The organism is Streptomyces sp. NPDC049879 (genome assembly GCF_044461265.1).
In the GTDB taxonomy this organism is placed as follows: domain Bacteria; phylum Actinomycetota; class Actinomycetes; order Streptomycetales; family Streptomycetaceae; genus Streptomyces.
In genome coordinates this window covers 224,077-279,807 of sequence record NZ_JBITKT010000005.1, presented here as the reverse complement: position 1 = coordinate 279,807, position 55,731 = coordinate 224,077, and the positions used below count along the sequence as shown (strand labels likewise).

The window sequence follows — 55,731 nt, the reverse complement described above, 5'->3', positions numbered from 1 at the left end:
ATACAGCGCCAGGCCGCCGCTCGCCACCGCGCCCGCGATGACCAGCGCCAGCACGCCGCGCGCCAGCAGCGCCGCCGCCATCGCCGCGCGGCGGCCGTGCGGCACCCGGTCGAGCAGCGGCCCGATGACCGGCGCGAGGAGGATGAACGGCGCCATCGTGATCGCCAGGTACAGCGCCACCCGGCCGCGCGCCTCCGCCGTCGGCACGGAGAAGAAGATGGTCGAGGCGAGCGCCATCGTGATGAGCATGTCCCCGGCCGAGTGCACCGCGTGCAGCTCGATCAGCTTGGAGAGGCCCGACTCGCCCGCGCCCTCGGCCGTCGTCGCCCGCCTGATGCGGCGGCCGACGAACACGGGGAAGGCCCGCAGGGCGTGCCCGCCCGCCCGGGCCGTGCGGGCCAGGCGGCCCGAGCCGGTCTTGTTCTGGGTGTCGGACGAGCTGCCACCAGCCACGGCCTCAAGCCTACGGGCAGAGGGCCCGGCGGTTCGTGCTTCGCGCATGGCATTTACCTGGGTTTCCGCGGCGGGTACGTCGCTGTTCTAGGGGACCGACAGGGCACGCCGCCAGCCTCCGCCGGGGAACCGGCGGCGTGTTGTGCCGTTCCGTCTACCCCGCCGCCCGTCACGCATCCGTACGGGTCCGCTACAGCCGTCCGGGCGCCCGTCCCCCCGTCGCCGGACGCGCGCGTCGGCCGGTCGGGGTGTGCGGTAGCGTGGGCGTCCGGTGCGCCTTGCCTCGTTCAGCATGACGTCGCAGCGGTCCCCAGCGTCCGCTCCGTCGGCTCCGTTCGCCCTCAGGCGCCCGCACCGGTACGACGGCGGAGGAGAGAGAGTTCTCGTGAATGCTGGGATGCGAAGCCGTACGCCCGACCGGCTCTGCGCCGAGGCGGTCGACGTGGCCCGCGAAGCCGCCGCGGAGGCGGCGCACCCGCAGCCGCTCGGCGCGTATCTCGGTGCCGTCGCCGAGGGCGACAGGCTGGTGACCCACCTCTTCGCCGCCGAGGACCCCGGCTACACCGGCTGGCGCTGGGGCGTGACCGTCACCCGCGCGGCGCGCGCCAAGTACGTCACCGTCGACGAGGTCACGCTCACGCCCGGCCCCGACTCGCTGCTCGCGCCCGCCTGGGTGCCCTGGCACGAACGGCTGCGCCCCGGCGACCTCGGCCCAGGCGACCTGCTGCCCGCCGAGGACGACGACCCCCGCCTCGAACCCGGCTGGGAGGCCACGGCCCCCGAACAGGAGACGGCGGAACGCGCCACCGTCACCGACGTCGCGCTCCAGCTCGGCTTCGGCCGCCCGCGCGTCCTGTCGTGGCTCGGCGCGCAGGAGGCCGCCGACCGGTGGGAAGAGGCGTTCGGGCCCGAGACGCCCATGGCGCAGGCGGCGCCCGCCGGGTGCGCCAGCTGCGGCTTCCTGCTGCCGCTCGCGGGCTCGCTGCGCCAGGCGTTCGGGGTGTGCGCGAACGAGTACTCGCCTGCTGACGGGCGGGTCGTGTCGCTGGCCTACGGCTGCGGCGCCCACTCGGACGCGGAGCAGCCGAAGCACCAGCAGCCCCCGCCGCCGGTCATCGACCACCTCGGCGCCGACCCGCTCTGACGCCCTCGCCCGCGCGTGCTGCGGGCGTGTGTCCGGGGGGTGACGGGCAGGGCGCCCGGACGACTCGGTGAGGCGGGGGAACGCCGCCGGCGCTCACCGTTTCCGCGCTCGGCGCGGCGGCCTGCGCCGGATCGGGGCAACGGTGTCGGGGGTGCTCGTCGGCGGCGGGCTGCCTCCTGCACGCCCCTGGCGCGGTGCGGCGATGCGGGCCGCTGGTTCCTCGTGCGCCCGCGCCCGACGCAAAGTCTTCCCACGGTGAGGGAACGCCGCTGGCTTCGCGTCGGCTTCCGGCGGCGGAGGGCTGGCCTGTCGTGGCGGTGTTCCTCGGGCGGTCACCTTGCCCGCGCCCGGAGCGGCGGTACGGAGGCCGCAGGCTCCTCGCGCGCCCGCGCCGGGCGTTGGCGGCGCCGAGTGCGTCGCCGTCGCGGGGCTCCTGGCTGAGGGGATACGGACCTGGAGGGTGCCCTTGGCCAGGCGCGGAGGCCACAGGCTCCTCGCGCGCCTGCGCCGGGTCGGTGTGGTGCGGCCTGTCCGCGTGGTGAGGGAACGCCGTTGGCTTCGCGTCGGCTTCGGCGGCGTTGGCCGGCCTGTGGTGACGGTGTTCCCTCGGGCGGCGGCATCGCTCCGGGGAGGTCACGTGTTCGGGGCGTCCCCCTGGCGCGGGCGGCGGTGCGGAGGCCGCTGGTCTCTCGCGGGCCCGCGCCGGATGCCGGGGGTCAAGTGCGCGGCCGTCGCGGGGCGTTGAGCCGGGGGCGGGGATACGGGCACCGCTCCCGGGCGTACCCCTGGCCGTTGCGCGCCTTCGCCGGAGGCCGGGACTTCCGGCGGTGGTCTCCTGTGCGCCGGGTGGTGTGCGGCTGAGGCATGGCGCTGCTCGTCCTGCTCTGGAGGTGGTCGCGCCCCGGTGAGTCCGGCGCGATCGCAGCCCCAGCACCACCCGGTGGTATTCGACGGCCACCGGCGTACGCAGGCGCGGTCCGTCGGGCAGGCAGCTGCGGGCCCCACTTCGGCGGGGGACCCGCCCGCTGGCCGCCGTCGAGTCGTGGCGGCCGTCCGGGGGTGGACACCGCCCTCCCGCTCTCGCGGCGCGTATCCGCTGTGGCCTTCGCACCGCGCTCCGGCGTGCGGTCCCCTTCGCCGTCCGCGCCCGTTGCCGGGGCCCCGGCAACGGGCGCCTCGGCGCGTCCCGTGGCGGGGTGGCCGGGGCGCTGACCAGGGGCGGCCGGTGTGGCCGCGCACCGGCATCGGGCGGGGGTCCGCGTACCCGGTACTGTCGCTCCCGTGACGACCGACCAGCACGACGATCCCTTCGGCACCGGACGCCTGCGTTCCGGTGTGCTGAGCGCATGGACCGCCTCGCCGGCCCGGTTCCGCGAGGACGCCAACGCCGAGGAGGACCTGGCGCGCGGCGGCTACCGCGACCGGCTCGTCGTCGAGCTGGCGCAGAACGCCGCCGACGCGGCCGCCCGCGCCGACGCGGAGGGCCGCCTGCTGCTGGACCTGCGCGACGGCGTCCTCACCGCCGCCAACACCGGCGCCCCCCTCGACGCGGCGGGCGCCGAGTCCCTCTCCACCCTGCGCGCCTCGGCCAAGCGCGACGCGGGCGGCACCGTGGGCCGCTTCGGCGTCGGCTTCGCCGCCGTCCTCGCCGTCAGCGACGAGCCCGCCGTCGCCAGCGCGGACGGCGGGGGCGTGCGCTGGTCGCTGCGCGAGGCCGCCGAACTGGCCCGCGCCACCGCCGAGGACAACGACGCGCTGCTTGCCGAGCTGGACCGCCGCGCCGGGCAGCGGCACGCCGTGCCCCTCCTGCGCCTGCCGTTCCCCGACCCGGACGCGGCCGTCCCCGAGGGCTACGACACGGCCGTCCGCCTGCCCCTGCGCGACGCCGCCGCCGAGGACCTCGCCAACCGGCTGCTCGACGCCGTGGACGACACGCTGCTGCTCGCCCTGCCAGGAGTGACCGAGATCACCGTCACCACCCCCGGCGGCCGACGCACCCTGACCCGCGCCCAGTTCGGCCCGTACACGCAGATCACCGAGGAGCCGGGCCCGGCCGGGAGCGCCGTACGCTCCACCCGCTGGCGCGTCGCCACCGCCAGCGGCGAGGCCGCACCCGAGCTGATGGCCGACCGGCCGCTCGAAGAGCGCGAACGCACCCACTGGTCCGTCACCTGGGCCGTCCCCGTCGACGCCGAGGGCGCCCCCGCCGCGCCCGCCAGCGCGCCCGTCGTCCACGCCCCGACGCCCACCGACGACGCGCTCGGCCTGCCCGCCCTGCTGATCGCCAGCTTCCCCCTGGAGCCGACGCGGCGGCACGTCGCGCCGGGCCCCCTCACCGACTTCCTGCTGGAACGCGCCGCCGACACGTACGTCTCCCTCCTCACCGACTGGCGGCCCGTCACCACCGGGACGCTCGCCCTCGTCCCCGGGCCCCTCGGGCGCGGCGAACTCGACGGCGCGCTGCGGGCGTCGCTGCTCGACCGGCTGCCCGGCGCCGCGTTCCTCCCGGGCGCCGCGCCGCACGCCGAGGGCGCGCCCGAGGCGCTGCGGCCCATGGAGGCCGAACTGGTGGAACGGGCGGGCGCGGAGACCGTCGCCGTGCTCGCCGAGCTGTTCCCCGTGCTGCTGCCCGCCGGGCTCGAACGGCGCGCGGAGCTGCGGGTCCTGGAGGTGGCGCGCGTACCGCTCGGCGAGGCGATCGACCGGCTCGTGGGCGTGGAGCGGCCCGCCGAGTGGTGGTGGCGGCTGTACGAGTCGCTGGCCGGGGTCGATCCGGAACTGCTGACGGGCCTCCCGGTGCCGCTCGCGGACGGCCGCACCACCATCGGGCCGAACCGCGTCCTGCTGCCCGTGCCCGGCACCGACCCGGCGGACCTCGGGCGGCTCGGGCTGAAGATCGCCCACCCCGACGCGGCGCACCCGCTGCTGGAGAAGCTCGGCGCCGCGCCCGCGACGCCGCGCGCCGTCCTGACGAGCCCTCAGGTGCGGGCCGCCGTCGCCGCGTCGGCCGACCCGGACCCCGACGTGTGGGACGAGGACGCCGTACCGGCCGCCGAACTGGCCGGGATCGTCCTGGCGTTGGTGCGGGACGCGGGCCTCGGCCCCGGCGACGAGCCGTGGCTGTCCGCGCTCGCCCTGCCCGACGAGGACGGCGAACTGTCGCCCGCCGCCGACCTCGTGCTGCCAGGCAGCCCCTTCGCCGGGATCATGCGTGCCGGTGAACTCCCCGCCTGCGACGACGCGTTGGCGGCCGAGTGGGGCGCCGCGACCCTCGCCGCCGTGGGCGTGCAGGCCGACTTCGCGACCGTGCGCGCCTCCGACGTCGTACTCGACCCGGACGACCTCGAACCGCGCGACTCCTCCTGGGACGAGCCCGACGACGTCGGACTGCTCGACTCCGTGGACGTCTGGTGCGAGGAGGTCCTCGACGCCCTGCCCGACGCGGACCTGCCGCCCGTCGCCACCGAGGTCGTCGGCATCCGCGACCTGGAACTCGTGGACGACGCCGCCTGGCCGCAGGCCCTCGCCCTGATCTCCGGCTCGCCCGCGCTGCGCGCCGCCCTCACGACACCGCTGCGCGTGCGCATGCCGGACGGCACGACGGAGCGGGCGCGTTCGTACACCGCCTGGTGGCTGCGCGGCGCGCCCGTCCTCGACGGGCGGCGGCCGGCGGGGCTACGCGCCGCCGGGGGAGACCCGCTGCTCGCCGGGCTCTACGAGGACGCCGACACGGCCGACGTGGACGACGAGGTGCTGCACGCCCTCGGCGTGCGGACCAGCGCCCGCGCGCTGCTCGCCGAGCCGGGCGGCGCGGCCGACCTGCTCGCGCGCCTCGCCGACCCCGACGTGGACGTGACCCCCGCGCAACTGCACGGCCTCTACGCCCTGCTGGCCGACCTCGACCCGGAGGCCGTCACGCTGCCCGACGAGCTGCGGGCCGTCGTGGACGGCGAACCGCGCGTCGTCCCGGCGGCGTCCGCGCTGGTCGCCGACGCCCCCGACCTGCTGCCGCTGGCGACGGGCCGGGCGCTGCTGCCCGTACCGCCGGAACTGGCCGCCGAGCTGGCGGCGGTCCTGGACGTGCGGCCGCTCAGCGCCGCGCTGCCCGCGCCGCCGCCGGAGGACGGCACCGAACGGGACGTCCCCGAGGCGGCCCGCGACCTGCTCGGCACCGACACCCCGGCCACCTATGTCGAGCACGACGAACTCGTCGTGGACGGCACGGAGATCGAGTGGCGGCTGACGGCGGACGGCGTGCTGCACGCGGCGACGTTCGAGGGCCTCGCGGCCGGGCTCGCCTGGGCGACGGGCCGCTGGCCGCGCCGCTTCGAGCTGGCCGCGCTGCTGGAGGACCCGGCGCGGGCGGCGGAGCTGGAGACGGCGCGGTGGTTCGACTGACCGGCGCGCGGGCCGCCCTGGGCGCCGCGCTGCTGGCGCGCGCCCTGGCGGCCTGCGGCGGCGACCCGGAGCCCGAGCCCGAACCGGAGCCCGCCGTCGCGGAGTTCTGGCGGCCCGCGCCCGGCACGCCCTGGCAGTGGCAGCTGTCCGGCACGCTCGACACGACCGTGGACGTGCCGGTGTACGACGTGGACGGCTTCGAGACGAGCGCCGCGCAGGTCGCCGAACTGCACGGGCGCGGCGCCCGCGTCATCTGCTACATCAACGCGGGCGCCTGGGAGGACTTCCGCCCCGACGCCGACGCGTTCCCGGAGGAACTGCTCGGCGAGGGCAACGGCTGGCCGGGCGAGCGCTGGTTCGACATCCGCGCACTCGACACGCTGCGCCCGCTGCTGGCCGCGCGCTTCGACATGTGCCGCGACAAGGGCTTCGACGCGGTCGAACCCGACCTGTTGGAAGGCTGGACGAACGACACCGGCTTCCCGCTGACGGCCGACGACCAGCTCGCGTTCAACCGCATGGTCGCCGAACTCGCCCACGAGCGCGGCCTGTCGGTCGGCCTGAAGAACGACGGCGCGCAGGCCGCCGAGCTGGTGGACGACTTCGACTTCGCGGTGAGCGAGGAGTGCGCGGCGTTCGGCGAGTGCGAGCTGCTGCTGCCGTTCATCGAGCAGGACAAGGCCGTGTTCCACGTCGAATACGACCTGACGGCCGACGAGTTCTGCGCGGAGACGACGGCCCTCGGCTTCAGCTCGATGGTCAAACGCCTCGACCTGGACGCCTGGCGCGAACCCTGCCCGGCCTGAGCCGGGCGCCGGGCCGCTACCGCCAGCGCTCCAAGACGTTGTTCCAGCCGAAGACGCCCTCCCTGGAACTCCACTCGGGGCCGTTCCACACGTTCTCGTAGTCGTTGGCCCCCGGCCAGGACGGCTCCACATTCTCCCAGTGGTAACCGTTCCACTCCGGCACCTCCCCTTCGTAGCCGCTGTCGTGCACCCACTTCCCTTTCGACGTGTCCCATCCCCCGAAGCCGTCCGAGTCGTAGTCGACGTCCCAGTCCGCGTAGTGCTTGCCGAAGTACGAGCCTTCGTCGTCCACCTGGTGGCCCCTGAGTTCCCTCGCCGCCACCAGGGCGTGATGCCGCATGTCGGCACTGGCCGGCATGGTCGCGGTGTCGAGCAGGGTGCCGAAGTGCAGGACGTCATCCGGGTCCGCGCGGGAGTTCATACGCTTGTCGTCGGTTTCGTAGGCGAGGAGCGAGCCGATGGAGTCGGGCACTTCACTCGTTATGTACTCGTCGGGCCACTCGTCGTACGTCTGCACCCCTCCTCCACGCCAGTGGTCGGTGAGCATCAGGATGCCGTTGGCGAGGTCGGTGGTCACGCCTTCGAGTGAGGCGGCGTCGGGGGCGGGGGAGATGGGGCGTTCGTCGAGTGAGAGGGAGGGGACCCCGGTGGGAAGGAAACGGTCTCCGATCCCGGCGTCGCGTTCGAAGAGGTCGCGTCCGACTCCGGAGAGGGTCTCCGGGGTCAACGCGCCGAAGAACGCCAGCAGATACTCGCGTTCCTCCCGTGTCATGGGCCGCTTGAACGGGTCCTCGTTGCCCCCTGCGCCCTCCCTGTCGAAATGGCTGACCGGGTGGACGATGTCGTCGCGGAGCATGCGGATGAGGCTGGTGTATTCGGTGAGGCGTTCGATGTCGGGGTGGTCTTTGGCGAGTTCGGCGGTGAGGGCGTCGGCGGTGAGGGTGGCGGCTTCGGGGCTGGTGAAGAGGTCGAGGGGCCCGTCCCAGAGGTCGTAGCCGGCGTCGTCGAGTTCGCGGGCGTAGCCGGCGAGGCGGTGGAGGTAGGCGGTGATCTCGTCGGCGACCTTGGCGTCGTAGTCCTCGGTGGTCTCGACGGCCTGGTCGAGGTGGCGGTTGCGGACGTCGTCGGCGAGGGTCTGGGTGAGGGGGTAGCTGTAGGTGTCGCCTGCCCAGGTCGGGGGGATGGGGACCGAGCGGCCGTTGTAGCTGATGCTGATGGTGGGGATGTTGTCGGAGATGTGTCCCGCGCCGGGGAGCTGGATGTCGCGGGCGGCCTGCCAGCCTGCCCATTCGGTGGCGGCGTCTGCGGCGTGGCGGCTGAGTCTGTATTCGAGGCCGCCGTCGTGGATGAGCTTCTCCACGGCCTCGTCGGTGTCGAGGGCGGCGTTCATCGTTCTCTGGACGGCGCCGATGACCTTTTCGATGCCGGGTTCGTCGATGTCGCGGGTGGTCATGTCGATGCGTTCGGCGGCGTCGGCGAGGGGCGCGTGGTCGTGGTGCCCGGCTTCTTCGGCTATGCGGCTGGCGGTGGTGGCGAGGTCCTTGACCGTGTGGGCTTCGGCGGCGGCGCGCTGGTAGGCGGCGGCGGTGTCCGCCATGGCGTCGGGCTCGACGGCCTTGGTGAAGTCCTCCTGGCGTTTCCAGGGGTCTTTGTCCGCGAGTTCGCCGACCGCCGCCCGGTCGAAATGGAAGTCGGGGATGGGGTCCTGGAAGACAGCAGCCATGGGTTCACCGTCCGGAAGCGTGGTGGAGGGCGGAGTCAGGGCGGCAGCATACCGTTGGCCTTCGCTAACACCAGCGGCACGCGACCTTCTGAAATCCGCCCCCCGGCAGCGATGTGGGGGTGATGGCGCTGTTTCCCAAAAGGAAACATCCGGCAACAGTCAGGGGCGCTTCCTCGTGGCCGCCGCGAGCAGGATGTCGGCCAGTTCGCGTGGCTGTGAGTACATCGGCCAGTGGCCGGTGTCCATCTCGACCAGCTCCCACAGCGGGCCGGTCAGCAACTCCGCGACCTCCGGGAACGGTTCGGGCCAGTCCAGCAGGCATTTCACGTAGGTCGTGGGCAGTTCGGACAGGGAGCGGTCCAGGGCGGCGGGTTCGGTGAGCGGGGCGCCCGGGTGCGGCGCGGCCTCGGCCAGGAGGCGGGCGAGCTGCGGCTCGGTGAGGCCCTGGCCCTCGAACTCGGTCGCCGGGGGCAGCGGCCAGGACCCGCCGTTCGCCTCGATCGCCTCGGCGACCTCGGCCCCCCTGCCCGCCGGGTCGGCGAAGGGGCGGCCGTCGATCGGGATGTTCGCGTCCACGTACACGACGCGGGCGAGCCGGTCGCCGATCCGCGCCGCGGCCTGCCCGACCGGGATGCCCGAGTAGCTGTGGCCGACGAGGACGACCTCGCGCAGGTCCCGCGCCTCGATCGCGCCGGTGATGTCCTCGACGTGCGTCCGCTGCCCCGCCGGGACGCCCTGCCGCGCGCCGAGCCCCGAGAGCGTCAGCGGATGGGCGCCGTGCCCGGCCGCCCGCAGATACGGCACGACGTCCGACCACGCCCGTTCGTCCAGCCATGCACCGGACACCAGTACGAATTCCGTCATGGCGGGGAGACTACTCCCCGCGCCCCCGCGCGCGTGCGCGACGCACCAGGACGGTCACCTCCAGAAGGACGCACGCCACCACCGCCACCCCCACGGCCGTCCACGGCAGGAACCAGCCCGCGAGCCGCAGTTCGAAGAACCGCTGGAGCCACGGCACGGCCATCACCAGCAGGAACGCCGCGCCCATCGCCGCGACCAGCAGCACGCGCCACCACGTCAGCGGCCTCGCGATGATCACGACCACCCACAGCGTGATCAGGAACAGCGTCAGCGTCGCCGCGCTCGTCTCGGCCCGCAGCGCGCCGTCCGTCCGCCCCTCGTAGTGCCCCCGCGCGAGCAGGTAGACGGTGTACGTCGCGACGCCCGCGATCAGGCCGAACGGCACGGCGATCCGCAGCACGCGCCGCACGAACCGGGGCCTGGCACGTTCCGTGTTGGGCGCGAGCGCGAGGAAGAAGGCCGGGATGCCGATGGTCAGTGCGGACAGCAGCGTCAGGTGCCGGGGGAGGAACGGGTAGGGCACCGCCGTGCAGATGACGGCGACGGCCATCACCACCGAGTAGACCGTCTTGGTGAGGAAGAGGCCGGCGACCCGCTCGATGTTCCCGATGACGCGGCGGCCCTCGGCGACGACGGAGGGGAGGGTGGTGAAGTCGTCGTCCATCAGCACGATCTGCGCCACCGCGCGGGTGGCCTCGGACCCCGAGCCCATGGCGACGCCGATGTCCGCGTCCTTGAGGGCCAGCGCGTCGTTCACGCCGTCGCCGGTCATGGCGACGGTGTGGCCGCGCGCGCGGAGGGCGCGGACGAGGGCGCGCTTCTGCTCGGGGGTGACGCGGCCGAGGACGGTGGCCCGTTCGACCGCCGCCTCGCCGTCCCCGCTGTCGTCCTCCTCGTCCGGGTCCGGCAGCGTCCGCGCGTCCACCGGGTGGTCCGCGCCCGGCACGCCGAGGCGGGCGGCCACCGCGCCGACCGACACCGCGTTGTCGCCCGAGACGATCTTGGCGGCGACGTCCTGGTCCGCGAAGTAGCGCAGTGTCGCGGCGGCTTCGGGGCGCACGCGCTGTTCGAGCACGACGAGCGCGGCCGGTTCCGGCGGGTGCCGCCGGGCGTCCGCCGGGGCGTCCAGGGCGCGGTCCGTGGCGGCGAGGAGGAGGACGCGCAGGCCCCGCGCGTTCAGCCGTTCGGTTTCCACAAGCTGTGGATGACCTTCCGGCAGCAGCACGTCGGGCGCGCCGAGCAGCCAGGTGCCCCCGCCGTCGCCGCCGGTGAGGACCGCGCCGCTGTACTTGCGGGCCGAGGAGAACGGGAGGGTGTCCGCCGCCCGCAGGCCGTCCGGCGGCGGCGGGCAGGCGTCGGCGATGGCGCGCAGGCTCGCGTTCGGACGCCGGTCGGCGGCGCCCAGCGCGCCGAGGACGCGGCGCGCGCACTCCTCGGACGTGCCGTCGAGCGCGTGCAGCTCCGCCAGGTCCATGCCGCCCTCGGTGAGCGTGCCGGTCTTGTCGAGGCAGACGGTGTCCACGCGCGCCAGGCCCTCGATCGCGGGCAGTTCCTGCACGAGGCACTGGCGGCGCCCGAGCCGGACCACGCCCACCGCGAAGGCGACCGACGTGATGAGGACGAGGCCCTCCGGCACCATGACGACGATCCCGGCGACCATCCGGCGGATCGCCTCGCGCACGTCGGCGCGCTCCACCAGCAGCTGGCTCAGGATCAGGCCGAGCGCGGCCGGGATCATGATGCCGACGCAGTAGCGCAGGATGCGGCCGATGCCGGTGCGCAGCTCGGAGTGGACCAGCGTGAAGCGCGACGCCTCGTCCGCGAGCCGGGCGGCGTACGCCTCGCGCCCGACGCGCGTCGCGGTGAACGCGCCGCCCCCTGAGGTGACGAAGCTGCCGGACAGGATCGCGTCGCCCGGCCGTTTGACGACCGGGTCGGCCTCGCCGGTCAGCAGGGACTCGTCCATCTCCAGGCTGTCGGCCTCGGTCACGGTGCCGTCCACCGGCGCCTTGTCGCCGGGGCCCAGCTCGATCAGGTCGCCCAGCACGATCTCGTGCTGCGCGACGCGCGCGGTGCGGCCGTCGCGGCGTACGGCGGGGCGTGACTCGCCGACGACGGCGAGGCTGTCGAGGGTGTGCTTGGCGCGCAGCTCCTGCACGATGCCGATGGCGGCGTTGGCGATGACGATGAAGCCGAACAGCGCGTCCTGGAGCGGGCCGACGACCAGGACGACGAGGAACAGCGTGCCCATCAGGCCGTTGAAGAAGGTGAAGACGTTGGCGCGGACGATCTCGCCGACGGAGCGGGAGGAGCGGGTGGGGACGTCGTTCACCCGGCCGTCCCGGACGCGTTCGGCGACCTCGGCCGCGGACAGTCCGGGCGCCGCCCCGTTCTCCGTCATGCGACGAAGGTAACCGGGCGGTCGTGCTCAGTCGGCCTGACGCTCCCGGGCCGCGCGGATCGCGGCGTCGCGGCGGCGGACGAACCAGACGCCGAACGTGCCGAGGCCCGCGCCCGCCAGGCAGCACCACAGCCACCACGTGTGCCCGTTGTCGTCGAACCAGCCGTAGAAGGGGAGCTGGGCGACGAAGAGGACGGCCCAGACGACGGTGCCGGTGACGATGGTGCCGACCACCGGGCCCTCCAGGGGCTCGGGGGCCTCGCGTTTGCCGTCGGTCAGATTCGCCCAGCGCATGGCGCAAGCGTACTCGGGGGGTGCGCGGGGTCCCCGGGGCCGCCGGGGGTGTGCGCGGCGTGGAGGTCTCGTGCAATGCGTCACTCCGACGGCCGAGCAGGAATGTACACAGTCATATGGGCGTAATATCTTTCGTTAGGCAAGCTAATGAGTGATGGCGGTGGTGCATGCCCGAGCTGAAGCTGGACAGTCCCGAGGACGCCGAGGCGGTCAACGCGCTGCGCATGGGCGTCCTCCGGCTCTCCCGGCGGCTGCGGCACCTCAGCGGGGACCGCACGCTGGGGCTGGCCGAACTGTCCGCGCTGGGCACCCTCGCCCGCTGCGGACCGCTCGCCCCCGGCGAACTGGCCCGCAAGGAGCACGTCCAGCCGCCGTCCATGACCCGCATCATCACGCTCCTCCAGGAGCGCGGGCTGATCGAGCTGACACCCCACCCGGACGACCGGCGGCAGAAGCTCGTCGCCGTCACCGACCAGGCCGAGGAGGTGCTGGAGGCGAGCCGCAGCCGGCGTAACGCTTGGCTGGCCGACCTCGCCGCCGAGCTGGACGAGGAGGAGTGGGCCGCGCTCCGCGAGGCGGCGCCCGTCCTCCACAAGCTCGCGCACCTCTGAGCCGCACCGAAGAAGGACCGCAGGACGACCGCACCGCAGAACGACCGCACCGCCGAAACACCGCACGACTGTTTCGCACGAAGGAGTGTTGACTTTTGAGTCCGGGACCCGGAGCAGACTCCGCACCCGCACCCCTGACGACCGACAAGATATCCACCTTCAGCTCCTTCCGGGTCCGCAACTACCGGATCCACTTCCTGGGCTCCTCCGTCTCCAACATCGGGACGTGGATGCAGCGCATCGCCCAGGACTGGCTGGTCCACGAACTGACCGGCTCCGCCGCCGCCGTGGGCATCACGATGGCGCTCCAGTTCCTCCCGATGCTGCTGTTCGGCCTCTACGGGGGCGTCCTCGCCGACCGCCTCGACAAGCGGCGCCTGCTGCTCGGCACCCAGGTCGCGCTCGGCGTCACGGGACTGACGCTGGCCGCCCTCACGTTCACCGGCGTCGTCAACGTCTGGCACGTCTACGCCGTCGCGTTCGTCGTCGGCATGGTGACGGTGGTGGACAACCCGGCGCGGCAGACGTTCGTCTCCGACATGGTCGGGCCGCGCCTGCTGCGCAACGCGGTCTCGCTCAACTCGGCGAACTTCCAGTCCGCCCGCCTCGTCGGCCCCGCCGTCGCCGGTGTGATGATCTCCGCGGTCGGCTCCGGCTGGGCGTTCCTCATCAACGGCCTGTCGTTCGCCGCGCCCGTCATCGGCCTGCTGATGATGCGCACCGCCGAGCTGAACCCCGCCGAGCGCACCCCGCGCGGCAAGGGCCAGCTGCGCGAGGGCCTGCGCTACGTCGGCAGCCGCCCGGACCTGCTGTGGCTGATCGTCCTGGTCGGCTTCATCGGCACCTTCGGGTTCAACGCGGCGATCTGGCTGGTCGCGTTCACCGACACGGTGTTCCACTCCGAGGCCGGGACGTACGGCCTGCTGAACTCCCTGATGGCCGCCGGGTCCGTGGTCGGCGCCCTGTTCGCCGCGCGGCGCGGCAGCCGGCGGATGCGGTTCACGGTGGCGGCCGGCGCGCTGTTCGGCGTCGCGCTGACGGCGGCGTCGCTCGCGCCGGCGTTCTGGGTCTTCGCCCTGGTGATGCCGCTGGTCGGCATCGCGTCGCTCACGTTCCAGGTCACGGCGAACTCCAGCATCCAGCTGGCCAGTGACCCCGCCATGCGCGGCAGGGTCATCAGCCTGTTCATGATGGTGTTCGTCGGCGGCACCCCGATCGGCGGACCGCTGACGGGCTGGATCACCGACCAGTTCGGCGCCCGCCTCGGCATGGCGTCGGGCGGCGTCATCTGCCTGCTGTCCGCGATGGGCGTGGCGCTCGTCCTCGCCAGGATCGGCGGGCTGCGGCTGGAGATCTCGCTGCGCGCCGGGCGGCGGCGGGTCGCGTTCGTCCCGCGCGACCGCGACAAGCTGACGGCCACGGCCTGACGGCGCGCGACGGCCCGGCACACCCCCGCGGGTGCGCCGGGCCGTCGCGCGTCGTGTCAGACCTGGCCGCCCGTGAGGACGCGCCGCCCCAGCACCTGGCCCTGCCACTCGCCGACCGCGAACGTCTCGACGGGCGCGAAGCCCTGGCCCGTGTAGTACGCCACCAGCGCGCCGTCACCCCCCGCGTAGCAGTCCACCCGCAGCAGGTCCACGCCCTTGCGCCGCGCCTCCGCGACCGCCTGCCGCAGCAGCGCCGCCCCCACGCCCCGGCCCTCGAAGCGCCGGTGCGCGACGAGCAGCTGCACGTAGACCTCCGGCTCGTCCGCCGGGCGCACGTGGGCGCGCGGCGCGGGCAGCAGCACCATCGCCCCGGCGGACACCCCGTCCAGCTCGGCGATCCACACCTCGCCGTCCCGCACGTACCCCGCCACGCGCTCCGGCAGCCCCTCGCGCGTGGACCACGGCTCGGTGCCCCACTGCCCCGTACGGCCGCGCGCCACCAGCCACTCCACCGCGCTGTCCAGCATCCCCAGCATCGCGGGTACGTCGTCCGGCCCACCTCGTCTGATCTGCATGGCGGTTGATCATACGGGCGGCGGGCGGGGATGATCCGGGGCATGAGGCTGTTCGCGGCGGTGGTGCCGTCCGAGGAGATCGTCCGGGAACTGCGGACGCGGGTCGCCGGGCTGCGCGGCCTGCCGGGCGCGGACACGCTCCGCTGGAACGACCCGGCCGACTGGCACGTCACCCTCGCCTTCTACGGGGAGCGCACCCCGGAGGAACGGGCCGAGCTGCTCGCCGGGCTCGCGCGGACGGCGGCGCTCACCGGCCCGTTCACCCTGGGGCTCGCGGGCGCCGGGACGTTCGGCGAGCGCGTGCTGTGGGCCGGGGTGACGGGCGACACGGGCGCGCTCGTACGGCTCGCGGGCGCCGTGCCGCGCCAGGAGGACGAACGGCACCCCTCGTACCGGCCGCACCTCACCCTCGCGCGCGGCGGGCGCGGCGGCGTCCTCGCCCCGTACACGGCGGCGCTGGCCGGGCTGCGGACGGGGGAGTGGCGCGTGGAACGGCTGCTGCTGATGGGCGGCGCGGACGGACTCCCGTACACGACGGAGGCGGCGTGGCGGCTGGGCGTACCGTTGGACGGGTGAACGCCAGGACCAGGACCCGCATCGTCACCGCAGCGCTGGTGGCACTGCTCGCCGTCGTCGTGGTCGCGGCGGCCATCGGCTGACCCCCCTCACCACACCCCCGCTTCGGCGCGCCCTCACAAACCTAGGCATGTTAGGTTTCTGCCTGCAAGTCCCAGGTTCGAGGAGGTGGCGCCCATGGTCCGCGCCGGACTGACACCCGCCCGGCTGACGGCGGCCGCCGCCGAGCTGGCCGACGAGCAGGGCATCGACAAGGTCACCCTGTCCGCGCTCGCCCGCCGCTTCGGCGTGAAGGACGCCAGCCTGTACGCGCACGTCAGGAACGTCCGCGACCTGCACGTCCGCGTAGCCATGGCCGCCTCGGCCGAGCTGAACGACCGCATCGCGGCCGCCGTCGCGGGCCGCGCGGGCAAGGACGCCCTGACCGCCTTCGCCGACGCGTACCGCGACTACGCCCTCGCCCACCCCGGCCGCTACGCCGCCACCCAGCTGCGCATCACGCCCGAGGAGATCACCGACACCGCCGAGCTGCTGCGCAGCGTCGACCTCACGTACGGCATGCTCCGCGCCTACGGCCTCACCGAACCGGACCTGACCGACGCCGGACGGCTGCTGCGCAGCGCGTTCCACGGCTTCATCCACCTCGAACTCGGCGGCGGCTTCCAGCACACCCGGCGGCTCGACGACTCATGGGCCAGATCCCTGGAGGCGCTGCACGTCCTGCTGGAGAACTGGCCGTCCACCGCCCAGGAACGGAGCGCACGACCATGAACGCCCCCCACCCCCACTCCGACACCCTCCCCGTGCCCGGCGCGGTCCTGCATCACGAGGTGCGCGGCGAAGGGCCCGTCCTGCTGCTGATACCCGGCGGGGCCGGGGACGCCGGGATGTACGCGGGCATGGCGCCGCTGCTCGCCGCCTCGTACACCGTCGTCACCTACGACCCGCGCGGCATGTCGCGCAGCCCCCTCGAAGGGCCGCCGGGCGACCAGCGGGTGTCCGTCTGGGCGGACGACGCGCACCGGCTGCTGGACCACGTGGCGCCGGGCGCAGAGGCGTCCGTCTTCGGCAGCAGCTCGGGCGCGATCGCCGCGCTCGGCCTCCTCGCCCGGCACCCGGAACGGCTGCGGCGGGTCGTGGCGCACGAGCCGCCGCTCGTGGAACTGCTGGCGGAACCGGCGCCGCACCGCGCGCTGTTCACCGGCGTCCGCGACACGTTCCGCGCGGAGGGCGCAGGGGCGGCCATGGAACGGATGGCGGCCGGCCTCGGCGGCGGTGAGCGCACGGCGGCCGAGGTGACGGAACTGCCGCCGTGGATCGCCGAGATGGCGCCGCGCATGCACGCGAACACGCCCTACTTCCTGGAACACGTGCTCTGCCCCTTCACCGGCAGCACGCCCGACATGGACGCGCTGGCGGCGGCAGCCGACCGCCTCGTCCCGGCGGCGGGCCACGCGTCGCGCGGCATCACCCCGCTCTACGGCCCCGCGGCACGCCTGGCCGAACTGACCGACCGCGACCTCACCGAACTCCCCGGCGGCCACCTGGCCGCCGTCGAAACCCCGACAGCCTTCGCGAACAGCCTCCTCCAGCTCCTCGCCGCGTAGCCCCCGGGCGGGTCATGGGCGGGCAAAAGATGCGGGCCGGGCTGGTGGAATCGGCGAGCCGGGGCACCAGGGGTTGCGTGGCACCGAGGGTGCCCGTCGGACCGGAGAAAGGGGCACGCCCATGTACGTCAGCCTGGGAACTATCCTTCTGATCGTCATCATCGTCGCCGTCGTCATGATGCTGCGCAGGAGCTGAGGCGGGGTGGCCGTGGGGTCGTGTCAGGGGCGCGGCCAGGGGCGGCCGTCGAGGCGTTCGATGTCCGTGTTGAAGCGCTGGAGGTAGGCGGCGAACGCCGTCACGTCGTCGTCGCTCCAGTCCGCCATCACGCGGTCGAGCGCCGCCACGTGCGCCTGGCGCGCGGTCTCCAGCTCCCGCCGCCCCCGCGCCGTGATGCGGAACTTGCGCGCCATGCCGCCCGCCGGGTCGGGGATGCGCTCCACCAGGCCGTCCCGGACCACGGTGGCGGTCTGCCGGTTGAGCGTCGAGTGGTTGAGGCCGAACGCGTCGCTCAGCTCGCCGATCGACATCGCCCCCTGCACGTCGAGGCGGCTGAGCAGGATGTACGCGCTGCGGTCGAGGTCGGTGCCCTTGGGGCGCGCGCCGCCCGGCCGCAGGAAGGTGTGCCGCCCGAGCACCATCTGCTCGAACTCGACTCTGTGCGTGGGGCCCGGCATGTCCGTCGTCCTCTCCAGCGGGGCGTGCGCCCGCGCGTCGTCTCGCGTCTCCTCAGTATGCCAGTGGCGTGCATCATGCATGCAACGTGCATGATGCATTGAGCGTGTAGAGTGCACCGTCGCGCGCTCGTACGCACGCACCACCGACCGAGGAGTCCCCTGGCCATGGACGGCCCCCAGCCCGCCACCCGTACGGGTGGCATCGTCGCCACGCTCGCGCTCGCGGGCACCGTGGCGGCGATCATGCAGACGCTCGTCACCCCGCTGATCGGCGACCTCCCGCGGATCCTCGACACCTCGCCCTCCAACTCCTCCTGGGTGATCACCGCCACCCTGCTGTCCGGCGCCGTCTTCGTCCCCATCAGCGGACGTCTCGGCGACCTGCTCGGCAAACGCCGCGTGCTGCTCGCCTGCTGCGTGCCGCTGCTGGCGGGGTCGCTGGTCTGCGCGGTCGCCACGTCGGTCGTGCCGATGATCGCCGGGCGCGGCCTCCAGGGCATGGGGATGGGCATCGTGCCGCTCGGCATCAGCCTGCTGCGGGACGTGCTGCCGCAGGAGAGGCTCGGGTCGTCCATCGCGCTGGTCAGCGCGTCCATGGGCATCGGCGGCGGGCTCGGCCTGCCGATCGCGGCGGCGGTCGCCGAGTACGCGGACTGGCGCGCCCTGTTCTGGGGCTCGGCGGCGCTGACGGTCGCCATCGCGGCGATGGTCTGGTCGTTCGTCCCCGCCTCACCGGTCCGCGACCGGGGCCGCTTCGACTACGTGGGCGCGTTGGGCCTCGGCGCCGGGCTGGTCTGCCTGCTGCTGCCCGTCTCCAAGGGCGCCGACTGGGGCTGGGGCGACGGGCTGACCCTCGGCCTCTTCGCCGCCGCCGCCGTCCTGCTGCTCGCCTGGGGCGCCTGGGAACTGCGCACCCGCGACCCCCTCGTGGACCTGCGCGTGACGGCGCGGCGGCGCGTCCTGCTGACGAACGCCGCGTCGATCCTCGTCGGCTTCGGCATGTACGCGCAGGCGCTGATCGTCCCGCAGCTGCTCCAGCTGCCGGACGAGACGGGCTACGGGCTCGGGCAGTCGATGCTCGCCATGGGCCTGTGGATGGCCCCCGCCGGGCTGATGATGATGGTCGTCTCGCCGCTCGGCGGCATGCTGTCGGCGGCGCGCGGGCCGAAGTTCACGCTGGTCACGGGCGCGCTGGTGCTCGCGGTCGGCTACGGCAGCTCGCTGCTCCTGCTCGGCTCCACGTGGGGCGTGCTGGCCGTCACCCTGATCTGCAACAGCGGCGTCGGCCTCGCGTACGGCGCGATGCCCGCGCTCATCATGAGCGCCGTGCCCCTGTCGGAGACGGCTTCAGCGAACAGTTTCAACACCCTGATGCGCTCGCTCGGCACGTCGGTGTCGGCCGCCGTGGTGGGCGTCGTGCTGTCGCAGATGACCGTCTCCCTGGGCGGCTTCACCCTGCCGTCCGAGGACGGCTTCCGCGCCGGGATGCTGATCGGCTGCGGCGTCGCGCTCGTCGCGGCAGCCGTCGCGGCGCTGATCCCGCCCGTACGCGGCGCGACGGCCGACGCGGCGCCGGAGGGGACCCCGGACGCGAAGGTCCCCGCCACGGCCTGATCCCCAGGACCGCCGGTGCCCGGCACCCGCGCCGCCGCGCGGGTGCCGGGCACCGGTGCGTTCAGCCCTCCGGGGACGGCACGCGGGAGCGCCGCGCGTCGGGGAAGCGGTCGATGCCGGGGTCGAGGAAGTCGATCAGGTCCATCAAGTGGTGCTGGAGTGCGACGAGTTTGTCCCGCGCGGCGGTCCCGTCGGCCCAGAGCGCCCAGTAGTCGGCCAGCGGCCGCATCCACCGCGCGAACTCCGGATCGCCGAGCCGCGACGAGAACTCCGCGTACCCCATGCACCGTTGACCGCCGCCGTCGCCCCCGTCCTCGACGACCATCACCTCGCCGATGCCCCGCTGCTCGTGCCGGAACACCACGAGCTGCCGCGCGTCCTCCACGTCGTACGCCCCCACCAGCCCGTCGATGCGGGAGATCAGCTGCATGATCCGCCGGTTGTCCGCCCGGTCCCCCAAGTCGAGGAATTGAATGCGCCGCCGCAGCATCTCCACGCAGCAGAAGTACTGCGCGAACACGAACAGCGTGCTGCGCAGCGCGTACTCCCGCGTCCTGTCCGTGTACGGGCCGAACTCCTGCACCACCATGTTGTAGAGGCGCGATTGAAGTTCGAACGCCGCCCACAGCAGCGGGTCGCGGTGCAGCGCCATCAGGTCGGAGCGCTCCTCGCTCCGCGCGCGCCGCGCCCGTTCGTCCTCCATGCGCGCCGTCAGCACCGACTGCCGCCGCGCCGTCCGCGCGCTCAGCAGCACACCGGCGAGCGCGACAAGACCGGACACGCCGGCCAGCACCAGTTCCTGCCCCACGGGGTCAGGCGGGGCGGCGGGCGCTGTGGAAGGGCATGTAGTCGATCGACTCGTAGCGCACGTACGCGCCGGGCTTCGGGGCGTGGATCATCATGCCGTCGCCGATGTAGAGGCCGACGTGGCTGATGTCCGCGTAGAAGAACACCAGGTCGCCCGGCTGGAGCTGGTCGCGGGGGACGGAGGTGCCCGCGTTGACCTGGTCCCAGGTGACGCGCGGCAGTTCGACGCCCGCCGCGCGCCAGGCGGCCTGCGTCAGGCCCGAGCAGTCCCAGCTGTTCGGACCCGTGCCGCCCATCACGTACGGCTTGCCGAGCTGCGTCTCGGCGAACGCGATGGCCTGCTCTGCGCGGCTCGACGTGCCGGTGTCGCCGGTGGCGGGCGGCGGGGTGTCGGCGGGCGTCCCGGCCTGCGCCTCCTCCTCGGCGGCGGCCTCCCTGGCCGCCTCCTCGCGGGCCGCCCGCTCGCGCTCGGCGGCCTCGGCCGCCTCGGCGGCGGCGCGTTCGGCCTCCTCGCGCTCCAGGCGCTCCAGCTCGGCCAGCTCGGCCTCCTCCTCAGCCGACAGCTCGTTGAGCAGCCGCTGCGCCTCCGCGAGCCGGCCCTGCACCTCCTCCTTGCGCGTCTGCGCCTCCGCGCGGGAGTCCTCCAGACCGGCCAGCGCGTCCGCCGCGTCCAGGCGGCGCGTCTCGGCGTCGCGCCGCTCGGCGGTGAAGTCCTCCAGCGCCTGCTGCTGCACGTCGCCCAGCCGGTTGAGGGTGTGGCGGCCCGCGAAGAAGCTCTGCGGGTCGTCGGACAGGAGCAGGTGCGCCGTGTCGGACAGGCCGGTGCCGTGGCGGTACTGGGCGGCGGCGTACGCGCCGAGGGTGCGGCGCGCCTCGTTCACGCGGTCCTCGGCCTCCGCCGCCTCGCCGAGGAGCCGCTCGACGGACTCCTCCCCCTCGTCCACGGCCTCCTGCGCCTCGTTGTACCGCTGCGTCGCCGTCCCCGCCTCGCGGTAGAGGGCGTCCACCTCCGCCTGGACGTCGCGGGCGCGGGCGCGCGCGTCGTCGGCCCGTTCCCGCTGCTCCTCGATCGACGGGGGATCGGCGTCGTCGGCCGACGCGGGCTGGGCGAGCAGCGACGCGGAGGCCAGCGCGGCGGCGCCCACGCCGATCGCGCCACGGCGGGCCGCGGGGGTGTCCAGCACTCCGGTGCGCGGCTTGCGGTGGTTACCCAAGGCCGTGGCCTCCTCAGCGTTCCGGCGGGCCTACTGGCGCTGCACGCTAGTCACCCGGGGCCGGTCTTGTGAAGGCCGGTGTGCGATATGACCGAAACCGATTTGTGATCTGCGGTGTGATCTGCGTCGCGCCGGGCGCCGCGCCGCAGGTCAGCGGCTCCGCGCGGCGACGGGCGACGCCGTGGGCTCGCGGCCGGGGGCGCCGTCCACGATGCGGGCGACGGCGTCGGCGGTCAGCGCGCGGTCGTGCGGCTCGGTGTCCAGGGCGCGGTGGATCGACATGCCCTCGATCAGCGCGTCCAGCTGACGGGCCGTCGCCGGGTCGAAGTGCCGTTCCAGGATGCGGCGGCTGCGGTTCATCCAGGCGTGCGTCAGCTCGCGGTAGGCGGGCTGACGGGCCGCCAGGGTGTACAGCTCGTGGGTGAGGACCAGTTCGCGCTGGTCGCCGCCGGAGAGGTGGTGGATCAGGGCGGTGACGGCCTCGCGCGCCTCGTCGCGGCTGGCGGCGGCGCCGAGGCGCTCCTCGAAGACGGCGACGATCGTCCCGGCGAAGCGGGTGAACGCCTCCCGCAGCAGCTCGTCCATGCTGCGGAAGTGGTACGTCATCGAGCCGAGGGGGACGCCGGCGCGGGCCGCGATCTTCCGGTGCGACACCCCGGCGACGCCCGCCTCGGCGATCAGGTCGAGGGCGGCGCCGATGATGCGCTCCCGCCGTTCGGGATCGACGTGACCGGTCGCCACCTGGTGCCTCCTGCTGAGCTGGTCAGAGCGTGCGGACGACGCGCGCCGGATTGCCGACCGCGACGACCCCGGCCGGGATGTCCTTCGTGACGACCGACCCGGCGCCGATGACGCTGTCGTCCCCGATCGTGACGCCGGGGAGCACGATGACGCCGCCGCCGAGCCACACATTGTCGCCGATGGTGATGGGCAGCGCCGCCTCCAGCTTGTCGCGGCGCGGCTGCGGTTCCACCGGATGGGTGGGCGTGAGCAGCTGGACGTTGGGGCCTATCTGGCAGTCGCGGCCGATGGTGATGGACGCGACGTCGAGGGCGGTGAGGTTGTAGTTGACGAACGTGTCCTCGCCCACGCTGAGGTACGTGCCGTAGTCCACGTACAGCGGGGGCCTGATGTGGGCGCCGGGCGCGAGGTGCCCGAGCAGTTCGGCGAGGAGGGGGCGGGCGGCCTCGGCGTCGGTCGCGTAGGCGGCCTGGTACGCGGCGGCGAGGCGTACGGCGCGCTGCTGCGCCCGTGCGATCTCCGGGTCGTCGGCGATGTAGAGGTCTCCGGCGAGCATGCGCTCGTGCTGGGTGCGGGGGTCTCCTGCGAAGTGGTCGGTCGTCACGCGTACGATCGTACACTTCTGACGTACGAACGTACGCTCGTCTCCCGTGCCGCACAGCGAAGGCCCCCGCCCATGGACGTCCGCACCCGCCGCCACCGCGCGGCGCTCTTCCTCTACATGCTGGTCACGGGCATCAGCCTCGCCTCCTGGGTCGCGCGCACCCCCGCCGTCCGGGACGGCCTCGACGTCTCCACCGGCACGATGGGCCTCGTCCTCTTCGGCCTGTCCACCGGGTCGATGGCCGGCGTGGTCACGTCCGGCGGCCTCGTGCGGCGCTGGGGCGGCCGGCCCGTCATCGGCATCGGCTCCGCGCTGATGGCGGCGGGCGTCGCCGCCGTGGCGGGGGCGGCCACGGCGTCGCTGACGCCTGGGGTCTTCGGCGGCCTCGCGCTGTTCGGCGCCGGGATCGGGCTGTCCGAGATCGCCGTCAACATCGAGGGCGCCGCCGTCGAACGCGCCGTCGGCCGCCCCGTCCTGCCCGTGCTGCACGGCTGCTTCAGCCTGGGCACGGTCGTGGGCGCGCTCGTCGGCATGGTGATGACGGCCGTGCCGGTGCCGGTCGGCCCGCACCTGCTCGCCGTCTCCCTGGTCACCGCCGCCGCGTGCGTGTGGGCCGTGCGGACCATCCCGCCCGGCACAGGCCGCGACGCGGCGCCCGCACCCGCGCCCGCGCACACGCCCGGCGCACGCGCGGGGGGCGTACGCGACCGGCTGCGCGTGTGGCGCGACGGGCGGCTCGTCCTCATCGGGCTGATCGTCCTCGCCATGGCCTTCGCCGAGGGCGCGGCGGGCGACTGGCTGCCGCTGCTGATGGTCGACGGGCACGACACGAGCGCGACGGCCGGATCGCTGACGTACCTCGCGTTCGCCGCCGCCATGACGGCCGGACGCTTCGCGGGCGGACCGCTGCTGGAACGCTTCGGGCGCGTCCACGTGGTCCGGGCGAGCGCGCTGGTCGCGGCGGCGGGGGTGGCGGTCGTCGTGTTCTCGCCGAGCGCGGTGGCCGCCGGGGCGGCCGTGGTGCTGTGGGGCCTGGGCGCGGCCCTCGGCTTCCCGGTCGTGATCTCGGCGGCGGGCGAGCACCCCGCGGACGCGGCGGCACGGGTGAGCGCGGTGGCGACGGCGGGCTACTGCGCGTTCCTGGTGGGCCCCCCGTTCCTCGGCTTCCTGGCGGACCACCTGGGCCTGCGGGAGGCGATGGTGGTGGTCCTCGTCCTGCTGGCGGCCTCCTCGTTCCTGACCCCCGCGCTGCGCCCGGCACCGGCACAGCCGGCACCGGACGCGGCGCGGACCCCCGGCGCGCCGAAGGCGCCGGAGAGCGGTGTCAGCCGGTGAAGCCGCCCGCGTGGTCGCGGACCCAGTCGGTGAACGACCGCGCCGGCCGCCCCGTCAGCCGTTCGACCGCGTCGGTGAGCCGGACGGGGACGCCGTCCTGCGCACGCCAGTAACGCAGCAGCGCGTCCGCGTACGGGCCGGGCAGCCAGGCCGCCATCTCCTCCTTCCACGCCTCCGGTGCGACGGCGCGCACGGCGACGGGGCGGCCCGTGACGGTGGCGATCCGCTCGGCCTGGTCGGTGAAGGTGAGGGACTCGGGGCCCGTGAGATGAAAGTGCCCACCCTGCGCGCCGGGGTCGGTCAGCACACGGTGGGCCGCTTCCGCGATGTCCCGTTCGTGCAGCGGATCGGTGTGCGCGCCGGGGTAGGGCAGGCCGATCGGCAGCCCCGCCGCGATGGGCCGGCGCCAGGCGGCGGCGTTGCCCGCGAACGAGCCGGGGCGCAGCAGCGTGGTGGTGAACGGCGCCGCGAGCAGGGCCTCCTCGGCGCCGAGATGGCCTGCCGCGAGGGGGTCGTCGGCCGCGTCGGGCGCGAGCACCCCGGCCGAGGACAGCAGCACGACGTGCCGCACTCCGGCGGCGACGGCCGCGTCGGCGAACTCGGTGGCGTGCGACGCGTCGGCATACAGGAAGACCGAGGTGACACCGGACAGGGCGGCGGGGAAGGTCGCCGGGTCCCCGAGGTCGCAGGCGACGCGGGCGACGTCCTCGGGGACGCGGAGCCGGGCGGGCGCGCGCGACGCGACACGTACGGGGTGGCCGCTCGCGCGCAGCAGGGACAGCAGGTGGGTGGCGATGGCGCCGCGTCCACCGGTGAGGAGGATCGTCGGCGCGATCCCGCCGCCCGCGTCGGCACGGGACGGTCGGGGGGAAGGGTTTCGCGGCATGCTGGAGCGCTCCTTGGCGGAGAGAACTCTGACAGCCTCAACAGAGGCCGTCGTGCCGGCCGGAAGCCCCGGCACGCCCACGCTCGGGCGCCGCACCTTACGCGGCGAAGATAACACCACCCACCACACCGCAGACACACGGGACGGAACGCATCGGCACCAGCTCCCCCACCGAACAACCACGGCACAAAACACCCCCGCTCGCGCGGGGAAGAGCCCAGCTCGTCCAGCAGTTCGAAACGCCAGGGCGGAACACCCCCGCTCGCGCGGGGAAGAGGTCCAGCGCGACGCGGTACGTGCGGCAGAGGTCGGAACACCCCCGCTCGCGCGGGGAAGAGGGTCAGCGTCAGGTTCACCTCACGCTCGGGAACGGAACACCCCCGCTCGCGCGGGGAAGAGTCCGCCACCCACACCACCTGGCCGCCGAACACCGGAACACCCCCGCTCGCGCGGGGAAGAGTACGAGGAGCAGCACAGCGCCGCGTACGCGCGCGGAACACCCCCGCTCGCGCGGGGAAGAGGCTTTGTGAGCTGGGGTGTTAGAGGGGCTTTGCTGTTTCTTTGCCTTGGATGGTTGTTGTCATCAGGGCTGGTGTTTCGCTGTCGGTGGCTGGGCGTGGGGCTGGGGGGCGCATGTGCCGGTGCCCGGCGTCCCCCCGTGGGGGAGCCGGGCACCGGTGGGGGTGTCGCGTGTGGGTCAGAGGCGTTCGATCACGTAGTCCACGCAGCGCGTCAGGGCCTCGACGTCGTCCGGGGAGATCGCCGGGAACATCGCGACCCGCAGCTGGTTGCGGCCCAGCTTGCGGTAGGGCTCGGTGTCCACGATGCCATTGGCCCGCAGCACCTTGGCGACGGCCGCCGCGTCCACGCCGTCCGCGAAGTCGATCGTCCCGATGACCTGCGAACGCTGCGCCGGGTCCGTCACGAACGGCGTCGCGTACTCCGACTTGTCGGCCCACGCGTACAGCCGCCCGGACGAGTCGGCGGTGCGCTCGACCGCCCAGTCCAGGCCGCCCTGCCCGTTGATCCAGTCCAGCTGGTCGGCCATGAGGAACAGGGTGGAGACGGCCGGGGTGTTGTACGTCTGGTTCTTCTTCGAGTTGTCGATCGCGGTCGGCAGCGAGAAGAACTCGGGGATGTGCCGCCCGGACGCGGCGATCCGCTCCGCGCGGGCCAGCGCCGCCGGGGAGAACACGCCGATCCACAGGCCGCCGTCCGCCGCGAAGACCTTCTGCGGCGCGAAGTAGTAGACGTCGGTCTCCGTGATGTCCACCGGCAGGCCGCCCGCGCCCGAGGTGGCGTCCACCAGCACGAGCGAGCCGTCGTCGGCTCCGGGCACGCGCGCGAGGGGCGCGGCGACACCGGTGGACGTCTCGTTGTGCGTGAAGGCGTACGTGTCGGCGCCGCGCTCGGCGCGCGGCTGCGGGTGGGTGCCGGGGTCGGCGGTGATGATCGTCGGGTCGTCCAGCCAGGGCGCCTTGGCGGCGGCCTTGGCGAACTTCGACGAGAACTCGCCGAACGACAGGTGCTGCGACTTGGCCTCGACCAGACCGTGCGTCGCCACGTCCCAGAACGCGGTGGTGCCGCCGTTGCCGAGCACCACCTCGTAGTCCTCGGGCAGCGAGAACAGGGCGCGCACGCCCTCCCGCACCCGGCCGACGAGGTTCTTCACGGGAGCCTGCCGGTGGGAGGTGCCGAGCAGGGAACTGCCGGTGGCGGCCAGGGCGGCGAGCGCCTCGGTGCGCACCTTGGAGGGGCCAGCGCCGAACCGGCCGTCGGCGGGCTTGATGTCAGCGGGGATCTCGATATCGGCCACGAGCCGGAGCGTAGTCCCTCCGGCGCCCCTCCCGCACATCGCGACCAGGGGGTGAACAGGGGCGCGCTCCGGCGCGCCCGTTCAGCGGGCGCCGTCCGCCCGCGGGGCGGTGGGGCGGAAGCGCACCGGCAGTGCCGTGAGGCCGCGCTGCCAGGGGCTGGGGCGGCGGGTGAGGGCGGTTTCGCGGACGGTGGGGGCGATGTCGGGCAGCCGGTCGAGGAGGATGTCGACGGCGGTGCGGGCGGTCGTCTCGGCGATCTCCTGGGCGGGGAACGGGCAGCGGTGCGCGCCGTGCCCGAAGGAGAGGTAGGCCCGGTTTCCGGCGGTGCTGATGCCGGTGAGTCCCGTGACCCAGAAGGCGGCCTCGGCGTCGGGGCCGGTGGGCTGGCGGATGGCGGGGTCGCTGTTGGCGCCCTGGAGGCCCAGGATCAGCAGGTCACCGGCGGCGATGTCGCGTCCGCCGAGCTGGGTGGCGCGGGTGGCGCGGCGGCCCAGGACGTGGGGGACGGGGGTGTCGTCCCACAGGACTTCCTGGAGGGCGTCGCCGACGTGGTGCCGGCCGCCGGAGAACGGGGCGGTGAAGCGGTCGTCGGTCAGCATCAGGCGCAGGGTGTTGCCGATCCAGTCGGCGGTGGGGCGGTGGCCCATGGTGAACAGGGCGGTCACGTCGCGCGTCACCTCCTCGTCGGTGAGGGCGCGCGGGTCGGCGAGGAGCCGGGACACGACGTCGGCCCCGGCGCCGTTGCCGGTGCCGGGGGGCGGGGCGGTGGTGCGGCGGCGTGCGACGAGGTCGGCGACGGCGGCGGCGAGGCCGGTGCCGTCCCCGGCGAGGGCGGCGGTGGGGACGGCGGCCTCGGCGTCGGGGAAGCCGCAGACCACGGTGAGGACGCGGGCGGCGAGGGGGGCGGCGTACTGCTCCGTCAGCTCGGCCTCCCCCGTGGCGCAGAAACGGTCCACCAGGCCGTCCGCGATCCGTTCGGCCGTGCGCCGCAGCCACAGCGGCCCGACGGCTTCGAGCGCGGCGGCCAGCGCGCCCGCGCGCCGTTCGTGGGCGTCGCCCTCCGGCGCGGCCGGGGCGGCGTGGGCGAACACCTCGGGGTGGCTGGTGACGTGGTGGACCTCGCGGTAGCCGATGACCAGCCAGGCGGGCGCGCCGCCCTGCAGCGTCACGGGGACGACCGCGCCGTGGCGGCGCCGCAGGTCGCGGTGGAACGCGGCGGGGTCGCCCGCCGGGCGCGTGCCGTCGAGGGGGACGGCGCCGGGGTGGGTCGTCATACGGCGGCCTCCCGGCCTGCCAGGTGGTGCACGAGGGTGATGAGGACGTTCTTGCACGAGGCGCGGTCGCGCGCGTCGCAGTCCACGAGGGGGACGCCGTCGCGCAGGTCGAGGGCCTCGCGGATCGACGCGTGGCTGTGCCGGGGGCCGCCGAAGTCGTTGTGCGCGACGACGAAGGGCGTGCCCTGCTGTTCGAGCCGGTCGATGGCGTACCAGGACTCGGCGAGGCGCCGGGTGTCGACGAGGACGACCGCGCCGAGCGCGCCGGTGAAGAGCCGGTCCCACAGGAACCGGAAACGTTCCTGCCCCGGCGCGCCGAAGAGGTAGAGGACGGTCCGCTCGTCCAGCGCGATGCGGCCGAAGTCGAACGCGACGGTGGTCCCCGCCTTGGCGGCCACGCCCGTCAGGTCGTCCACGTCCTGCCCGGCGCGGGTCATGATCTCCTCCGTGTCCAGCGGCCTGATGTCGCTGACGGAGCGGACGAGCGTGGTCTTGCCCGCGCCGAGGCCCCCGGCTATGAGGATCTTCAGACCGGTGTCCACCGCCGCGCCCAGGGGCGGGGGGCCGGGGAGGGGGGCGGGGGAGTCAGAGGTTGCGGAGTCCAACGAGCACCTGTTCGAGGGTCTGGGCGTCGGGCCGTGCGGCGGCGGCGCGGGGGCGGCGTACGGAGATGCCGCCCGAGACGAGCAGTTCGCCGAGCATCATCCGGACGAGGGTGACGGGCAGGCCGAGCTCGGCGGCGATCTCGACGACGGCGGCCGGGCGGCGGCGGCAGCGGCGCAGGATACGGGCGTGCTCGGACTGCATGCCGGGCGCGGGCTCGGTCTCGCTCACGACGAGCGTGACGAGGTCGAACGACGCGGCGGCGGTGCGGGCGGCCCGGCCGCGCGCGCCGATCAGGGTGTAGAGCCGCGCGGGGTCGTCGTCGTCCCGCCCCGCCGGGGTCATGCTCCGTCGCCGCCCGCTGCCGTGCCGCGCCGGGGCGCCGCGCTGAGGTGCTCGCCGAGCTGTTCGATCAGTTCGGTCATGTTGTGGCCGATCAGCCCGGCGTCGGCGTCGTCGTCGGCGATGAGCGCGAGGTGCGCCCCCGAGCCGGCCTCGACGATGAACAGCAGGCCGCCGTAGAACTCGGTCATCGACTGCCGTACGCCGCCGGTGCCGTCGCCGAACTCGATGGACGCGCCGTGCGCCAGCGACTGGATGCCGGCGGCGATGGCGGCGAGCTGGTCGGCGGAGTCCTCGGACAGGTCGGGGGTGCGGCTGAGCTTGAGGCCGTCGCGGGAGAGGACCAGGGCGTGGCGGGCGCCGGGGGTGCGGCCGACGAGGCCGGTCAGCAGCCAGGCGAGGCGGTCGTCGGCGGTGTCGGTGCCGCCGCCTGTCCGCGGCTGGGGGGCACCCGGGTCGGGGGTTGTCATGGGGTGTCGTCCTCCGGGTGCGCGCTGGGCCTGTCGGTGTCGGGGGTGGTGTGGGTTCCGGTGTCGGGGCTCGCTGTGCTGGTGTCGTGCGTGCCGGTGTCCTGGGTGCCGCTGCGGACGGCGCGGCGGAACGCGCCGAAGCGGGCGGCCGATTCGGCGGGGGAGTGCTGCCGGGCGGGGGCGGCGCGGTTCGCGGCGGGGGTGGCGCCGGGGGTGCGGTCGCCGGTGAGGGTCTGGCCGCGGCGGCGCTGCGGCAGGCCGGTGGGTCCTGTGGGTGCCGGGGCGGTCGGTTCGATGACGACGGGCGCGGGCTGCGGCGCGGCGGGGGCGGGTGCGCTGGGGGCCGGGGGGAGTTCGGCGGGCTTGGGGGCGGCGGCGAGGCGGCGGGTGCGTACCGTGCGGCCGGTCTCCAGGGCGGCGGCGCCCTGCGGTTCGTCGGCCCGGTGGGCGCTGATCAGTTCCTGGGGGACGAGGAGCAGCGCGCCGGTGCCGCCGCGCGCGGAGGGGCGGAACGACACGGACAGGCCGTGCTTGCGCGCCAGCACGCCGACGACGGCGAGGCCGAGGCGCGTTCCGGAGAGGGTGGTGAGGTCGATGGCGTCGCTGGTGACGGCGCGTTCGGCGCGGCGCAGGGCGGTCTCGCTCATCACCAGGCCGCTGTCCTCGACGGTGATGACGACCCCGGCCGGTACCTGCTCGGTGTAGACGTGGACCTCGGCGGTGGGCGGGGAGAAGTTGGCGGCGTTGTCGAGCAGTTCGGCGAGGGCGTGCATGACGGACTCGGCGGCGTGCCCGGCGACGGCGACGTCGAGCGCGGAGTGGAGGCGGACGCGCTGGTAGCCGCCGATGCGGCCCATGGCGCCGCGCAGGACGCTCTCCATGCCGATGGGCCTGGGCCAGCGGCGGCCGGAGCGCGCGCCGGTGAGGACGGCGATGCTGTCGGCGAGCCGTCCGGCCTGGGCGGTGCGGTGGTCGAGGAGGAGCAGGTCCTCCAGGACGGCGTCGTCGGTGTGGCGGTGCTCCATCTCGCGGAGGCTGGCGAGGGTGCTGGTGGCGAGGGCCTGCATGCGTCCGGCGGCGTTGGCGCAGGCGGCCATGGCGGCGGCGCGGCTCGCCTCGCTGCGGCCGATCTCGGTGGCGAGGACGCGCATGACCTGCCGGGAGCCCTCGTCGGCGGGTTCGCGGCAGGCGGCGAGGACGGTCTCGGGGGAGGCGCCGCCGCGGAGCCTGGCGACCATGTCGGGGACGGTCTCGCCGACGAACGTCTCGACGTCCCTGCCGGTCTCGGTGACGGCGCGGCGCAGCGCGCGGTGGGCGCCGGTCGCGCGGACGGCGACCGTGACGGCGGTGATCAGCGCGGCCCCGGCGACGCCCGCCCCGGCGGCGAGCGGCCGTACGTGGGAGGCGGGGGCGGTGAGCACGGCGGCCAGCCAGGCGGCCGTGACGACAGCGGTGGTGAGCGCGGAGGCGAGGAGTACGGGCCGTAGCGGGGGACGCGCCGTCCAGCGGCGCGCCGGGGGGATGTGCGCTGTCATGAACGAATCCCTGGGGCCGGGAGACGGGTGGTGCTTGTGCAATTGGCCCACACTATAGGCGGCTTGGGGTCACAACAGGGCAACTCTTCTTTCGTGGATCGAGCGTTTCTTTCCGGCGGGGGTCGTTCGCGATCGGATACGGCGGCGAGAGGGTGCGGGGGCGTGCGGGCGCAGGGTGCACGCTGGTGACATGGAGCCGAGCAACGACACCACGGATCTGGCGGCGGCGCTGCGTGCCGCCGTGCGCGGCACGGTCGATTTCGGTACGGCGGCGCGTGCCCTGACGACGATGGACGCCTCGAACTACCGGCGCGTGCCGGTGGGGGTGGTGGCGCCGCGTGACGCGGGGGACGTCGCGGCGGCGCTGGCGGTGTGCGCGGAGCACGGCGCGCCGGTCGTCGCGCGGGGCGGCGGGACGAGCATCGCGGGGCAGGCGACGGGCACCGGGGTGGTCCTGGACTTCACGCGGTTCATGAACGGTGTGCTGGAGGTCGATCCCGGGGCGCGGACGGCGGTGGTGCAGCCGGGGGTGGTGTGCGACGCGCTGCGGGCGGCGGCGGCGCCGTACGGGCTGACGTTCGGCCCCGACCCGTCGACGCACAGCCGCTGCACGGTGGGCGGCATGATCGGGAACAACGCGTGCGGCTCGCACTCCGTGGCGTGGGGGACGACGGCGGACAACGTGCGGGCCCTGGAGGTCCTCACGTACCGCGGCGCGTCGGCGCGTCTGGAGCGGGGCGGCGTGGGGGTGCCGGAGGGGTTGCGGCGGGGGGTGGACGCGCTGGTGTCGGGGCGGCTCGCGCTGCTGCGTACGGGCTATCCCGAACTGCCGCGCCGTATCTCGGGTTACGCGCTGGACGAGCTGCTGCCGGAGAAGGGCCGTGACTGGGCGCGGGCGTTCACGGGCAGCGAGGGGACGCTGGGCGTGCTGACGGCGGCGACGGTGCGGCTGGTGGAGGCGCCGGGGGCGCGGGCCCTCGCCGTGCTGGGGTACGCGGACGAGTCGGCGGCGGCGGAGGCCGCGCCGGGGCTGCTGGGGTACGGGCCGCTGACGGTGGAGGGGATGGCGGCGGATCTGGTGCCGTCGGCCGTGGCGCGTGCGGCGCTGCCGCCGGGTGGGGCCTGGCTGTTCGTGGAGGCGGGCGGCGCGGACGCGGGGGAGGCGGAGTCGGCGGCGCGTGCGCTGGTGCGGGCGGCGGGTGATGCGTCGACGGGGGCGCGTGTCGTGACGGACGCGCGGGAGCAGCGGGTGCTGTGGCGGGTGCGGGAGGACGCGTCGGGGACGGCGACGCGGATGCCGGACGGCGGGGAGGCGTGGCCGGGGTGGGAGGACTGCGCGGTGCCGCCGGAGCGGCTGGGCGGGTATCTGCGGGAGTTCCGCGGGCTGTTGCGGGACCACGGTCTGCGGGGGGCGCCGTACGGGCACTTCGGGGACGGCTGTATTCACATCCGCATCGACTTCGATCTGCTGACGCGGGAGGGGGTGGCGCGGTTCAGGGAGTTCAGCGGGGAGTTGGCGGACCTGGTGGTGGCGCACGGGGGATCGCTGTCGGGGGAGCACGGGGACGGCCTGGCGCGTGCGGAGTTGCTGCCGCGGATGTACGGGTCCGAGCTGGTGGGTGTGTTCGGGGAGTTCAAGGACCTGTGGGATCCGGACGGGGGGCTGAACCCGGGGGTGCTGGCGCGGCCCGCGCGCCTGGACGAGCAGTTGCGGTTCGCGGGGATGGCGGAGAAGGGGGCGGTGCCCGTCGCGTTCGCCTATCCGCGGGACGGCGGGGACTTCTCGGCGGCGGTGCGGCGGTGCGTGGGCGTCGCGAAGTGCCGGGAGACGGCGGCCGGGGCTGAGGTCATGTGTCCGTCGTACCGGGCCACGGGGGAGGAGATGCACTCGACGCGCGGCAGGGCGCGGCTGCTGCACGAGATGCTGGTCGGGGATGTCGTGACGGACGGGTGGCGTTCGGGGGAGGTGCGGGACGCGCTGGACCTGTGCCTGTCGTGCAAGGGCTGCCGCAGTGACTGCCCGGTGGGGGTGGACATGGCGACGTACAAGGCGGAGTTCCTGCACCAGCACTACGCGGGGCGGCTGCGGCCCGCCGCGCACTACGCGCTGGGCAGGCTGCCGGAGTGGCTGCGGGCCGCCGCGGCGCTGCGGGCGGCGCCGGTGCTGAACGCGGGGGCGCGCGTCGGCCCGTTCGCGGCGCTGGCGAAGCGGCTGGCGGGGGTGGCGCCGGAGCGGCCGGTCCCGCCGCTGGCGGCGCGGCCGTTCACCCGGCGCCGCCCGCGTCGTGCGGAGGGCGGGCGGCCGGTCGTCCTCTTCCCCGACACGTTCACCAACTACCTGTCGCCGGAGGCGGGCGAGGCGGCGGCGGTGGTGCTGGCGGACGCGGGGCTGCGGCCCGTCGTGCCGCCGCGCGCGGTGTGCTGCGGCCTCACCTATGTCACGACGGGCCAGCTCGGCCGGGCCCGCGCGGTGATGCGCCGCACGCTGGACCGTCTCGCGCCCGCCGTGGACGCGGGGCTGCCCGTCACGGTGCTGGAGCCGCCGTGCGCGGCGGCGCTGCGCACGGACCTGCCGGAGCTGCTGCCGGACGATCCGCGCGCCGGGCGGCTGGCGGACGGGGTGCGGACGTTCGCGGAGACGCTGGAGGAGTACGCGCCCGGCTGGGAGCCGCCGCGCGTGGACCGGCCGGTCGCGGGGCAGACCCACTGCCATCAGCACGCGGTGCTCGGCGACGCGGCGGACAGGCGGCTGCGGGAGCGCGCGGGCCTCGCCGGGGACCTGGCGGCGGGGTGCTGCGGCCTGGCGGGCAACTTCGGCTTCGAACGCGGGCACTACGAGGTGTCGGTCGCGTGCGCGGAGGAGGTGCTGCTGCCGTCGGTGCGGTCGGCGGCGCCGGGGGCGGTGCTGCTGGCGGACGGCTACTCGTGCCGGACGCAGATCGGGCAGCTGGGCGGCGGGCGGGCGCGGCACCTGGCGGAGGTGCTCGCCGAGGGACTGGCGGAAGCGGGGCGCGTGCGCTGAGCCGCACGGCTGCGGGGCCGCGCAGCATTCACGTGCCTGAACGGACGTCGGCGCGGGGGTCGTTCCACGATCCCCGCGCCTGCGTGTCGGGACCCTTGACGCTCCTGGGGCGCACTCCTACAGTTGCGTTCCGTCCGTTCAAGATAATGTCCCTCGTTCAGATCCATGAACATTCAGGCGAGGTGGATGTCCCGCCCATGCGCATACGTGAGATCACCGTCACCCCCGTCGCCTTCCGCGATCCGCCCCTGCTGAACGCCTCGGGCGTGCACGAGCCGTGGGCCCTGCGGTCGGTCGTCGAGGTGGTCACGGACGAGGGCGTCACCGGCCTCGGCGAGACGTACGGCGACCTCGCCCACCTCGAACGCCTGCACTCCGCCGCCCAGTTGCTCATCGGCATCGAGGTCCACGCGCACCACGCCCTGTACGCCGCCGTCGCCACCAGCGTCGGCGGCAACGTCGTCTCCGACCAGCACGGCCTCACCGGCGCCGGGTCCCAGCAGAAGACGGTGGACGCCGTCTTCTCCCCGTTCGAGGTCGCCTGCCTCGACATCCGCGGCAAGGCGGCCGGGCTGCGCGTCGCCGACCTCCTCGGCGGCCCGGTGCGCGACGCCGTCCCGTACAGCGCGTACCTCTTCTACAAGTGGGCCGCCCACCCCGGCGCCGAGCCCGACCGCTTCGGCGAGGCGCTCGACCCGGACGGCATCGTCGCGCAGGCCCGCCTGTTCATCGAGGAGCACGGCTTCGGCTCGATCAAGCTGAAGGGCGGCGTCCTGCCCCCGGACCGGGAGATCGAGGCGGTCCTCGCGCTGCGCGACGCGTTCCCCGGCCTGCCGCTGCGCCTCGACCCGAACGCCGCCTGGACGCCGGAGACCTCCGTGCGCGTCGGCAAGGCGCTCGCCGGGGTCCTCGAATACCTGGAGGACCCGACGCCCGGCATCGACGGCATGGCCGAGGTCGCCCGGCAGGTGCCCATGCCGCTGGCGACCAACATGTGCGTCGTCACGCACGACCACCTGCCGCCCGCCGTCGCCGCCGGCGCCATCGGCGTGCTGCTGACCGACCACCACTACTGGGGCGGCCTGCTGCGCTCCTCCCATGTCGCGTCGCTGTGCGGCACGTTCGGCATCGAGCTTTCCATGCACTCCAACTCGCACCTCGGCATCAGCCTCGCCGCCATGACCCACCTCGCCGCCGCCACACCCGACCTGACCCACGCCTGCGACACGCACACCCCCTGGCAGGACGGGCAGGACGTGGTCGTCCCCGGCGCGCTGCGCTTCACCGGCGGCGCGGTGCCCGTACCCGAAGGCCCGGGCCTCGGCGTCGAACTCGACCGCGACGCCCTCGCGCGCATGCACCAGCAGTACCTCGACTGCGGCATCAGGCGCCGCGACGACACCGCGTACATGCGGACCTTCAGCTCCGACTTCGTTCCCAAGCGCGCCCACTGGTAAGTCCCTTCGACTCTCAAGGAGCCGCGGATGTCCGCGTTGGACTGGATCGTGGTCGCTGGCTACTTCCTCGTGGTGGTGGCCATCGGCTGGTGGTCGAAGAACCGCATCCACAGCGTCGCCGACTTCTTCACGGCGCGCGGGCAGATCCCCTGGTGGCTGTCCGGCGTCTCGCACCACATGTCCGGGTACAGCGCGGTGATGTTCGTGGCGTTCGCCGCCGTCGCCTACAACGACGGCGTGACCGTCTACTTCTGGTGGCCGCTGACGATCGGGCTCGGCGTCGGCGTCGGCGCGTTCCTCTTCGCCGCCCGCTGGAACCGGCTGCGCGCCAAGCACGGCGTCGCGTCCCCCCTCGAATACCTGACGCGCCGCTACAACCTGCCGACGCAGCAGGTCCTCGCCTACAGCGGCGCGGCCCTCAAGGTCGTGGACATCGCCGCCAAGTGGGTCGCCATCTCGGTGCTGCTCCAGGGCTTCGCGGACATCCCGCTGGAGACCGGCATCATCTTCACGGGCGTCGCCACCATGGCGTACATGACGGTCGGCGGGCTGTGGGCCGACGTCCTCACCGACATGGGGCAGTTCGTCATCCAGGCGGTCGCGGGCGTCGCGATGCTCGTCGCGGTGATGATCGAGCTGGGAATCGGCTTCCCGTTCACCATGTGGGGCGACCTGCCGGACGGGCACGGCGATCCGGTCAGCGGATCGGTGACGACCTGGCTGATCCTCGCGTTCCTGCTGGTCAAGACGTTCGAGTACAACGGCGGCATGTGGAACCTCGCGCAGCGCTACATGTCCGCGCCGTCCGGCTCGGAGGCCAGGCGCGCGGCGGCGCTGTCCAGCGCGCTGTGGCTCGTGTGGCCGCTGATCCTCTTCCTGCCGATGATCGCGGCGCCGCTGATCGTGCCGGGCCTCGGCAACGGCGAGGAGTCGTACATCGCGCTGTCCAAGGAACTGCTCCCGGCCGGGCTGATCGGGCTGATGCTCGCCGGCTTCTTCTCGCACACCATGGCCATGGTCGCGTCGGACTCGAACGTCATCAGCGCCGTCATCACGCGGGACATCGCGCCGGTGCTGGTGCCCCGGGTCCGCCGGATGACGGACGCGGCGCAGCTGCTCTTCGCGCGGATCACGACGGTGCTGTTCGTGACGGTCAGCATGACCCTGGCCATCGCGACGGGCGGCGAGGGCTTCGTCCTGAAGACGGTCGTCGAACTCGTCGCGGCCACGATGGGGCCGATCTCCATCCCGCTGATGCTGGGGCTGCTGCCGTGGTTCCGGCGGGTGGGGCCGACGGCGGCCATCACGTCGTGGGCGGGCGGGCTGCTGGTCTGGTACGTGGTGCGCTACGTCGCGGAGGACTCCACGCAGGCCGCGATCGTCGGCCTGCCGCTGCTCACCTCGCTGGTGCTGTACATCGGCGTCGGGCTGCTGCGGCCGGAGCGCACCCCCGAGCGCGACGCGCTGATCGACTCGCTGAGCACCGATCCGGTCGAGGACGCGCACGGCGCGGCGGCCGTCCCGCCGCAGGGCAAGGCGCCCGGCGTGCCGGCGAACTGACCGCCCCTCCGTCCGGTGGGCCTGCGCGGGTCCACCGGGCGGAGGCGCGCCCGGTCACTCCCCGGGCCGCTGCGCCACGAACACGAACTCCTTGCCCGGCCGGTCCGGCGCGTCCCGCACCTCCCGCACCGTGAAGCCGTGGGCCGCGAGATCGTCCGCCACCTCATCCCGCCCGCGGAAGCGCAGCGTCGAGTCCGAGGTGAGGGTCCGCCCGTCGGCGAAGGCGTAGCAGCCGCGGAAGCTCACCAGCGGCCCCGCCACCTCCGTCAGCTCGCACCACGTCTCCAGCCTGCCGACGCCCGGCAGCTCGACGACCCGGTGGGTGTCCGCCCTGTTCCACCCCTCCCAGGCGCGGCGCGCCGGGTCCCGCGTCTCGAACACCAGATGGCCGCCGGGGCGCAGCGCCCCGTACGCGCCCGCCAGCGTGGCGCGCCAGACGCCGGGGTCGGTGATCGCCTGCGCGACGTTGCCCGTCATGGTGGCCAGGTCGCAGGCCAACGGCGGCAGGGCCGTCGCGTCGCCGTGCAGCCAGGTCACGCGCTCCGCACCGGGCTTGGCGCGCGCCACGTCCAGTGAGGCCGCGGCGGGATCGACGCCGACGACCTCCGCGCCCCGCGCCGCCAGCAGCAGCGCGAACACGCCCGTGCCGCAGCCGATGTCCAGCACGCTGCGCGCGCCGAGTCCACCGGCGATGGCCAGGTACGCGTCCAGATCGGGGCGCTCGTCCTCAAGGGGGTCGTAGAGCGGGGCGAGCCGGGGATCGTTGAACAGTTCTTCGGCCATGCGGGTGACCGTATGCGGAGGGGACGGCCGCGCCCACCGGTTTTCGGCGGCCCCCGCGCGGCTGCTCAGCCGCGCGGGCGCAGCCCGGCGAGCGCGGTCTCCACTATGGCGTCGGCGTACTCGACGGTGAGCGGCCCGCCGCGCTGGAGCCAGCGGTTGGTGAGCGGGCCCCAGATGATGTCCACCACCAGGTCGAGATCCGCGTCCCCGGCCAGCTGCCCGGCCTCCTGGGCGCTGCGCAGCCGCCGCTTCTTGATCTCCTTCTGCGGGTCGCCGAGGCGCTCGGTGAACGTCGCGGACAGCTCCGGGTCGTTCACCATCACGGTGGTGAGCGCCCGCATCGGCTCGTCGTACGCCGGGTCGTTCAGCTCGGTGACGGTCGCGCGCAGCACCCGCTTGAGGTCCGCCTCCAGGTCGCCGGTGTCCGGCAGCTCGGCCGTCCCCGTCTCGGCGTCCTCGGACAGCATCAGGAACGCGTCGAACAGCACCGCGCCCTTCGACGGCCACCACCGGTAGATCGTCTGCTTGCCCACGCCGGCGCGCGCGGCGATGCCCTCGATGCTCAGCCGCTCGTAGCCCACCTCGCCGACCAGCTCGAAGGCGGCGGCCAGAATCGCGCGGCGGGACGCCTCGCTGCGGCGCGCGGCGTTGGGCCCGGCCGTCCGGGAGCGCGTCCCGGCCCCCTCTGCACGGGTGTCCTGTGTCATGCGTGAAGCGTACCCCTCACGAGACGAGACGAACCGTCTTGACAGACTCCCGGCAGCGTGTAAAGCTTCCGCACATCGAGCGAGACGATCCGTCTCGTCTCACCCGAACGGAAGGCCACACCGTGACCACCACCCCCGCCGCCGCCACCACCACCGCGACCGCCACCAGCTCCTCTTCCTCTGCCTCCCGCGTCTGGTTCGTCACCGGCGCCGGCCGGGGCCTCGGCCGCGCCTTCACCACGGCCGCCCTCGACCGGGGCGACCGCGTCGCCGCCGCCGTCCGCACCACCGGGACCCTGGACGACCTGGCCGCCGAGCACGGCGACCGCCTCCTCGTCCTGCCCCTGGACGTGACGGACCGCGAGGCCGTCACCGCCACCGTCCAGCGGGCGGCCCAGCACTTCGGACGCCTCGACATCGTCGTCAACAACGCGGGCACCATGGCCCTCGGCATGATCGAGGAGTTCGACGAGGCCGCGGCCCGCGCCCAGTTCGACGTCAACTTCTTCGGCGCCCTCTGGGTCTCGCAGGCCGTCCTGCCGGTGCTGCGCGCACAGGGCTCGGGCCACATCCTGCAGATATCGAGCATCGGCGCCCTCGGCGGCCACCCCAGCACCGGCCTGTACAGCGCGAGCAAGTTCGCCCTCGAAGGCATGAGCGAGGCACTGGCCCAGGAAGCCGCCGCGTTCGGCATACGCCTGACCATCGTCGAGCCCGGCGGCTACTGGACGAACATCTACAAGAGCATGACCATGGCCGAGCAGCTCCCCGCCTACGACGCCCTGCGCGCCCAGCTCGCCGAGCACGCGGGGGAGAGCAACGACAGCCTCCCGCACCTGGCGGCCGAAGCGGTCCTGAAGCTCGTGGACAGCGACGACCCGCCGCTGCGCCTGCTACTCGGCAGCGCGGTGTTCGACTACGCGCTCGACTCGACCCGCCGCCGGGCGGAGGCCTGGCAGGCATGGGAGGAGGTGTCCCGTGCCGCCGAGAAGGCCGTCCCGATGCCGGAGGACTACCTGGAGTCCACCGATGCCTGACCGCTCCGGGCGGCTGCCGGGCGGTGGCATGGAGCGCAAGCGGCCGCAGGGACCCCCTCGGCCGCGGGAAGGGCGCCCGCCCCGGCGGGGCGGGCGGCGCAGGCGGTGATCGGCGTGGGCCGTGACCCGGCGGGCGGAAGGTACGGCGGGGCCCCGCCGTCCCGGCCGATCGGGCCGGGCCTTCCACGGGGACGGCCGTCGGCGACAGGCGCTCGGGCAAGGGCACGAGCACGGCTCGGACTTGAGCACGCCCGCGAGTACGGGCAAGGACCCGGGCACAGACACGGGCAACGGGATGGGCGGGGTGGGGTGGGGTGGGCGGGGGAGGGGGGAGGGGGAAGGCGAAGTGTCCGTTCGGCGGGCGGATGTACCGTCGGAGGTATGACCGAACGCAAGCCGCCCGGTGTCCCCTTCGAGTCATGGATCGACAAGCAGATCCGCGAGGCCGAGCAGCGCGGTGACTTCGCGGACCTCCCCGGCAGGGGCAAGCCGCTGCCGGACGCGCGGGAGCCGTACGACGAGCTGTGGTGGGTCCGCCGGAAGGCCGTCGCCGAGGGCCTCTCCCACCTGCCGCCCAGTCTCGCGCTGCGCAAGGAGGCGGAGGACGCGCACGCGGCGGCGCTCGCCGCGCCCACCGAGGCGGCCGCCCGCCGTGTCCTCGACGCGGTCAACGAGAAGTTGCGCGCGGCGGCCCGGCGCCCGCCGGAGGGTCCGCCGCTGCGGCGGCCGCCGTTCGACGTGGCGGAGGTGCTGGCCGAGCGGCGCGCCGCCCGCGCCGGGTGATCCGCCGCGCCGCCGGTCTCCCGGCGGCGCGGGGCGAGCGCGGTGGAGCGCTGAGGGGACGTCAGTCGGGGAGGTGCAGCGTGCCCCCGCCGACGATCACCGTGTGCCCGCCGACGGAGACCGACGTCAGCGCGCCGTCCCGCGCGCGGGCCGAGGCGTGGATGTCGCTGGGCCGCCCCATGGCCACGCCCTGGTCGATCCGCAGCGTGTACTCCTCCGCCCGGCAGCCGTGCCGCTGCGCCATGGCCCCGACGAGGCCGGCCGCCGCCGAGCCGGTCGCCGGGTCCTCGGCGCCGCCCAGCATGTCGGCATAGGAGCGCGAGTACAGCCGCCCGCCGTCCTTGAAGTGCCCGGCGAAGACATACAGGTTCCTGGACCACTCGCCGCTCGTCGGCTCCGCGAGCCACGCCGTCCGGTCGAGGACGGTGCGGTCCACCGCCGCCCGGTCCGCGAGCCGCACGAAGCAGAACCGCAGCCCCACCCCGCCGTACCAGGTCTCCACGATGTCCTCGGGCGACACGGACAGCGCCTTCGCGACGGCCGTCACGGACGGGTAGTGGTCCGGCGTCTCGTACGGCGACGTCAGCGTCAGCCGGCTGAACGTGCCCTCCACCTCGACCGACACCAGACCGACGCCCTCCTCCAGAAGCAGCCGGTCGCGCACCGCGCCGCGTGCCGCCAGCACGGCGGCCGTCCCGACCGTCGGGTGCCCGGCGAACGGCAGTTCCTCGTCCGGCGTGAAGATCCGCACCCGCCGGGTGTGCGCCGCGTCGTCGGGCGGCAGGACGAACGCGCTCTCGGAGAAGTTGAACTCCCGTGCCAGCGCCTGCATCTCCTCGTCCGTCAGCCCTCGCGCGTCCGGGAGGACCGCCAGCTGATTGCCGCCGAACACCCGCTCCGTGAACACGTCGGCCAGTACGAATTCGTACTCGCGCATCAGTCCGTGACCTCCTCTGCCCCGCGCGGCCCCGGCCCCACATAGCGGGCCGAAGGCCTGATCAGCCTGCCGGTACGTTTCTGTTCCAGGATGTGCGCCGACCAGCCCGCCGTCCTGGCGCAGGTGAACATCGCCGTGAACATGCTGGCCGGTACCTCCGCGAAGTCCAGCACGATCGCCGCCCAGAACTCCACGTTCGTCGCGAGCACCCGGTCGGGCCTGCGGGCGGCCAGCTCGTCGAGCGCCGCGCGCTCCAGCGCCTCCGCCACCTCGTAGCGCGGCGCGCCCAGTTCGCGCGCCGTGCGCCGCAGTACGCGCGCCCGGGGGTCCTCGGCGCGGTAGACGCGGTGGCCGAAGCCCATCAGGCGTTCGCCGCCGTCCAGGGCCCGCCGGACGTACGCCGCCGCGTCACCGGTGCGTTCGACCTCCTCGATCATCCCGAGGACGCGCGCGGGCGCCCCGCCGTGCAGCGGTCCCGACATGGCGCCCACGGCCCCGGACAGGGCCGCGGCGACGTCCGCGCCGGTCGAGGCGATCACACGGGCGGCGAACGTCGAGGCGTTCATGCCGTGCTCGGCGGCGGAGGTCCAGTAGGCGTCGAGCGCGGCCACGTGCCGGGGGTCGGGCTCGCCGCGCCAGCGGCGCAGGAACCGTTCGGTGATGCCGTCGGCCGCGTCGATCTCCCGTTCCGGCACGATCGGCAGGTCGGCGCCGCGCGCGGACTGGGCGACGAAGCTCAGCGCCATCACGGCGGCGCGCGCGAGGTCGTCCCGCGCCTGCGCGGCGTCGATGTCCAGCAGCGGGCGCAGTCCCCACACCGGTGACAGCATCGCCAGCGCGGCCTGCACGTCCACCCGTACGTCGCCCGAGCGGACCGGGATGGGGAACGGTTCCGCGGGCGGCAGTCCCGGTGAGAACGCGCCGTCCACCAGCAGCCCCCACACCCGGCCGAAGGGGACGCGGCCTGCCAGGTCCTCGATGTCCACGCCCCGGTAGCGCAGCGCGCCGCCCTCGCGGTCGGGCTCGGCGATCTCCGTCTCGAAGGCGACGACTCCTTCGAGTCCGGGAACGAAGTCCGGCATGAGGCTTGCTCCTCGTGACGGGACGCGTGCGGAACGCGCCCTTGGTGCGGAAAAGTCAGGCGGTCACCTTAACTCCGGGTGTCCGGCGGTCGCGGGGGCAGGGACGGTGGCGCGCGGCGGCACGGCCCGGCGGTCCTGCGGGGACACGTGCTGTTGCAAGATGGGCGCGTGTCCCACGACGCCAGCGTTCCCGTACCCGACCGGTCGGCTCCCGACGACTCCCCGGAACGGCCGGTGCCCGACCCGTCCGCCATGCGGGCGCGGTACCGGGCGGCCGGTCTGCTGGAGTCGGATCTCGCGGACGATCCGTACGAGCAGTTCGGCCGGTGGTTCGCGCAGGCCACGGGCAGCGGCCTCGCCGAGCCGAACGCGATGGTCGTCTCCACCGCGGACGCGGCGGGCCGCCCCAGCTCCCGCACCGTCCTGCTGAAGCACTTCGACGCGCGGGGCTTCGTGTTCTTCACGCACTACGACTCCAGGAAGGGCCGGGAGATCGAGGCGAACGCGGCGGTGTCCCTGCTGTTCCCGTGGCACCCCGTCGCGCGGCAGGTCATCGTCGCGGGACGCGCGGAGCGCACGGGCAGGGACGAGACGGTCGCGTACTTCAGGACGCGGCCGCACGGTTCGCAGCTCGGGGCGTGGGCGAGCGAGCAGTCGGCCCGCGTCGGCTCGCGCGCGGATCTCGACCGGCTGTACGCGGAGCTGGCGCGCCGTTATCCGGAGGGCGAGGACGTACCGGCGCCGCCGCGCTGGGGCGGTTACCGGGTGGTGGCGGACGCGGTGGAGTTCTGGCAGGGCCGGGACAACCGGCTGCACGACCGGCTGCGGTACGTGGGGCGGCCCGGCGGTGGCGGCTGGTCGGTGGAGCGCCTGAGCCCGTGACCGCGGGACACACGGCGGCAGGCGCGGCCCGCGCCCTGCACGGGGAGCGGTGACTGCTGCACCGGGCCCCGGTGCTGGCGGGCGGCCTGTGGGGCCGGATGCCGATCGCGATCATGACGGTCATCCGCATCAGGGCCTTGAACCGCGTGCGGGCGACCGGCGCGGTGGTCCGCCCGGCGGCTGTCGAGCCGGGTCCGCACGGCCTTGTCCCCGAGTGCGGAGTGTCCTGGTCCTGCCGGACGCCTGTGGTCCGCGTGGCAGTCATCGTGGAAACCCCCTGTTGCTCCCGGCCGGCGATGCCGCCGGTCCACCCCTTCGTCACAGTGTGTAATCGCGTCCGGGCGTTCTGCAAGGGGTTTCAGGGGTGAATTCTTGAGCGTTGTCCGCCGCGTCCGATCCGCCGAAGGCGGGGAGCCTGTCTGCAAACGCAGGCGATCCGCGGGCCTTTGGTCCCCGGGGGCGCTGGGCGCCGCCGGGGAGCCGGCCGGACTTACCGGCGGCCCGCGGATCGGGTGACTGCTGGGAATTGGCCGGCTGAGCCGGCGCCACGTGTCGTGGTGCGTCGGCCGTTAGGCCGCAGTCACCTCACGCGTCCGGTTGTCATACATCTGCCGAACCACCTCCCTTCTCGTGTACCCACACCGTAAAACCACCCCCAGGGCATCGACAAGCGATTTAGACGACGCCCGTCCCGGCCCTGCTCACGCGGGCGATGCCGCCGGGCTCGTGCCCGCCGCCGCCGCGCCGGGAGGGACTCCGGCGGACCGCCGCCGGACGTACGCGAAGGTGAGCGCGGCGACCAGCGGCCCCCAGGCCAGCAGGGGCGCGTAGCAGGCGTCCATGACCAGGCCCGCGGTGCCCTGCGGGAAGTCCGGGTTGTCCAGCGGCCCGCCGGGCACCAGGGTCAGCACCGCGCACAGCCCCGTCACCGCGACGGCCCCCACCGCGGCGGGCAGCGCCACCGCGAGCACCGGGACGCGGCGCCCGCCCAGGCGCGGGACCCAGCCAGGGACCCGTTCGCCCCACGGGCTCACCAGGGCGAAGGTCAGACAGGCCACCGCCTGGGAGAGCACCGAGAGGACGAGGACGTAGACCATGACCGGGGTCCCCGTGTACAGCGCGCCGAGCCGCCCGGTGAAGCCGACGTCCACCCCGGCGCCGAGGGCGAGCCGCCACACGCACGAGGGCACCGTGCACAGCACCGTCGCCCATGCCGCGAGGACCGCCCAGCGAGGGGCATCGGACGAGCGGGACGGATCAGGCATCGTGGGCTCCTCGACCGGGCGGGGCGGACCTGCCGCTCCTACGGTGGCAGCGCGCTCCGCGCGACCGCGTCGCCCGCGCGGACGGCGCCTCTCCTCCCGAGGGGGGAGCCGCACCTCCGCCTCCGGGCGCACGCAGCGCCGCCCGGCCGCACCAGGACCGATACCGCCGAACCCTGGGTGACCAGCGGCACGATGGAGTTGAATGGGCCCGCGCGCCCCTGCCGGGCGCCCACTCTCCTGTGCATGGGGGTATACAGGTGACCACTCCATCCGGCCTCTCCCCTGCCCAGGGCGCCGCGCCCCTCCTGCCCGCGCTGCTCGACGGACTGGACAGCGCCCTCTTCGCCCTGGACACCACGGGCCGCGTCACCCACTGGAACCGCCAGGCAGAACGGCTCCTCGGCTGGCCACGCGACCTCGCGGTCGGCCGCCCAGGGCTCGGCGGCTGGGCCGTACGCGACTGCGACACGACCGACGTCCACGACCGCCTCGCCTCCGCCGCGCGGCAGCAGCCGGGCGTACGCGTACCGCAGGAGTTCCCGCTGCTGCGGCAGGACGGCACCCGGCTGCTCGTACGGGGCAGCGCCGTCGCCTACACCGACGCCGACGGCCGCCCGGCCGGTGTCTGGTGCGCCTTCGGCGAGGCGCGCGCCCGGCAGGGCGCGGAGCGCGACGCGGCCCTCGCCGCCGCGCTGCTCGGCGACTCCCCCTGGGCCGTCCTGGTCGTCGATCCCGACCTGCGCACGGTCTCCGTGAACGCGCGCGCCTGCGCCGCCCTCGGCCTCCCCGCCGCCGACCTCCTCGGCGAACCCGTCGCCGAGTCCTTCCGCGGCGGCGTCGAGGAGCTGGGCAGCGCGCTGGAGCACGCCCTCGCCGGGCAGGCCCCGGACGGCCCGGTGGACCTCTGGCTGACTCCCAGGGACGCGGACGAGGACGCGTTCGCCGATCCGGTGCACGCCGCCGCCGGCCTCGGGGAGCCCCCGCGCCGCTGCCTGCAGAGCGGCTTCCTGCGGCTGGCCGCGCCCGGTGGGCGCGGCGAGGGGCCTGCGCCGCTGGGCGTCGCATGGCTCTTCGAGGACGTCACACGGTCACGGCAGGGCTCGCAGGAGGCGGCCCGCAGGAGGTTCCGCGACAGCCAGCTCGCCCGTGCGGCGCGGGCGGCGGCCGAGTGCGCCGACCCGCTTGAGGCGGCCGTGCTGCACCTGCACTTCGCCCTCACCGGCTTCGCCGAGCACGCGCTGCTCGACGTACGGGTGCCCGCGACGGGCGCGCTGGTGCGGACGGCGGAGGTGCCGGGCGCGTTCGGGGCGCCCGCGTCGGCGACGCGGGGCGTGCCCGTGCGGTACAGGCCGGGGCATCCGGCGCCGCAGGCGCTGGACGGCGGCGTGCCGGTGCGGGCGACGGGGGGTCTGGGCCGTTCCGGCTGGGCGGTGGACCACCGCTGGCCGAAGGACGCGGAGCACGCGTTGTGCGTGGTGCTGCGCAGTGGGGGCCGGAGCCTGGGTGTGCTGACGTTTCTGCGGACGGGCGGGCGGCGGGCCTTCGGGCGGGACGACGTGGCGTTCGGCGAGGACGTGGCGCTGCGGGTGGCCGCGGCCGTGGACCTGTCGCTGCGCGGCGGGGGTGCGTGAGGCGCGCCGCCCGTACGGGGGCCGGGGGCCGGGTCCGTGCGGACGGCGCGTACCGCCTTGGTGAGGGGTGCTCAGCGCCGCCAGAGAATCTGGTCGGCGTGGTCGGTGTAGACCTTCTCGTTCCACTCCTTGCCGCCGTCGACGTTGGCGGACCGCAGCAGCGGCGGTTCCGTGCCGGCCGCCGCGAGCAGCCCGGCGGCCTCCGCGACGACGGCCTGGAGCAGCGCGCTCGTGACGACGGTGGAGGCGGGCGCGAACGGGGCGCCGATGCCGTCGTGGGTCAGCGTCGTGTCGCCCAGCGGGATGCCGCTGTCGAGGACGACGTCGCAGTGGTCCTTCAGGAAGGTTCCGGACGGGTGGCGCGAGGCCGTACGCTCGGCATAGCCGACCGAGGTCACGCCGAGGACGGTGAGACCCCGCTCCCTGGCGTGCTGGGCCATCTCGACGGGAAGGACGTTCCGTCCGGACAGCGAGATGACGACGAGGAGGTCGCCCGGTCCGGCGGGACTGGTGTCCAGGACGGCCGTGGCGAGCCCCGGGACGTGTTCGAGTGCGCTGCCCAGGGTGGCCGGGCTGGCGTCGACCCCTGTGGCGCCGGGGACGCCGAGGAGGTTGACGACGGCGAGGCCGCCGGCGCGGTAGACGAGGTCCTGGGCGGGCAGGGCCGAGTGCCCCGCGCCGTGGACGAAGATCCGGCCGCCCGCCGCCACCGTGGCGGCGATCCGGTCGGCGGCCTGGGAGATACGGTCCTTCTCCTGCTCGCGGACGTGGTTCAGCAGACCGATGGCGGCGTCGAAGAACTGGTCGGCGAGCGTGCCGGCGCTGTCGCTCATGAGTGGTGGGTCCCCTTCCGCCCATCCGCAGGTGGCGCCGGTCCGCTCGGGGCGGTCCGGCCGGGCCTCACCGTAAAGGTCTGGACCAGCGGGAAACAAGATCCCCGTCTCCGCGCGCGTCCGTACGAGGGCGTTCCGGTACGGGAACGGTTGTCGGTGGTGTGCGTCAGAATTGGACCAGGGCCACCGCACGAGATATCGAGGGGCGCTTTATGTCCGGACTCATCGACACCACCGAGATGTACCTCCGCACCATTCTGGAGCTGGAGGAGGAAGGGGTGGTACCGATGCGGGCCCGCATCGCCGAGCGGCTCGAACAGAGCGGCCCGACGGTGAGCCAGACGGTGGCCCGCATGGAGCGCGACGGTCTGCTGACCATCGCGGGGGACCGCCACCTGGAGCTGACGGGGGAGGGGCGGCGGCTGGCGCAGCGCGTCATGCGCAAGCACCGGCTGGCCGAGTGTCTGCTCGTCGACGTCATCGGGCTCGAATGGGAGCACGTCCACGCCGAGGCGTGCCGCTGGGAGCACGTGATGAGCGAGGCCGTCGAACGGCGCGTCCTCGAACTGCTGAACCACCCGACCGAGTCCCCGTACGGCAACCCGATCCCGGGCCTCGCCGAGCTGGGCGAGAAGAACGCGGCCGACCCGTTCCTCGTGGAGGGCATGGTCGCGCTGTCCGACCTCGACGCGGCGGACGGGAAGACGGTGGTCGTCCGGCGGATCGGGGAGCCGATCCAGACGGACGCGCAGGTGATGCAGACGCTGCGGCGCGCGGGGGTGCAGCCGGGGGCGTCGGTCAGCGTGTCCGCCGGTCTGGGCGGCTCGGTGCAGGTCGGCAGCGGCGGGGAGGCGGCCGAGCTGGAGCCGTCCGTCGCGATGCACGTCTTCGTCGCCAAGGGCTGAACGGGCCGTCGGACAGGTCCGGCGCCCTGTCCCCGTCACCGCCCGCGGGCGAGACGCTGCGGGCGAGGCCGCCCCGGGGCCCCGAGCTCTCCGGGGTGGCCTCTGCCCTGTGGGATGTCTCCCCGGTGAAGCGGGGGTCAACCCTGAGCGGCCGTCACCCGAACGGGGCTTCTTTCCGCCATACCCGCACCTCAGAGCGTGAATAATCTGCTTGTCATCTCTACGAGTTGTCCACGAGAGTGGCGGCCCGGGGGCAGCGCAGGGGCAGGGGGAAGCCGATGGGACGCCGGACGCGCGGGGCGCTCGGAGCCGTCGCGACGGCCGCACTGGCGGTGCTCGGCACCGGCTGCGCCGCGGACACGTTCGCCATGCCGCGCCAGGACGCCGCAACCACCGGGGAGACCCCGGCTCCCGCCGGGGAACCGGACCCGGCGGAGCCCGCCGGCGACCCCGCCGCGACCGGCCTGCTGGAGGACAGCGTCGACGCCCTCCGGAACGCCTCCTCGATGCACCTGGTCCTGGAAACGCCGGACTCGGGGAGCGGCGGCATCTCCTTGTTGGACGTGCGTTTCGACGACGAGACGAACTGCGCCGGAACCATGACGAACACCGCCCAGGGCACGGTGGAGGTGGTCCGCACGGACGGCGACACCTGGATGCGCCCCGACCGGGAGGCCTGGGAGTACCTGGTGGACATCAGCGGCGGGGTCTACGAGGACGAGACAATCGACCTCCTCTCCGGCCGCTACCTGTACCTCCCCCCGGACGACCCCGCGGCCTCCACGGCCGAGGTCTGCGACTTCGAGTACGTCCTCGACCTCCTGTCCGAGATGACCCGCGGGCCGCTGGAACTCGGCGGCACAACCACGTACCAGGGCGTGCCCGCCCGGACGGTGCACCCCGTCGGCGCGCTGGGCTCCGTGCTCGTCGCGGCGGAAGGCGAGCCGTACCTGCTCCACGTGCGGGCGCCGGGCAGCGAGGCGTCCTTCAGCGAGTTCGGCGTCCCCGTCGACGCCGTGCCGCCGCCGGACGAGCTGGTCCTCGACATGACCGACTTCCGCTCCGGCGACATCGCCGCCTGAACGCGCCCCCGCCCGGCTCAGGCGCCGTCCGCCGTGGGGCGGTGGTGGACGTACTCCACCACCGTCCCGTCCGGGTGCCGCACGGTGAACCCGGCGCCGGTGGGCACCTCCTGGAGCGCGTGGACGACCTCCGCGCCCCCGGCGACCAGCCGTTCGAGATACGGACGCACGTCGTCCACCAGCAGCGTGCCCGTCGTCGCGCGGTACGGCCGCAGGTCCTCCTCCGCCCCCTCGATCAACAGGAACGCGCCCACCGTCGCCAGCCGCAGCGCGCCGAACGCGAACCGGGCGTCGGCCGTCCGCCCCTGCGCCCGCTCGTAGAAGCCGATCGCCCCCTCCAGCTCGCCCGGCCCCACGAAGGCCCGGACGAGCACCCGGGGCTCGGCCAGCCCCGAGGAGTCCTTCACGCGGCGCCACACTGCGGGCGCCTCCTGTTCCTGCCGTTCCTGTGTCATGCGCCCAGCGTCCCCGCCGGGGGCGGCGGCGGGCAGGCCACCGTTGATGGGATGAGCGCCGCTCATAGGATCAGCCGCATGGATGCGTCCCTGCGCCGCGAACTGGGCGCCCACCTGCGTGCCGCACGCGCCCAGGTGACGCCGGAGGACGTCGGCCTCAGCGCCGGACCCCGCCGCCGCGCGCCCGGCCTGCGCCGCGAGGAGGTCGCGGCCCTCGCCGGTGTCAGCGTCGCGTGGTACACCTGGCTCGAACAGGGACGGGTCGGTACCTCGCGCCAGGTCATCGACGCCGTCTGCCGCACGCTGCGCATGGACGACGACGCCCGCCGCCACGCGCTGGCCCTGGCCGGATTCCTCCCCGGCACGCCCCTGGCCGCCGGGGAACGCGCAGCCCTCGGCGCCGCCACCCGCGCCCTCCTCGCGGGCCTGGCCACCACCCCGGCGCTCGCGCTGGACGAACGGCTCGACATCCTCACGGCGAACGCCCCCTACCGCGCGCTGTGGGGCGACCCCGCCCTGCTCCCCGCCGCCCGGCGCAACCTGCTGCTCCACCTCGTCACGGGACCGCCGGGCCCGTACCGCGTGACCGATGACGAACCACTGCTGCGCGGCCTCTACCAGCACTTCCGGACGGCCACGGCCCACGCGCCCGACGACCCCAGGGCCGCGGAGATCGTCCGGCTGCTCCACCGCGAGCGCCCGGAGGCGGCCCACTGGTGGGACTGCCGGACGGTGGCCGACTTCCGGCCCGTCACGGTCACGGCGGGCCCGCGGCGGCTGACGTTCTCCCTGCTGCGCCCGGTGGGCGACCCGGGCGTGCTCCTGCTCACCCAGACCTGACCCCGCCATCCCCGGGGCCGGACATCAGCGCGTGCCGAGCCAGTCCGGGGAGACCACGCCCGCGTCCGCCGGGCCACCGACGATGCCGAGGAACGCGTCCCCGCGCACCTCCACGAGCACCGCCACGCAGTCGCACAGCGACTCCACCAGCTCCCTCACATGGCTGGAGAACACCACCGTCGCCCCCGAGGCGGTGTACCGCTCCAGTCCCCGCGGATCGTCTGCGCCGACACCGGGTCCACGCCCTCGAACGGCCCGTCCAGCACCAGCACCCGCGGGTTGCGCAGCAGCGCCGCCACGAGCCGATCTTCTTGCGCATACCGGTCTGCGCGGGGGACAGCGCGAGGACGCCGAGCAGCTCGTCGCCCCGCCGTTCGGCTTCGGCGGCGGGCAGCCCCCGCAGCCGCCCCAGGTACGTCAGCGTCTCCCGGCCCGTCAGCCGCTCGTGGAGCCGCAGCCCCTCGGGCAGCACCCCGATCCGCGCCTTGGCGGCTGCCGGGTCGCGCCACACGTCGACACCGGCGATCTCCACACCGCCCTCGTCCGGGCGGAGCAGCCCGGTGACCATCGACAGCGTCGTCGTCTTTGCCCGCCCGGTCCAGGTCAATCCCGGCGACCGCTACCCGCTGCCCGAGGCGCTTCCTGAGCCCCCGGACACGCACCGCGTACCGCTCGTCCTGCAGGCTGTCCACCCTGTCCGCGGCGCTGTCCACGCCGCCGCTGCGAGCCGGACGCCCCGGCGCGCCGTGGCCCGCCCGTCAGCGCTCGTCCTGCCCGCACGCGTACGCCAGCGCGGGCACCAGGTCCTCCACCTCGGGCAGCCAGCGGTTGGCCGGTGTGGGGTGCCGCACCCACTGCACGGACCCCCCGCGCGTCCCCACCCGCGTCGGCGCCGCGGCCACGTAGTCGCCCTCACCGCGCGCCGTCATCGCCCCCGCCACCGGCGCCCAGCCCGTCTGCCGCAGCAGGCCAGGCAGCCGCGCCGCCCCGCCCGGCCTGACGAAGAACTGCATCCGGCCGAACGGCGTCACCGCCACCGGCCCCAGGGGCGCCCCCGTACGCTCCATCCGCGCCAGCGCCAGGCAGCCCGCCGCCTCCGGCAGCTCGACCACGTCGAGCGTCCGCCCCGTGGGCAGCAGCAGCGCCGCGCGCGGCTCCTCCGTCCACAGCCGCCGCGCCGTGGACGCGCTGCCCGTGGCCTGCACGGTCCAGTCCGGGCGAGTGGGGTGCGCGCCAGGCGCCCCGCACCCGGGGACGGCGCACGAGCAGCGCAGCACGCCCCCGCCGTCCTCCAGCCAGGTGCCGGGGAAGACGTCCCAGTGCCGCTCCCCGGTGTAGCGCATCGCGTGCTCCACGAGTGAAGCGGCGCGCTGGGGAGGGATCTTGGCGACGGGCGAGACGGTGACGGGGGCCGGGGCAACTCCGGTGCTCTTCTCCACGCCGGACTCAACTCGACTGCTCCGGATGGGTTACGGCCCGGCGCGCACCGGTGTGCGCGCCGGGGTCACGCACGCGGGGCGCACCGGTGCACCCACGGTGCATACCGGATGGAGCCGGAGGCTGACGGGCAGTGATGACGGGGGATCGTCCCGGGCCCATCAGCGAGGAGCAGCCGACATGACCGCGAGACCACTGATCGCCCGCCAGCCGAACGAACGGCTGCTGTCCCTCATCCGGGAGGCCGCCTGTTCGAACGCGGGGCTCGCCCGCCGCGTCAACATGTGCGCGGCCGAGCGCGGGCTCGACTTCCGGTACGACAAGACCTCCGTCGCGCGCTGGATCCGCGGGCAGCAGCCGCGCGGCCGCGCGCCCGAGGTCATCGCCGAGGCGCTGGGCCGCAAGCTGGGCCGCGCGGTGACCGCCGACGACATCGGCATGGGCGCGTCACGCCAGCTCACCGCCGCGGTCGGGCTGCACTTCGCGGCCGGGCTCGCCGAGGGCGTCGAGCAGGCCGCCGAGCTGTGGCGCTCGGACGTGGCGCGGCGCGAGGCGGGCGAGACGTCCGGCGCGCCCAGCCCGTACGGCCCCGGTGGCGCCCAGGTGGCGCCCGCCGCGCTGGTCGAGCCGAGCCGCGACTGGCTGATCACCCCGGCGGACACGGAGGTGGCCCGCGCGTCCGGGCCGCGCGTCGGCAGCGCGGACGTGGCGGCGGTGACGGCCACGACCACCGCGCTGGTCGACCTCGACCGCCGCTGGGGCTCGGGCCACGTGCGGCCCCTGGTGGTCCACTACCTGGACACGGTCGTCGCCGGGCTGCTCGGCGGCTCGTACCGCGACGCGGTGGGCCGCGAACTCTTCGGCGCCGCCGCCCGGCTCACCGAGCTGGCCGGGTACATGGCGATCGACACCGGCCTGCCGGGGCTCGCACAGCGCTACTACATCCAGGCGCTGCGGCTCGCCCAGGCGGCGGGCGACCGCGGCTTCGGCGGCTACGTGCTGGCGGCCGGGATGAGCCACCTGGCGGCCGAACTGGGCAATCCCCGCGAGGTGATCCAGCTCGCCCGCGCCGCCCAGGAGGGCGCGCGCGGCCGGGTCACGCCCAGGGCCGAGGCGCTGTTCCTCGCGGCCGAGGCGCGCGGCTACGCCCAGCTCGGCGACGAGGAGGGCAGCCGCCGCGCCGCGGGTGCCGCCGTCACCGCGCTGGAACGGGCGGGTGCGGAAAGCGGGGACGGCGGGTCGGACGGGTCGGGCGACGATCCGGCGTGGGTGCGGCACTTCGACTCCGCCTACCTGGCGGACGAACTGGCCCACTGCCACCGCGACCTCGGCCAGGGCCGCGCCGCGCAGCAGCGGGCGGCCGAGGCGCTCGCCGCGCATCCGCACGGCCGCGCGCGCCGCCGGGCCATAGGACTGCTCATCATGGCCACGGGGCAGTTGCAGGAGGGTGATCTGGAACACGCCTGTCATACCGCCGACGAGGCGGGGACGCTGCTCGACGGTCTGCGTTCGCGGCGCGGCGCCGCGTACTTCGCGGACTTCAGGGCACGTCTGGAGCCGCACCGGAGCCAGCCGAGGGTCCGCGAGTTCGCCGCGCGGTGGCAGACGGCCTGAGGGGCGGCGGGACTTGGCGGCGGGCGGGCGGCGCGCCGCCGTCGCCGCCGAGCCGGTACCGTGACGTTCCGGTGCACGGCCAGCAGCGATCGAGGAGCCCGGGTGACTACCCACAACGGAGCGGATGACGAGCCCCGCGAGGGAGTAATACTGCCGTCCGGTGGTGGTGACGCCTGGCCTCCGCAGGGCGGCGGGCAGGGCCCCGCCGGGCCCGCCGCCGCGCCGCCGTCGTCCGGTACCCCGTGGGGCCAGCCCTGGGGGCCGGACGCGCAGAACGCCCAGCAGGGCGACCGTCCCGCGCTCCCGGGCTCCACGGGCCAGGCGCCCGCCGCCCTGCCCCCGCAGGCGACGCCGCCGCGGCCCTCCGTGCCCCCGGACTCCGCCGACGCGGCGGCCACGCAGATGATCCCCCCGATCCGTGACGACGCCGCGCCCCCCGGCCCCGGTGAGCGCGACACCGAGACGACGACGCAGATCCGCGCCGTCCCGCACCGCGCTGCGTCGGGCAGGCACACTCCCCAGCCGGGACAGCACCACCAGCACCCCCAGGGCGCGCAGGGCGACGAAGGCGCCACGCAGATGATCCCGCCCGTACGGGACGACGCCGCGCCCACGCAGATGATCCCCCCGGTACGCGACGACGCGGCCCCCACGCAGATGATCCCGCCCATCGCCGCAGGCGACCCCGAGGCGACGACCCAGCTGCGCGCCGTCCGCCCCGGCCACACACCCCCCGCCGCCGGCCACCCCCAGGAACCGCCGCGCCCCCACGAGCCGCAGTACCCGCAGAACCCCCAGGCGCAGAACGGTGCCTGGTCCCCGCAGCAGCCCGCCCCCCAGGGCCCGCCCGGCGGCTTCGACAACCTCTTCCGCTCCGCCTCCGAGCCCCCCGGCCCGCCCGGACCCGGCGGCCCCCAGTACCCGTACGACGATGACGACGAGCCGCGCCGTTCCCCCAAGGTCCTCGTCGCGGTCGCCGTCATCGTGGCGCTGGCCGTCGTCGGCCTCGCCGCCGGGGCGATGCTCGGCGGCGGTGACGACGACGGCGGCCAGGCCGCCGCCCCCAGCAGCAGCGAGTCCGCCGACCCGTCCGCCGAGCCGTCGGGCGACGCCCCCGCCGAGGGCGAGGAGGGCGGCGACGACGCGGAGGGCGGCGACGAGGAGCCCACCGAGGAGGCCGACGACGCCGAGGCCCGCGCCCAGGCCACCGCGCTGTCCGACCTGCTGGCCCAGAGCAACAGCAGCCGCGACGCCGTCATCAGGTCCGTCGAGAACATCCGCGGCTGCCGCGAGCTGGAGGCCGCCACCACCGACCTGCGCGCCGCCCGCGACCAGCGCAACAACCTCGTCAGCCAGCTCCAGGGCCTCGACATCGGCGCGCTGGAGAACAGCGCCGAGCTGTCCCAGGCGCTCACCGAGGCCTGGCAGGCGTCCGCCGAGGCCGACGAGCACTACGCGGTCTGGGCCGAGGAGGCGCGGACGAACCCGCAGGTCTGCCAGGGCGGCACCGCCCAGCACACCGACCGTGCCAACCAGGGCGACGCCGCCAGCGGCCGCGCCACCGAGGCCAAGCAGCGCGCCGCCGGCCTGTGGAACCCGCTGGCCTCCGGCTACGGCCTCCCCGAGCGGGAGCCGAGCGCACTGTGACCGACAGCCCCGTACGATCGGGACCCGTGCATACGCAAAGTCAGGAGAAGTCTTCCCGCCACGCCCGCCGTTCCCCCACCATGGCAGGCATGCCGCTCAACGACATGCCGTGGTGGCGCTGGCGGGCCAATGTGCGCTCGGCGCTGCATATGCTCTCCGATCCCGCCTTCCACCAGGAGCACTGGGTCCCCGCCACCCCGGGGTACGGTGACGTGACCGACGCCGTGTACCGGCTGGTCGAGGACACGTGGCTGGACAACTGGTCGGCCGAGAAGTACCTCGGCACGGTCTTCCGGGACACCCAGGAGGCCGCGCTGGTGGACGTCGCCGTGCTGCGGGTGCTGCGGATCATGCACCAGGTCGGCGCCGACGCCCCCGCGACCGCCTATCTGCGGCACCACGGCTGGCCCGAGGCCGTACGCGCCGCGCGGGAGGCGCACGTAAGGCTGGCCGCCGCCGACGGCGACGACCCGGACGTGCCGCCGCGCTCCCTGGACGAACTGGCGGCCGCCCTGCGCTCCGTGTGAGCGCGGGTGCGGGGCGCCGCCCGCTTGTGCCAGGGTAGGGGGCATGAGTCCCGCGACCGCCGAGCCGGCCGAACGTTCCGGCCAGTACGTCCTGACGCTGTCGTGCCCCGACAAACCGGGCATCGTGCACGGCGTCTCCAGCTTCCTGTTCATGACCGGCTGCAACATCGAGGACAGCCAGCAGTTCGGCGACCGGGACACCGGACTCTTCTTCATGCGCGTCCTCTTCTCGGCCACCGAGCCGGTCACGCTGGAGAAGCTGCGCGCGAGCTTCGCGGCGGTCGGCGACACGTTCCGCATGGACTGGCAGCTGAACGCGGCGGCCGAACGGATGCGCGTCCTGATCATGGTGAGCCGCTTCGGCCACTGCCTGAACGACCTGCTGTTCCGCTCCCGGCTCGGCGCGCTGCCGGTCGAGGTCGTCGGCGTCGTCTCGAACCACACGGACT

The 55,731-nt window shown here is 74.6% G+C and carries 50 protein-coding genes, 1 pseudogene and 1 CRISPR repeat array (2 of these 52 cut by a window edge); of the genes and pseudogenes, 24 read left to right on the top strand and 27 right to left on the bottom strand.

From position 1 onward, the window contains the following. Nucleotides 1-501 carry the beginning of an MFS transporter gene (locus tag ACIBPC_RS19200; protein WP_398846149.1) on the bottom strand. It extends 948 nt beyond the left edge of the window, so the window shows 501 of its 1,449 coding nt (coding positions 1-501); the start codon lies at nt 499-501; the stop codon falls past the left edge of the window. A 349-nt stretch (nt 502-850) separates the two neighbouring features. On the opposite strand from ACIBPC_RS19200, the gene ACIBPC_RS19195 reads away from it, so the two are divergent. The 3 genes from ACIBPC_RS19195 to ACIBPC_RS19185 all read left to right on the top strand — a co-directional run bounded on the left by ACIBPC_RS19195 (nt 851) and on the right by ACIBPC_RS19185 (nt 6,801). Further along, nucleotides 851-1,597, top strand: coding sequence for a DUF3027 domain-containing protein (locus ACIBPC_RS19195; protein ID WP_398846146.1), 747 nt, complete (start codon nt 851-853; stop codon nt 1,595-1,597). Nucleotides 1,598-2,878: 1,281 nt separating this feature from the next. Further along, nucleotides 2,879-5,995 carry a sacsin N-terminal ATP-binding-like domain-containing protein gene (locus ACIBPC_RS19190; protein ID WP_398846144.1) on the top strand — a complete coding sequence of 1,039 codons (3,117 nt, stop codon included), beginning with the start codon at nt 2,879-2,881 and terminating at the stop codon, nt 5,993-5,995. Continuing rightward, nucleotides 5,983-6,801 (top strand): endo alpha-1,4 polygalactosaminidase, encoded by an 819-nt coding sequence (locus tag ACIBPC_RS19185; RefSeq protein ID WP_398846139.1) that lies wholly within the window; start codon nt 5,983-5,985, stop codon nt 6,799-6,801. Before ACIBPC_RS19190 ends, ACIBPC_RS19185 begins: the two co-directional genes overlap by 13 nt. 16 nt (nt 6,802-6,817) lie before the next feature. Here ACIBPC_RS19185 and ACIBPC_RS19180 read toward each other — a convergent pair whose 3' ends face one another. The 4 genes from ACIBPC_RS19180 to ACIBPC_RS19165 form a co-directional block, all read right to left on the bottom strand. Beyond that, nucleotides 6,818-8,524 (bottom strand): hypothetical protein, encoded by a 1,707-nt coding sequence (locus tag ACIBPC_RS19180; protein ID WP_398846137.1) that lies wholly within the window; start codon nt 8,522-8,524, stop codon nt 6,818-6,820. A gap of 159 nt (nt 8,525-8,683) precedes the next feature. Further along, nucleotides 8,684-9,388 carry an alpha/beta fold hydrolase gene (locus tag ACIBPC_RS19175; protein ID WP_398846135.1) on the bottom strand — a complete coding sequence of 235 codons (705 nt, stop codon included), beginning with the start codon at nt 9,386-9,388 and terminating at the stop codon, nt 8,684-8,686. Nucleotides 9,389-9,398: 10 nt separating this feature from the next. Beyond that, nucleotides 9,399-11,789, bottom strand: a complete 2,391-nt coding sequence (locus tag ACIBPC_RS19170) for an HAD-IC family P-type ATPase (RefSeq protein WP_398846132.1) — start codon at nt 11,787-11,789, stop codon at nt 9,399-9,401. 27 nt (nt 11,790-11,816) lie between these two features. Then, a complete protein-coding gene (locus ACIBPC_RS19165) occupies nt 11,817-12,083 on the bottom strand; it encodes a DUF2530 domain-containing protein (protein WP_362963771.1) in 267 nt (88 codons plus the stop codon). 167 nt (nt 12,084-12,250) lie between these two features. Between ACIBPC_RS19165 and ACIBPC_RS19160 the strand changes: the two genes are divergently transcribed. Together ACIBPC_RS19160 and ACIBPC_RS19155 are read left to right on the top strand one after the other, a co-directional pair. Beyond that, on the top strand, nt 12,251-12,694 hold the full coding sequence (locus ACIBPC_RS19160) for a MarR family winged helix-turn-helix transcriptional regulator (protein WP_398846130.1): 444 nt from the start codon (nt 12,251-12,253) through the stop codon (nt 12,692-12,694). 95 nt (nt 12,695-12,789) lie between these two features. Then, a complete protein-coding gene (locus ACIBPC_RS19155) occupies nt 12,790-14,121 on the top strand; it encodes an MFS transporter (protein WP_362963775.1) in 1,332 nt (443 codons plus the stop codon). Nucleotides 14,122-14,177: 56 nt separating this feature from the next. On the opposite strand, the gene ACIBPC_RS19150 is transcribed toward ACIBPC_RS19155, so the two are convergent. After that, nucleotides 14,178-14,696, bottom strand: a complete 519-nt coding sequence (locus tag ACIBPC_RS19150; RefSeq protein ID WP_362963777.1) for a GNAT family N-acetyltransferase — start codon at nt 14,694-14,696, stop codon at nt 14,178-14,180. A 42-nt stretch (nt 14,697-14,738) separates the two neighbouring features. On the opposite strand from ACIBPC_RS19150, the gene thpR reads away from it, so the two are divergent. From thpR to ACIBPC_RS19135, 3 genes are all read left to right on the top strand, one after another. Further along, nucleotides 14,739-15,272 (top strand): RNA 2',3'-cyclic phosphodiesterase, encoded by a 534-nt coding sequence (thpR, locus tag ACIBPC_RS19145; RefSeq protein ID WP_398846126.1) that lies wholly within the window; start codon nt 14,739-14,741, stop codon nt 15,270-15,272. 177 nt (nt 15,273-15,449) lie between these two features. Further along, the gene (locus ACIBPC_RS19140) at nt 15,450-16,043 is read left to right on the top strand and encodes a TetR/AcrR family transcriptional regulator (RefSeq protein ID WP_398846123.1); all 594 of its coding nucleotides are present in this window, start codon (nt 15,450-15,452) and stop codon (nt 16,041-16,043) included. Further along, entirely contained in the window at nt 16,040-16,879 is an 840-nt protein-coding gene (locus ACIBPC_RS19135) for an alpha/beta fold hydrolase (RefSeq protein WP_398846121.1), read from the top strand. Before ACIBPC_RS19140 ends, ACIBPC_RS19135 begins: the two co-directional genes overlap by 4 nt. Before the next feature lie 219 nt (nt 16,880-17,098). Here ACIBPC_RS19135 and ACIBPC_RS19130 read toward each other — a convergent pair whose 3' ends face one another. Then, complete coding sequence (locus ACIBPC_RS19130) at nt 17,099-17,554, bottom strand: MarR family transcriptional regulator (protein WP_362963789.1); 456 nt, start codon at nt 17,552-17,554, stop codon at nt 17,099-17,101. Nucleotides 17,555-17,719: 165 nt separating this feature from the next. On the opposite strand from ACIBPC_RS19130, the gene ACIBPC_RS19125 reads away from it, so the two are divergent. Next, nucleotides 17,720-19,168 carry an MFS transporter gene (locus ACIBPC_RS19125; protein WP_398846117.1) on the top strand — a complete coding sequence of 483 codons (1,449 nt, stop codon included), beginning with the start codon at nt 17,720-17,722 and terminating at the stop codon, nt 19,166-19,168. Nucleotides 19,169-19,229: 61 nt separating this feature from the next. Here the strand turns inward: ACIBPC_RS19125 and ACIBPC_RS19120 are convergent, their stop codons facing one another. From ACIBPC_RS19120 to ACIBPC_RS19105, 4 genes are all read right to left on the bottom strand, one after another. Next, a complete protein-coding gene (locus ACIBPC_RS19120) occupies nt 19,230-19,976 on the bottom strand; it encodes a hypothetical protein (protein ID WP_398846114.1) in 747 nt (248 codons plus the stop codon). A gap of 4 nt (nt 19,977-19,980) precedes the next feature. Next, complete coding sequence (locus tag ACIBPC_RS19115) at nt 19,981-21,189, bottom strand: NlpC/P60 family protein (protein ID WP_398846111.1); 1,209 nt, start codon at nt 21,187-21,189, stop codon at nt 19,981-19,983. 150 nt (nt 21,190-21,339) lie between these two features. Beyond that, nucleotides 21,340-21,930, bottom strand: coding sequence for a TetR family transcriptional regulator (locus ACIBPC_RS19110; protein WP_362963797.1), 591 nt, complete (start codon nt 21,928-21,930; stop codon nt 21,340-21,342). 22 nt (nt 21,931-21,952) lie between these two features. After that, complete coding sequence (locus tag ACIBPC_RS19105) at nt 21,953-22,534, bottom strand: sugar O-acetyltransferase (protein WP_398846108.1); 582 nt, start codon at nt 22,532-22,534, stop codon at nt 21,953-21,955. A 72-nt stretch (nt 22,535-22,606) separates the two neighbouring features. Here ACIBPC_RS19105 and ACIBPC_RS19100 point away from each other — a divergent pair, with 72 nt between their 5' ends. Next, nucleotides 22,607-23,869, top strand: a complete 1,263-nt coding sequence (locus tag ACIBPC_RS19100; RefSeq protein ID WP_398846105.1) for an MFS transporter — start codon at nt 22,607-22,609, stop codon at nt 23,867-23,869. On the opposite strand, the gene ACIBPC_RS19095 is transcribed toward ACIBPC_RS19100, so the two are convergent. From ACIBPC_RS19095 to ACIBPC_RS19065, 7 genes are all read right to left on the bottom strand, one after another. Then, nucleotides 23,859-24,755, bottom strand: a complete 897-nt coding sequence (locus ACIBPC_RS19095; RefSeq protein WP_398846102.1) for an SDR family oxidoreductase — start codon at nt 24,753-24,755, stop codon at nt 23,859-23,861. The genes ACIBPC_RS19100 and ACIBPC_RS19095 overlap by 11 nt on opposite strands. A 187-nt stretch (nt 24,756-24,942) precedes the next feature. Continuing rightward, nucleotides 24,943-25,276: a CRISPR direct-repeat array (repeat unit 29 nt; unit sequence CGGAACACCCCCGCTCGCGCGGGGAAGAG). Nucleotides 25,277-25,452: 176 nt separating this feature from the next. After that, entirely contained in the window at nt 25,453-26,571 is a 1,119-nt protein-coding gene (gene serC, locus ACIBPC_RS19090; RefSeq protein ID WP_398846100.1) for a phosphoserine transaminase, read from the bottom strand. Nucleotides 26,572-26,652: 81 nt separating this feature from the next. After that, nucleotides 26,653-27,846 carry a cytochrome P450 gene (locus tag ACIBPC_RS19085; protein WP_398846097.1) on the bottom strand — a complete coding sequence of 398 codons (1,194 nt, stop codon included), beginning with the start codon at nt 27,844-27,846 and terminating at the stop codon, nt 26,653-26,655. Next, nucleotides 27,843-28,451, bottom strand: coding sequence for a GTP-binding protein (locus ACIBPC_RS19080; protein WP_398846095.1), 609 nt, complete (start codon nt 28,449-28,451; stop codon nt 27,843-27,845). Before ACIBPC_RS19080 ends, ACIBPC_RS19085 begins: the two co-directional genes overlap by 4 nt. After that, nucleotides 28,432-28,794 (bottom strand): DUF742 domain-containing protein, encoded by a 363-nt coding sequence (locus ACIBPC_RS19075; RefSeq protein ID WP_362963809.1) that lies wholly within the window; start codon nt 28,792-28,794, stop codon nt 28,432-28,434. Before ACIBPC_RS19075 ends, ACIBPC_RS19080 begins: the two co-directional genes overlap by 20 nt. Then, nucleotides 28,791-29,261 (bottom strand): roadblock/LC7 domain-containing protein, encoded by a 471-nt coding sequence (locus tag ACIBPC_RS19070; protein ID WP_362963811.1) that lies wholly within the window; start codon nt 29,259-29,261, stop codon nt 28,791-28,793. The genes ACIBPC_RS19075 and ACIBPC_RS19070 overlap by 4 nt, the downstream gene beginning before the upstream one ends. Then, entirely contained in the window at nt 29,258-30,796 is a 1,539-nt protein-coding gene (locus tag ACIBPC_RS19065; RefSeq protein ID WP_398846092.1) for a sensor histidine kinase, read from the bottom strand. Before ACIBPC_RS19065 ends, ACIBPC_RS19070 begins: the two co-directional genes overlap by 4 nt. A 190-nt stretch (nt 30,797-30,986) precedes the next feature. Here ACIBPC_RS19065 and ACIBPC_RS19060 point away from each other — a divergent pair, with 190 nt between their 5' ends. The 3 genes from ACIBPC_RS19060 (at nt 30,987) to ACIBPC_RS19050 (ending at nt 36,835) form a co-directional block, all read left to right on the top strand. Further along, the gene (locus ACIBPC_RS19060; RefSeq protein ID WP_398846090.1) at nt 30,987-33,818 is read left to right on the top strand and encodes an FAD-binding and (Fe-S)-binding domain-containing protein; all 2,832 of its coding nucleotides are present in this window, start codon (nt 30,987-30,989) and stop codon (nt 33,816-33,818) included. A 197-nt stretch (nt 33,819-34,015) separates the two neighbouring features. Continuing rightward, the gene (locus ACIBPC_RS19055; protein ID WP_398846088.1) at nt 34,016-35,275 is read left to right on the top strand and encodes a glucarate dehydratase family protein; all 1,260 of its coding nucleotides are present in this window, start codon (nt 34,016-34,018) and stop codon (nt 35,273-35,275) included. A 27-nt stretch (nt 35,276-35,302) separates the two neighbouring features. Next, nucleotides 35,303-36,835: a sodium:solute symporter family protein gene (locus ACIBPC_RS19050; RefSeq protein WP_398846085.1), complete on the top strand. Its 1,533-nt coding sequence runs from the start codon at nt 35,303-35,305 to the stop codon at nt 36,833-36,835. Nucleotides 36,836-36,889: 54 nt separating this feature from the next. Here ACIBPC_RS19050 and ACIBPC_RS19045 read toward each other — a convergent pair whose 3' ends face one another. Both ACIBPC_RS19045 and ACIBPC_RS19040 read right to left on the bottom strand, forming a co-directional pair. Then, complete coding sequence (locus tag ACIBPC_RS19045; protein ID WP_398846082.1) at nt 36,890-37,618, bottom strand: class I SAM-dependent methyltransferase; 729 nt, start codon at nt 37,616-37,618, stop codon at nt 36,890-36,892. Between the two features lie 65 nt (nt 37,619-37,683). Then, nucleotides 37,684-38,325 carry a TetR/AcrR family transcriptional regulator gene (locus ACIBPC_RS19040; protein WP_398846080.1) on the bottom strand — a complete coding sequence of 214 codons (642 nt, stop codon included), beginning with the start codon at nt 38,323-38,325 and terminating at the stop codon, nt 37,684-37,686. A gap of 122 nt (nt 38,326-38,447) precedes the next feature. Between ACIBPC_RS19040 and ACIBPC_RS19035 the strand changes: the two genes are divergently transcribed. Both ACIBPC_RS19035 and ACIBPC_RS19030 read left to right on the top strand, forming a co-directional pair. Next, a complete protein-coding gene (locus ACIBPC_RS19035) occupies nt 38,448-39,362 on the top strand; it encodes an SDR family NAD(P)-dependent oxidoreductase (RefSeq protein WP_398846077.1) in 915 nt (304 codons plus the stop codon). A gap of 381 nt (nt 39,363-39,743) precedes the next feature. After that, entirely contained in the window at nt 39,744-40,145 is a 402-nt protein-coding gene (locus ACIBPC_RS19030) for a DUF1992 domain-containing protein (RefSeq protein ID WP_398846075.1), read from the top strand. A 61-nt stretch (nt 40,146-40,206) separates the two neighbouring features. On the opposite strand, the gene ACIBPC_RS19025 is transcribed toward ACIBPC_RS19030, so the two are convergent. Then, entirely contained in the window at nt 40,207-41,082 is an 876-nt protein-coding gene (locus ACIBPC_RS19025) for a PhzF family phenazine biosynthesis protein (protein WP_398846072.1), read from the bottom strand. Continuing rightward, nucleotides 41,082-42,164, bottom strand: coding sequence for a citrate synthase 2 (locus tag ACIBPC_RS19020; RefSeq protein WP_362963831.1), 1,083 nt, complete (start codon nt 42,162-42,164; stop codon nt 41,082-41,084). Before ACIBPC_RS19020 ends, ACIBPC_RS19025 begins: the two co-directional genes overlap by 1 nt. Before the next feature lie 252 nt (nt 42,165-42,416). Here ACIBPC_RS19020 and pdxH point away from each other — a divergent pair, with 252 nt between their 5' ends. Next, nucleotides 42,417-43,046 carry a pyridoxamine 5'-phosphate oxidase gene (pdxH, locus tag ACIBPC_RS19015; protein ID WP_398846570.1) on the top strand — a complete coding sequence of 210 codons (630 nt, stop codon included), beginning with the start codon at nt 42,417-42,419 and terminating at the stop codon, nt 43,044-43,046. Nucleotides 43,047-43,747: 701 nt separating this feature from the next. Here pdxH and ACIBPC_RS19010 read toward each other — a convergent pair. After that, nucleotides 43,748-44,311 carry a hypothetical protein gene (locus tag ACIBPC_RS19010; RefSeq protein WP_398846068.1) on the bottom strand — a complete coding sequence of 188 codons (564 nt, stop codon included), beginning with the start codon at nt 44,309-44,311 and terminating at the stop codon, nt 43,748-43,750. A gap of 257 nt (nt 44,312-44,568) precedes the next feature. On the opposite strand from ACIBPC_RS19010, the gene ACIBPC_RS19005 reads away from it, so the two are divergent. Next, nucleotides 44,569-45,942: a PAS domain-containing protein gene (locus tag ACIBPC_RS19005; protein WP_398846066.1), complete on the top strand. Its 1,374-nt coding sequence runs from the start codon at nt 44,569-44,571 to the stop codon at nt 45,940-45,942. A gap of 71 nt (nt 45,943-46,013) precedes the next feature. Here the strand turns inward: ACIBPC_RS19005 and ACIBPC_RS19000 are convergent, their stop codons facing one another. Further along, entirely contained in the window at nt 46,014-46,775 is a 762-nt protein-coding gene (locus tag ACIBPC_RS19000; RefSeq protein ID WP_362963838.1) for an SIS domain-containing protein, read from the bottom strand. Nucleotides 46,776-46,987: 212 nt separating this feature from the next. Between ACIBPC_RS19000 and ACIBPC_RS18995 the strand changes: the two genes are divergently transcribed. Then, entirely contained in the window at nt 46,988-47,680 is a 693-nt protein-coding gene (locus ACIBPC_RS18995; protein WP_362963840.1) for a metal-dependent transcriptional regulator, read from the top strand. A 278-nt stretch (nt 47,681-47,958) separates the two neighbouring features. Further along, entirely contained in the window at nt 47,959-48,762 is an 804-nt protein-coding gene (locus tag ACIBPC_RS18990) for a hypothetical protein (RefSeq protein ID WP_398846064.1), read from the top strand. A gap of 17 nt (nt 48,763-48,779) precedes the next feature. Here the strand turns inward: ACIBPC_RS18990 and ACIBPC_RS18985 are convergent, their stop codons facing one another. Further along, nucleotides 48,780-49,217 carry a VOC family protein gene (locus ACIBPC_RS18985; RefSeq protein ID WP_398846061.1) on the bottom strand — a complete coding sequence of 146 codons (438 nt, stop codon included), beginning with the start codon at nt 49,215-49,217 and terminating at the stop codon, nt 48,780-48,782. 78 nt (nt 49,218-49,295) lie between these two features. Between ACIBPC_RS18985 and ACIBPC_RS18980 the strand changes: the two genes are divergently transcribed. After that, complete coding sequence (locus tag ACIBPC_RS18980) at nt 49,296-50,057, top strand: helix-turn-helix domain-containing protein (RefSeq protein ID WP_398846060.1); 762 nt, start codon at nt 49,296-49,298, stop codon at nt 50,055-50,057. Between the two features lie 24 nt (nt 50,058-50,081). On the opposite strand, the pseudogene ACIBPC_RS18975 reads toward ACIBPC_RS18980, so the two are convergent. Next, nucleotides 50,082-50,749: pseudogene (locus ACIBPC_RS18975) on the bottom strand (ABC transporter ATP-binding protein). Nucleotides 50,750-50,815: 66 nt separating this feature from the next. After that, entirely contained in the window at nt 50,816-51,496 is a 681-nt protein-coding gene (locus ACIBPC_RS18970) for a bifunctional DNA primase/polymerase (protein ID WP_362963849.1), read from the bottom strand. 178 nt (nt 51,497-51,674) lie between these two features. Between ACIBPC_RS18970 and ACIBPC_RS18965 the strand changes: the two genes are divergently transcribed. From ACIBPC_RS18965 to purU, 4 genes are all read left to right on the top strand, one after another. Continuing rightward, on the top strand, nt 51,675-53,108 hold the full coding sequence (locus ACIBPC_RS18965) for a transcriptional regulator (protein WP_362963851.1): 1,434 nt from the start codon (nt 51,675-51,677) through the stop codon (nt 53,106-53,108). 102 nt (nt 53,109-53,210) lie between these two features. Continuing rightward, the gene (locus ACIBPC_RS18960) at nt 53,211-54,755 is read left to right on the top strand and encodes a hypothetical protein (protein ID WP_398846057.1); all 1,545 of its coding nucleotides are present in this window, start codon (nt 53,211-53,213) and stop codon (nt 54,753-54,755) included. A gap of 80 nt (nt 54,756-54,835) precedes the next feature. After that, nucleotides 54,836-55,282 carry a hypothetical protein gene (locus tag ACIBPC_RS18955; protein ID WP_362963884.1) on the top strand — a complete coding sequence of 149 codons (447 nt, stop codon included), beginning with the start codon at nt 54,836-54,838 and terminating at the stop codon, nt 55,280-55,282. A 43-nt stretch (nt 55,283-55,325) separates the two neighbouring features. Further along, on the top strand, nt 55,326-55,731 hold the beginning of the coding sequence (purU, locus tag ACIBPC_RS18950) for a formyltetrahydrofolate deformylase (protein WP_362963855.1). Its footprint extends 476 nt past the window's final position; only the first 406 of its 882 coding nucleotides appear in the window; it begins with the start codon at nt 55,326-55,328; its stop codon lies off the right edge, out of view.

Excerpts from the sequence above, each read along its gene's own strand:
- ACIBPC_RS19195 (WP_398846146.1), top strand. The coding sequence starts at position 851 with ATGCGAAGCCGTACGCCCGACCGGCTCTGCGCCGAGGCGGTCGACGTG.
- ACIBPC_RS19180 (WP_398846137.1), bottom strand. The coding sequence starts at position 8,524 with ATGGCTGCTGTCTTCCAGGACCCCATCCCCGACTTCCATTTCGACCGG.
- ACIBPC_RS19175 (WP_398846135.1), bottom strand. The coding sequence starts at position 9,388 with ATGACGGAATTCGTACTGGTGTCCGGTGCATGGCTGGACGAACGGGCG.
- ACIBPC_RS19170 (WP_398846132.1), bottom strand. The coding sequence starts at position 11,789 with ATGACGGAGAACGGGGCGGCGCCCGGACTGTCCGCGGCCGAGGTCGCC.
- ACIBPC_RS19165 (WP_362963771.1), bottom strand. The coding sequence starts at position 12,083 with ATGCGCTGGGCGAATCTGACCGACGGCAAACGCGAGGCCCCCGAGCCC.
- ACIBPC_RS19160 (WP_398846130.1), top strand. The coding sequence starts at position 12,251 with ATGCCCGAGCTGAAGCTGGACAGTCCCGAGGACGCCGAGGCGGTCAAC.
- ACIBPC_RS19150 (WP_362963777.1), bottom strand. The coding sequence starts at position 14,696 with ATGCAGATCAGACGAGGTGGGCCGGACGACGTACCCGCGATGCTGGGG.
- thpR (WP_398846126.1), top strand. The coding sequence starts at position 14,739 with ATGAGGCTGTTCGCGGCGGTGGTGCCGTCCGAGGAGATCGTCCGGGAA.
- ACIBPC_RS19140 (WP_398846123.1), top strand. The coding sequence starts at position 15,450 with ATGGTCCGCGCCGGACTGACACCCGCCCGGCTGACGGCGGCCGCCGCC.
- ACIBPC_RS19135 (WP_398846121.1), top strand. The coding sequence starts at position 16,040 with ATGAACGCCCCCCACCCCCACTCCGACACCCTCCCCGTGCCCGGCGCG.
- ACIBPC_RS19130 (WP_362963789.1), bottom strand. The coding sequence starts at position 17,554 with ATGCCGGGCCCCACGCACAGAGTCGAGTTCGAGCAGATGGTGCTCGGG.
- ACIBPC_RS19125 (WP_398846117.1), top strand. The coding sequence starts at position 17,720 with ATGGACGGCCCCCAGCCCGCCACCCGTACGGGTGGCATCGTCGCCACG.
- ACIBPC_RS19100 (WP_398846105.1), top strand. The coding sequence starts at position 22,607 with ATGGACGTCCGCACCCGCCGCCACCGCGCGGCGCTCTTCCTCTACATG.
- ACIBPC_RS19095 (WP_398846102.1), bottom strand. The coding sequence starts at position 24,755 with ATGCCGCGAAACCCTTCCCCCCGACCGTCCCGTGCCGACGCGGGCGGC.
- ACIBPC_RS19085 (WP_398846097.1), bottom strand. The coding sequence starts at position 27,846 with ATGACGACCCACCCCGGCGCCGTCCCCCTCGACGGCACGCGCCCGGCG.
- ACIBPC_RS19075 (WP_362963809.1), bottom strand. The coding sequence starts at position 28,794 with ATGACCCCGGCGGGGCGGGACGACGACGACCCCGCGCGGCTCTACACC.
- ACIBPC_RS19070 (WP_362963811.1), bottom strand. The coding sequence starts at position 29,261 with ATGACAACCCCCGACCCGGGTGCCCCCCAGCCGCGGACAGGCGGCGGC.
- ACIBPC_RS19065 (WP_398846092.1), bottom strand. The coding sequence starts at position 30,796 with ATGACAGCGCACATCCCCCCGGCGCGCCGCTGGACGGCGCGTCCCCCG.
- ACIBPC_RS19060 (WP_398846090.1), top strand. The coding sequence starts at position 30,987 with ATGGAGCCGAGCAACGACACCACGGATCTGGCGGCGGCGCTGCGTGCC.
- ACIBPC_RS19055 (WP_398846088.1), top strand. The coding sequence starts at position 34,016 with ATGCGCATACGTGAGATCACCGTCACCCCCGTCGCCTTCCGCGATCCG.
- ACIBPC_RS19050 (WP_398846085.1), top strand. The coding sequence starts at position 35,303 with ATGTCCGCGTTGGACTGGATCGTGGTCGCTGGCTACTTCCTCGTGGTG.
- ACIBPC_RS19045 (WP_398846082.1), bottom strand. The coding sequence starts at position 37,618 with ATGGCCGAAGAACTGTTCAACGATCCCCGGCTCGCCCCGCTCTACGAC.
- ACIBPC_RS19040 (WP_398846080.1), bottom strand. The coding sequence starts at position 38,325 with ATGACACAGGACACCCGTGCAGAGGGGGCCGGGACGCGCTCCCGGACG.
- ACIBPC_RS19030 (WP_398846075.1), top strand. The coding sequence starts at position 39,744 with ATGACCGAACGCAAGCCGCCCGGTGTCCCCTTCGAGTCATGGATCGAC.
- ACIBPC_RS19025 (WP_398846072.1), bottom strand. The coding sequence starts at position 41,082 with ATGCGCGAGTACGAATTCGTACTGGCCGACGTGTTCACGGAGCGGGTG.
- ACIBPC_RS19020 (WP_362963831.1), bottom strand. The coding sequence starts at position 42,164 with ATGCCGGACTTCGTTCCCGGACTCGAAGGAGTCGTCGCCTTCGAGACG.
- pdxH (WP_398846570.1), top strand. The coding sequence starts at position 42,417 with ATGCGGGCGCGGTACCGGGCGGCCGGTCTGCTGGAGTCGGATCTCGCG.
- ACIBPC_RS19010 (WP_398846068.1), bottom strand. The coding sequence starts at position 44,311 with ATGCCTGATCCGTCCCGCTCGTCCGATGCCCCTCGCTGGGCGGTCCTC.
- ACIBPC_RS19000 (WP_362963838.1), bottom strand. The coding sequence starts at position 46,775 with ATGAGCGACAGCGCCGGCACGCTCGCCGACCAGTTCTTCGACGCCGCC.
- ACIBPC_RS18995 (WP_362963840.1), top strand. The coding sequence starts at position 46,988 with ATGTCCGGACTCATCGACACCACCGAGATGTACCTCCGCACCATTCTG.
- ACIBPC_RS18990 (WP_398846064.1), top strand. The coding sequence starts at position 47,959 with ATGGGACGCCGGACGCGCGGGGCGCTCGGAGCCGTCGCGACGGCCGCA.
- ACIBPC_RS18985 (WP_398846061.1), bottom strand. The coding sequence starts at position 49,217 with ATGACACAGGAACGGCAGGAACAGGAGGCGCCCGCAGTGTGGCGCCGC.
- ACIBPC_RS18980 (WP_398846060.1), top strand. The coding sequence starts at position 49,296 with ATGGATGCGTCCCTGCGCCGCGAACTGGGCGCCCACCTGCGTGCCGCA.
- ACIBPC_RS18965 (WP_362963851.1), top strand. The coding sequence starts at position 51,675 with ATGACCGCGAGACCACTGATCGCCCGCCAGCCGAACGAACGGCTGCTG.
- ACIBPC_RS18955 (WP_362963884.1), top strand. The coding sequence starts at position 54,836 with ATGGCAGGCATGCCGCTCAACGACATGCCGTGGTGGCGCTGGCGGGCC.